The organism is Streptomyces sp. NPDC002809, from assembly GCF_040295435.1.
In the GTDB taxonomy this organism is placed as follows: Bacteria; Actinomycetota; Actinomycetes; order Streptomycetales; family Streptomycetaceae; genus Streptomyces.
The window spans coordinates 1-50,916 of sequence record NZ_JBEOVJ010000061.1; the positions used below are offsets into that span (position 1 = coordinate 1).

Genomic DNA, 50,916 nt, shown 5'->3' on the forward strand with positions numbered 1-50,916 from the left:
ATGGTACTGCAGGGGGGACCCTGTGGGAGAGTAGGACGCCGCCGAACTCCTTTTGATAGTTAAGCCCCGTGCCCTTGTGGCACGGGGCTTTTCTGTGTTTACGGGCTCCTTGTGTTTACGGGCTCCTCAGCCCGCGGTGACCAGGTGAGTGTCGTACGCCAGGATGACCGCCTGCACGCGGTCCCTGGCTCCGGTCTTCGCGAGAATGCGCGAGACGTGGGTCTTCACGGTCGATTCGGCCAGGTGGAGCCGTTCGGCGATTTCTGAATTGGTCCAGCCCTGACCGATGACGGTGAGGATCTCCGTTTCCCGGTCGGTGAGTTTCGCAATCCGCTCGTCCGGGGTCGAGGCCCCGCCGGGGGTGGTGGGCAAGTGCTTTACGTAGGCGTTCAGGAGACGGCGGGTCAGGCTCGGGGCGACCACGGCGTCGCCGCCGGCCACCGCGCGGATTCCGGAGAGAAGCTCCTCCGGGAGCGCGTCCTTGATCAGGAAGCCGCTGGCGCCGGCGCGCAGGCCGTCGTACGCGTAGCGGTCCAGATCGAACGTGGTGACGATGAGGACGCGCGTACGGGAGCCGGCCCTGATGAGGCGTCGAGTGGCCTCGATGCCGTCGAGCAGGGGCATGCGGATGTCCATCAGGGCGACGTCCGGCTGGTGTCGGGCGATGAGTTGGAGGGCTTCGTGGCCGTTGGCGGCCTCGCCGACGACGGTCATGTCGTCCTGGCTCTCCAGCAGCATGCGGAATCCGAAGCGTTGCATCGGCTGATCGTCCGCGATGAGCACGGTCGTCACGAGGGGGAGTCCTCCAGGGGGAGTCGGAGCCGTACCTGCCAGCCCGTGGTGGCCGGCCGGCCCGCTTCGAGTGTGCCGTCGTACAGGGCGGCGCGTTCGCGCATTCCGGTGATGCCCTGGCCGGTGCCGTCGGGCGGGCCGGCGGTGGGGTGTGGGTTGCCGTTGTCCGTGATCAGGGCCTCCAGTTCCGTCGGACGGTACGTCAGCGTGACCTCCGCCGTCAGCGACGGTCCGGGTTCGGTGTGCTTCAGCGTGTTCGTCAACGCTTCCTGCACCACTCGATAGACCGTCAGTTGCCTTCCGGGTGTGGGTGGCACGTCCGGTGCTGTGCCGTGGCGGTGCAGGCGGACGGGGAGTCCGGCGGCGCGTACACCTGCGAGCAGGGCCTCGATGTCGTCGAGTGTGGGCTGCGGGGTGCGGTCCGCCAGGTCCGGGTGTTCGCGCAGGACGCCCAGCAGGCGGCGGAGTTCGGCGAGGGCCTGGCGACTGGTGGTGCCGATGGCGTCCAGGGCCTGGGCGGCCCGTTCGGGGCTCTTGACCGCGGCGTAGGAGCCGCCGTCCGCGAGGCCCGTGATCACGGAGAGGTTGTGCCCGATGATGTCGTGCATCTCCCGGGCGATCCGGGTCCGTTCGGCGGCCGCGGCCAGTTGGGCCTGCTGGTCGCGTTCGAGTTCGAGGCGGTTGGCGCGGTCGACGAGGGCCTCGGTGTACTCCTTGCGCGTACGCACCACGATGCCGACCAGGGACGCGAACGCGAATGCGTACAGGTGGGGGACGAAGAGCCGGTTCCAGTCGTCCGGGAAGTGGGTCGAGCCGATGACCAGCGGGGCGAACACGACCGCGCCCGACCACGCCAGAGTGCGCATCGGCTTTCGGAGCGCGATGTTGAAGACGACGATCTCCTGGAGGAAAGCGGCCTGGATGACCGCCCCCGTCCACACGTTGACCAGGGAGAACGGTGCCATGAACACCAGCACGGCCAGCGGACGGCTGCGGCGCCACAGCAGTGGGGCGGAGAACGCGACGCTCATCCAGAGCACCAGCGTCGCCGACACGTCCCGGTCGACGGCGACCGTGCGCCAGCCGCCGGACGAGACGTCGAGGACGGCGAACAGCACCCAGAAGGTGGTGAGGAGTCCGTCCCAGACGAGGGGGTGGCGGCGGTCGAACGCGCGAACGCGTCGGAGCAGGCGCTGAATGTGGCCCGTGAGCGGGAGGGGGCCCGCGGGGCGGTGTGATTCGTCGTCCGTCATTCGTCCTCGCCCCTCACTCGCCCTCGTCCTTCACTCGTCCGTCCTCGCGCCCGGTTCCGTCCGTGTCATGCGTCGCGGCGTCGCAGGAGCAGGGCCGCCGCGCTCAGTGTGGCCGCAGCCCACAGGACGAGGGCGAGCAGGGCCCCGCCGGTGGAGGCGGCGTCGGGGAGGGGGGTCGCGGAACCCAGTACGCCGGCGGACTGCGTGGGGAAGTAGCGGACGGCGGTCTCGACGGTGTCGTACGGGAGCATGGTGAGCACCTCCGGCAGGACCATGACGCCGCCGATGAAGGCGCCGATCGCCCCCGGCACCGAGCGGAGCAGGGCGCCGAGTCCGAGGGCGATGAGGCTGAGGAGGGTGGCGCCGGCGGCGTTGCCCGCCACCGCCCTGAGTACGCCGGGGTCGGTGAGGGCGGCGGCCTGGTCCGTGTCGTGGAGGAAGAGCTGTGCGACGGCGAACGTGAGCAGAGAGGTGGTCAGCATGACGCCGAGGACGGTGGCGGTGAAGACGGCCGCCTTGGCCCACAGGACCGGGAGCCGGCGGGGGACTGCGGTGAGCGAGGCGCGGATCATGCCGGAGGAGTACTCGCCCGCGGTGACGAGGATGCCCAGGACCACCGTGCAGAGGGTGCCGAGTGTGGTGCCGTAGAGGACCAGGATGACGGTGTCGACGTCGGAGTCGCCGCCGTCGGACGTGTAGGTGGCGCCCATGACGATGCCGACGGCGAGGACGAGGGCGGCGGCGGACCCGAGGGTGATCCAGCTGGAGCGCAGGGTGTGGAGCTTGTGCCATTCGGAGCGCAGTACCCGGGCCGGTGTGACGCGGTAGGGGTGCGGGGTGGGCGTCGGGATGGAGGCCGGGGCGGGTGCCGGGGCGGGAGTCGTGGTGGTCATGCGAGGGCTCCGGTCGGTTCGGGGGCGGTGATCCGGTATTCGACCGACTCCTGGGTGAGGTCCATGAAGGCCTGCTCCAGGGATGCGGTGCGGGGCGTGAGTTCGTACAGGGGGATGGCGTGGGCGGCGGCGACGCGGCCGATGTGGGCGGCGTCCGTGCCGCGGATCTCCAGGTGGTCGGGTTCCGTTCCGGCCGCGTCGGTGATGTCGATGCCGGGGCCGCGCAGGAGGTCGCGCAGGGCTGCGGCCTGCGGGGTGACGACCTTGACCGCGCCGCCGCCCGCCGTGGCGACGAAGTCCGCGACCGTGGTGTCCGCGAGGAGCCGGCCCCGGCCGATGATGACGAGATGGTCGGCGGTGAGGGCCATCTCGCTCATCAGGTGCGAGGAGACGAGTACCGTGCGGCCCTGCTTGGCGAGGGACTTGAGCAGGTTGCGGATCCACAGCACGCCCTCCGGGTCGAGTCCGTTGACCGGCTCGTCCAGGATCAGGGTGGCCGGGTCTCCGAGCAGGGCCGCGGCGATGCCGAGCCGTTGGCCCATGCCGAGCGAGAAGCCCTTGACCCGCTTCCCGGCGACGGCGGTCAGGCCGGCCAGGTCGAGGACGTGCTCGACGCGGCCGCGCGGGATGCCGTGGGTGTGGGCGAGTGCCATCAGGTGGTGGAAGGCGGTCCGGCCGGGATGGACGGAGCGGGCCTCCAGCAGCGCGCCGACTTCGGTGAGGGGTGCGCTGTGAGTGGCGTACGCGCGTCCGCCGACCGTGGAGTGGCCGCGGGTGGGCGCGTCCAGGCCGAGGAGCATGCGCATGGTCGTGGACTTCCCGGCGCCGTTCGGGCCGAGGAAGCCGGTGACGGTGCCGGGCCGGACCGTGAAGTCGAGGTCCTGGACGACGGTGGTGTCGCCGTACCGTTTGGTGAGTTCGTATGCCCTGATCATGCGGTCGACGCTACGGAGCGGGCGGGCGCGGGGCGTCGGACCGGGGACGGGCAGTGGCGGCGGGCGTAGTACCGGGGTACGACGCGGTGGGCCTTGGTAGGTCTCGGTCGGCATCGGGGGCCCGGGCCCGGTGGGCCTCGGCTGTTGTCGAAGGCTCGGGGGCCCCGGCTGTTGTCGGGGGCCGGTGGCCTTCGGCCGGTGCAGGGGGCTTGGCGGGTCTCGGCCGCCTCGGTGGGAATCACATTGCGCGGCCATGGGAGCGCAGGTCAGGATCGGTGCATGGACTACGTGATACGGGCCGTGCGCGCCGATGAGTGGCGGTCGGCGAAGGAACTCAGGCTGGCCGCTTTGCAGGATCCGGCCGCTCCGGTGGCGTTCCTGGAGACGTACGAGGCGGGGCTGGAGCGGTCCGACGACTTCTGGCGGGAGCGGACGGTCGGTGCGTCGGAGGAGGGTGAGGGCCGGGTCCGGCAGTTCATCGCCGAGGCTCCTGACGGAAGCTGGGCGGGCACGGTGACGGTCCTGATCGAGCGGCCGGACGGGGACACCGTGTTCGGTGAGGCGGCCGCGGTCCACCAGGCCCATGTCGTCGGGGTGTTCGTACGGTCGGAGGTGCGGGGCAAGGGGCTGGCCGAGCAGCTGTTCCGGGCCGGGACGGACTGGGCGTGGTCGCTGGGCGAGCCCGTGATCGAACGCGTACGGCTGTATGTGCACGAGGACAATCCGAGGGCCGCGGCCCTCTACCGGCGGATCGGGTTCGTGCCGACCGGGGAGAGCGTGCCGATGCCGGGTGACCCGACGGCCAGGGAGCTGGAGTACGCGGTGGCGCGGCCCTAGGGCCTCTCGGCCGGATCGTGCCGGGCTCGTGGGCCCGGCACGCACATCCGGCGGGCTGTCGGCGGGCGCCGATGCTCCGCGGTGGCTTTCTCCTCCGCCTTGCGCTTGCACGCACCGGGCCCCGCTCCCAGGTCCGGCTCGATCCAGGCCGATCCGGCCCGATCCGACCTGATCCGGTCTGATCCAGACGAAGGGCCTGGGGGGTGTCGGCGGGGAGGGTCACAGCGCGGTCGGGGTCCGGAGCTGCTGGGTCCAGCGGGCGCGGGCCTGTTCGCGGGAGCGGAGCAGGGCGACGGTGGGCAGGCCTTGTCCCTCGCCTGTCGCCAGCAGCTCCGGCAGCCGGGGCAGTGGCGCGACGGCCGCGATGTCGTCGAGGACGAGCGTCATCGGTGGGTCGAGCCGGCCGTCGGACGACCGTGCAGCCATGCGTCGGCCCTGCTCGACCACGTCTGAGGCGAGCGCGGTGAGCAGGGGCATCGCCCCGGGCCCCGAGCGCGGGTTCTCGATGGGTTCGCCGACCACGTAGAGGCTGCCCCCCTCGTTTGCGAAGGAGTCCAGCGCGAGCGCATCGGCGCGGTTCGGTGTGCAGGTTTCCCGGACGTGGACCGAGGACAGGGCGCCGAAGGCCCGTACCGTCAGTTCTTGTGCCATTTCCCGGCGTTCGGGGTGGGCGGTGAGTGCGGACTCCAGCAGCCCGGCGAGTCCGGAGGCCGCCTTGGGGTGGGTGCGGAGCAGGCGCACCGGTTCGTGTGCGCTGCCGCCGAGGGCCCAGCGGTGGACCTGGCGGAAGGGGCGGCCGTCGATGGCGGCGGCGTGGAGCCAGCACTGCAGGAGGGTTTCCGCGGTGTCGGCCGTCGCCGCGTCGATCCGGGACTGCGGTCGTACGGGGGCGAGGAGTGCGGCGGAGCGGGCGGCCGCGCGGTCGGGCAGTTCGCAGCCGGTGGTGGGGGCCCAGTGGAGCCGGGCCGGGGTGTCGCAGAGGTGGCCGGGGTCGTAGACGAGGACCGGACCGAGCTTGGCCCGGGCGTCCTTCGTCTCGGCCCAGACGCTGGGGTCGGAGGTGACGACGAGCACGGGCCCGTCCGCCTCGCGGATGGCCTGGACGGCGGTGGGCCGGCGGGTGGCGGCGGGGCCGTAGACGACGAGGGGCGTGCGCGGCGAGGGGACGACGGGCGGGAGGGGAGCCGGCGTCTGGGTGGCGTCGGCCGGGGCAGCCTTGTCGTTGATCGGCTCGGTGACCGGTTCGGTGACCTGCTCGGTGACCGGTTCGGCGGTGGGTTCCCGGTGGGGGGCCGGGGTTGGGGCCGGGCGGGCGGCTCGTTCCTCGTACGCGTACTCCTGGAGCGGTTCGCGCTGTGGCGGGTTCTGCTGTTCCAGTCGGTCGGCGCGCTGCCGTGCCCGTACGCCTCGCCAGCGGGCGACCACGCCCATCACGAACACGGTCAGTACCACCAGCACCATCAGTTCGCCGATGAACAGGCCCCAGAACAGCCCGTACCCGGAGAGCTCCCCGGCCGGGGTGACCGGCCAGGCGGCGGGCAGGTCGTGGGGGGCCTCCACCAGTCGGCGCATGGCCAACGGGGTCTCGGCGAGGGTGACACCCTCCGGCCAGGCGCCATGGGAGAGGAGACCGGCCAGACCGGTGGCCGTCCAGGCCAGCAGCGTCAGGCCGAGGAGGAAGAGCAGCAGCCCGATCAGCAGTCCGTCGGGGATGCCTCCGCCGCCGTTCCCGTTGTCGCCGCCGCTCCTGCTCCCGCTCCTGTTGCCGTTGCGTACGTCGCCGCGCCCCGCACCCGCCATGTCATGCCACCGTTGACTCGGACGACTCGTTCAGTCGTTGCTGGTTCTCGATGCGTGCCGCGCGTTGCTCCGCCTCCAGCTCGGCGGCGCGTACGTCCTCCGGGAGCAGGTCGTCGGCGGAGGACTCGGTCATGGCGCGGTCGGTGAAGACGAGCGGGCGTTCGGCCTCGGTGATCAGGTGTTTGACGACCTGTACGTTGCCGTTGACGTCCCAGACGGCGATGCCCGGGGTGAGCGTGGGGATGATCTCGACCGCCCAGCGTGGCAGCCCGAGCACCCTCCCGGTCGCTCTGGCCTCGTCGGCCTTCTGGGCATAGATGGTGCGCGTCGAGGCCATCTTCAGGATGGCCGCCGCTTCCCGTGCCGCGGCTCCGTCGACCACGTCGCTGAGGTGGTGGACGACGGCGACGAACGAGAGCCCGAGCCGGCGTCCGAACTTCAGCAGGCGCTGGAAGAGCTGGGCGACGAAGGGGGAGTTGATGATGTGCCAGGCCTCTTCCACCAGGAAGATGCGTTTCTTCCGGTCGGGCCTGATCCAGGTGTGTTCCAGCCAGACGCCGACGATCGCCATCAGGATCGGCATGGCGATCGAGTTGCGGTCGATGTGCGAGAGGTCGAAGACGATCAGTGGGGCGTCGAGGTCGATGCCAGCGGACGTCGGTCCGTCGAACATGCCGCGCAGGTCGCCGTCGACGAGCCGGTCCAGGACGAGGGCGACGTCCAGGCCCCAGGCCCGTACGTCGTCTATGTCGACGTTCATCGCTTCGGCGGACTCCGGCTCCGGGTGGCGGAGCTGGTCGACGATGTCCATCAGTACGGGCTGGCGGTCGGTCGTCGTCTCGTTCACATAGGCGTGCGCGACCTTGAGCGCGAATCCGGAGCGCTCGTCGAGACCGTGGCCCATGGCGACTTCGATGATGGTGCGCAGCAGGGCGAGCTGGCCGGTGGTGGTGATCGCGGGGTCGAGCGGGTTGAGGCGGATGCCGCCGTTGAGCGCGGCGGTGGGGTCGAGGCGGATGGGGGTCAGGCCCAGTTCCTGGGCGATGAGGTTCCATTCGCCGACGCCGTCCTCGCCCTGGGCGTCCAGGACGACGACCTGGCGGTCGCGGAAGCGGAGCTGGCGCAGTACGTACGTCTTCTCCAGCGCGGACTTGCCGTTGCCGGATTCGCCGAGTACCAGCCAGTGCGGGGCGGGCAGCTGTTGCCCGTACAGCTGGAAGGGGTCGTAGATGTAGCCCTTGCCGGAGTACACCTCGCGGCCGATGATCACGCCGGAGTCGCCGAGGCCCGGGGCGGCGGTGGGCAGGTAGACCGCCTGGGCCTGTCCGGTCGAGGTGCGGACGGGCAGCCGGGTCGTCTCCACCTTCCCGAAGAGGAAGGCGGTAAAGGCGTCCGACAACGCGGACAGCGGATCTCGCATGGCGTGACTGACCTCCCTCTCGGTGTCGCGGTCTCGGGTCTCGGTGTGGTCTCGGGTCTAGGTTCGGTTGTTCGGGTGCTCTGGTGGTTTGGTGGTTTGGTGGTTTGGTGCTCCGGTGTTCAGGCGTCTTGCTGTCGAGGTCTGGTGGGCCGGCGGGTCAGTGGCGGATGCCGGTGGCGAAGGGCAGGGTGTTCACGAACGCGCGGTGGTGCTCGCGGTCGCACCACTCAAGCTTCAGATACGACTTGCCCGCCGAGGCCCGGATCGTCCGCTTGTCGCGGGCGAGGGACTCGGGTGAGCGCGACGACACGGTGATGTACCCCACGAGGTTCACCCCGGCCGCGCCGCTCGCGAGATCTTCACCCCGCTGGTCGAGCCGGCCGTAAGCGGCGGTGTCGCGCGGGTCGACGGTGCGGTTCATCTTGGCCTGGCGGCTGGCCTCGGCCTCGTCGTTGGTCTTCTCGGTGAGCATCCGCTCGATGGCGATCTCGGTGGGTTCGAGGTCCATGGTGACCGCGACCGTACGGATCACATCGGGCGTGTGGACGAGGAGCGGGGCGAGGAAGTTGACGCCGACGGGCGTCATCGGCCACTCCTTCACCCAGGCCGTGGAGTGGCACCAGGGCGCGCGGGTCGATGACTCACGCGTCTTGGCCTGGAGGAACGTCGGCTCGACCGCGTCCAGTTCGGCGGGCCAGGCGTTGCGCTTCGTCATGGCCTGGATGTGGTCGATGGGGTGGTCGGGGTCGTACATCGAGTGGACCAGGGAGGCCAGCCGGCTCTGGCCGAGCGGCTGGCGGACCCGGATGTCGGCCTCGGCGAGGCGGGCGCAGATGTCGGTGAGCTCGCGCGCCATGACGACGGCGAGACCGGCGTCCCGGTCGATCTTGCGGCCGGAGTGCGGGCGGGCGGCGCGGGCCATGGCGTGGGCCTCGGCGGCGAGCTCGCGGTTGAAGTGCATGCAGGCGACGAGGTAGGCGCGGTGCTGCTCGCTGGAGGTGGAGACCATGGACTGGAGCTGCTCGTACGACTCCTGCAGCCAGCCCGGGGAGCTCTTGTCGCCGCGCTGGGCGACGTCCTTGGCGTGGGCGTCGGGGTCGGCGGGCAGGGTGCGGGCCAGCATCTGGATGCGGGTCACGAAGCCGTCGCCGTTGGCGACGTGTTTGAGAAGGGTGCCGAACCGGTCGACGAGAGCTTCCTGGTCCTCGCTGTCGCGCAGCCCGACGCCGGGGCCCTCGATCTCGATGGCCGCGGTGACGGTGCGGCGGTCGGCGTGCAGCAGTACGGCGATCTCGTCCGGCCCGAAGGGTGCGGCCAGCCAGTTGATCCGGCCGATGCCGGGGGGCGGCCCGATCTCGACCTCACGCCCGTCGGCGCTGACGCCCGCCTCCATGGCGGAGGAGCGGTAGGACGTGCCGCGGCGCAGGGAGCGCTTGAAGCTGCGGTTGATCTCGAACCATTTGTAGAAGGTCCGGTGCTTGTACGGGACGTAGACGATCGCCAGGGCGAGCAGCGGGAAGCCGGTGAGCAGCACGATCCGCAGGGAGAGGACCGGGACGAGCAGCCCGCTCATCATGCCGAGGAACGCGCCGCCGATGATCAGGGCGATCTCGCCCGTCTCGCGGTTCTTGCCGACGATCGCGTTCGGCCGGGCACGGCCGATGAGATACGTACGGCGGGGCGTGATCGGATGGGACTGAGTGCTCAACGCCCGCCACCTCCTGTGCTGTTGTTACCTGAACTGCCTGATCCGCCGGATCGGCCCGATCCACCGCGAGAGCTCCGGCTGCCGTGCGGGGTGCCGGACGTGGGGCCCGAACCGCTGCGGGGCGGAGGTGCGGCGGAGGGGACAGATCCGCCGCCGACCCCGCTCCCGGAGTTGCGGGAGCTGTGTGCGGCGACTCCGCCGCTGACCGGGTTGGAGGGCCGTCCGCCGCCGCTGTTGCCGCCGCCGCTGCCGTCCTGGCCGCCGCCGCGGCTGCTGTGGGTCTTGATGCCCTGTGAGACGAGAGCGGCGGGCGAGCTGATCATCGCGGCGGCCTGGGAGCCGTCGGTGGCCTGCTTGCGGTTGGTGCGGGCACCCTGGATCTCGTCGCCGAAGCCGGGGACGAAGCGGTAGATCATGCCGGAGGCGAAGATCGCCAGCAGGATGATGGCCAGCCCGGAGACGACGGCCGAGAACGCGTCGGGTCCGTCGTCCGATGACAGTGCGCCGGCCAGGCCGAGCACGATGACGATGACCGGCTTCACCATGATCACCGCGATCATGATGCCCGCCCAGCGCCGTACGTGCCCCCACATGTTCTTGTCGACGAGCCCCGCGTACACGGCGGTTCCGAGGAGGGCGCCGACGTAGAGCAGGGCGGCGCGGATCACGAGCTCCAGCCAGAGGATGCCCGCGGCGAGGATCGACACGAGCGACACGACGATCAGCATGATCGGCCCGCCGCCGATGTCGGCGTCCTTCTTGAGCGCCTCGGCGAACGACCCGAAGAAGACGTCGGTCTGCCCGCCGGAAGACGAGGAGATGACCTCGGTGACGCCGTCGGTGGCGGAGACGATCGTGTAGAGGATCAGCGGCGTGAACGCGGAAGCGAGCACGGTGAGCCACAGGAACCCGATGGCCTCGGAGATCGCGGTGGTGAGCGGCACCCCGCGGATCGCGCGCTTGGCCACGGCGAGGAGCCACAGGACGAGCGTCAGCACGGTGGAGGCGGCGAAGACGATCGCGTACTGCTGGAGGAAGCGGGTGTTGGTGAAGTCGACGTTGGCCGTGCTTTTGACGGCCTCGCTGAGCTTGCCCACGATCCACGCGGCGGCGTCGGCGCAGCCGCGGCCGAGGGAGGTGAGGGGGTCGAGGGCGGGGTCGACGCTGTCGGGGGTGGTGGATTTGGGGGCGGGGTCGCCTTCGCAGTAGTCCTTGGCCGGGCCGCGGATCAGATCGCAGGCGCTGCTGTCCTTGCTGGGCGTTGGACTCGGCGACGGGTCGGCGAACGCCCGACTGGCGAGTAGGACGAAAGACACTTGCAGGGTGGCCGCAATTCCTGCCACCGAGAGGGTGCGACTTTGTCGCTTACCGGGCATAGGTGAACCCTCCGAACTGTTCCACAGCATCGGCCATCTCCCCGGCCGGGGAGGCAGCCTGGTCGCGGCCAACGGGAGCAGGGCCGTCCTTCTGCGTGAAGTCGGTGACCTTCCAGTCGCCGTTGATCCAAGTGAGGTCGAAGGTGTTGGTGAACCAGCTCTCGGAGACCGGGTTCTTCGATCCTTCACCGGCTAGGCCGAACAGCGCTGAGTACCAGACGGCGACGCTGGCTGTAGTGCCGTCGAACTTCACAACTTTCGTTCCGACGGGGTTGGAACGTGAGATGAAGGTCTGGCCCGCAGGAGCAGTGCCATCGGCGTTCAGCCCGATGTTCGAGAGGAAGGACTGGTCGGAGTAGACGTTGTTCAGGTCGTCCTGGCGGGCAGCAGCGACAACTGGCGCGTATACCGCGACGGCGATGGCCTGTCGACGCTCTCTGTTGAACATCTCGGCTGACCCGAGCGCCACGGAATAGTTCGCCGCAGCACTCTGCGCCCCCTGCTCATCATGTGCGAACCCCGACGGGATCTCGCCGTTCTTCCCCGTCACCGGCTTTGTCCCCGTAGCCGCAGTCGGCGCCGCGCCCGCCTTCTTGCCGTTGCTCCCCGACGCGCCGTCGCCGTCGTTCCCGTCGCCGCCGCCCATGTTGGCGAACGCGATGGCCGCGAGCAGCAGGACGATCACGCCGACGACCGTGACCAGTGAGCGCGAGCTGCGGGCCGGGCGGCGGGGGCCGTAGCCGTCGCCGCCCTCGCCGTCGGGGAGGCGGGTGCGGGTCTGGCGCGTACCGCCGATCGTGCTGTAGCCGTCTCCCGTACGCCCCGAGTCGTTGCCGTAGCCGTCGTCGTGACTCATGCCGCGTACGCCCCCTCAACCGTTGCCTGAACCGTGTCGTGGTACGACGGTAGCCGTGCTGGTTTCCGCGTGGACGCGGTGTGGTGAGTCGACATCAGGGAGACGCAACCTCTGCCGGTGGGCACGACGGACGGATGGTGACGGGTGGGGCGGGACTGCCCCCGAGCGCGGGCTGACGGCTGGTTAGACGGCCATCCCGTAGACGATGGTGAACACGGTTCCCAGCGATCCGATGATGAACACACCGGTCAGGCCCGCGACGATCAGCCCCTTGCCCTGCTCCGCGCTGAACGTGTCGCGCAGGGCGGTCGCGCCGATGCGCTGTTTCGCCGCGCCCCAGACCGCGATGCCGAGACAGAGCAGGATGGCGATCGCCATCACGACCTCGATCATTACGCGGGCCTCGTTGCCCAAGGTCCCGAACGGCCCCCAGTTCGGGGCGATTCCGCCGATGATGGTGGTGATGTCGCCCTTCTCCGCTGCCAGGATCATGTAAGTCACCGCCCCTGTTGGGTAGTTCGGTACCCGTGCCGCACGGCACGGGTCACCCTCTATCTTCGCTGATGAAACTGCTCTCGTACGACGACTTGATGGCTCTCTTTACCCGGATCTCGTACGTATGACCGGTCTGACCGCCCTGACCTGCGGATCGAATCGGTGTCTGAGGGATTTGCGTCTGGTTACTCTGTGTATCACGGAGGGTGACGCCGGGCAATGATCGCCATCGCGCCACCCTGACCGAGACCTGCGACGGGGGCTGAACCACACCCATCGGGGGTCGTGCGGGGAGGTCGGGGTGGTCGTCGGTCAGAGGAGCGGGTGGCGGGGGACCGGTGGCCGGGGCGGGGTTCGCCAGGCAGGCGGCGGCCGGAAATCGCACCAGGAGCCGTCGAAGGGAAAGGTTCCGGCCTCGGCGAGCCGGGCCACCCTGTCTCCCTCGGTCCTGATGGCCGCGGCCTCGTCGGCGGTCCAGTACGCGGGATGGCCGGTCTTCTCGGCGAAGGACTCCTCGTCCTTCCACTGCCAGGTCCGGTCCGGCGCCACGTTGATGTCGAGCTCGTGGTCGGCGATGTCGATGTCGTCGCCGTGGTGGACGCGGCGCTCCAGGTTTACGTACCAGCCGCGGAATTTCCGTCTGCGGCCGAAGAGCCACAGGACGGAGTGCGCGGCGCCTGTCGGCTGGTAGAAGAGGGCGCTGCCCATAGGCCACCGGCCGGCGATCACGGGGTAGCCCTCGGCGGGGCGCTCGTGCGGGGCGATGTCTCGCAGGTGTGTGGCACCACGGGGCAGGGCCGTGTGCCACATGGGGGTGCCTGTCTCCATCCAGACCAGCTGTCCCTCGGGCGTGCGTTCGACGAGACGCACGGGTACGGAGGCGCTCAGGTGGCCGCCTATGAAGAAGTTCCAGTGCAGGATCCGGCCCGGTTCGTTGCCCCCGCGGTTGCTTGTGCCGATTCCCGGGTCGGTGCCTGTGCCGCTGCTCGTGTCGTCCCGCTTGCCCACTTTCATGCGATTGATCATGCCCGCGGTCCGGTCTCCGGACACGTGCCCGGCCGTCCGTCCCTGCTCTGGTGTCAGTGCCGTCTTCCAGGTCGGCGCCAGGGCCGACTCCAAGGACTCCAATGACTGCGGCGACTCCAGTGACTCCAGTGACTCCAGCAACTTCTCCGACTTCAATTTCAAGCTGCTCGTCATCGAGGGGCTGATGCACTGCAGTGACGCGCTGGTTCCGCGGTTCGGTCTCACGGAGTGCCCGGGCGTCGAGGGCACGTTCGCTCGCTCGACGACCTATACCTCCTGCCGAATCTGAAGGTGGTGGCGGGCACGGCGAAGGGCGTCGGCATCGCGGTTCCGGCCAGGCCAGACGATCTTCGCGGCGCGCGGGATCGTCGCCCGGTAGCCGGTAGCCGGTAGCCGTAGCCGTAGCCGTAGCCGTAGCCGTAGCCGTAGCCGTAGCCGTAGCCGAAGCCGAAGCCGAAGCCGGTACCGGTGCCGCGACCCGCCTGCCGCCCCCCTCAGTGGCCTCCCCGGTTCTCCACGCACGGGCCCGTTCCCGGATGGGGTTCGGCGTAGGCGCCGTGCACCCGGATGGTCAGCTCCTCCTCCGTCACGTGCCCGGACACGCACACGTCGCCCGTGTGAACGCTGTAGAACCCGTCCCAGATGTAGACGCCGTGCTGCTTTCCGCAGCCGAGGTGCTCCAGCGCCACCGTGATCCGCTTCTTACTGACGTCACCCTCCTTCCGGGCCTTGTCCAGCTCGTACTGGATGAGCGCGGCCGACGCCTCGCCCTTGGCGCGCTTGGCCGGGCTGAGTTCGACCGACATGCGATAGGCGTGGTTGTCGCCGTAGTTGGGCGGCCGGTCCTCGTTGTCTCCCTCCCGCGGTGTTCCGGTCGTGCTCGCGGTGGGTGATGAGGAGGACCGGCTCGGGGGAGTCTCGGCGGGCTGGGCGCACTTCGGCCGGGGGGTGAACGACGGTCGCGGGACGGCCGAGCGGGACTGCTGCTGCCCGGGGTGTTCGGTTCCGCACGCGGTCACGGTGAGCCCGAGGAGGGCGGCTGCTGCGGCGGACTGTCTGAGGCGGATGGTGAGGGACATGACATAAGTCTTCCGGACCGTCCCACCGGGCACATGCGTGTGCCGGTTGCCTCTACTCCGTCAGTCCCACGACTCCCCAGCCCCGTCGGGCGGCTTCGGACAGGACGCGCCCCCAGTCCTCCAGCAGGTCGGTGAAACTGTCGAAGGTGCCGGCCCACGCACCGGGAACGGCCGCGTGCTCGTCGAAGGCCTCGCGCAGCCCACCCAGCAGGGGCCGCACCCGTTCCCATGCCCCGGCCAGTTCCCTTACGTTGTCCGGCGACCGCGCGAGCAGCATGCCGTACGCGATGGCGGGGTCGTCGTGGAAGAAGCCCGGATCCACCTGCTCCGCCTCGCCGTCCATCCCTCGCCAGATCAGCCCGAGCAGCAAGGTGTCCAGCTCGGCCCGCAGCAGTGGGTCGGCATGGTCGCGTACGGCCTCCCACCGCTCCCCGGTCCAGAAGTGGGCCTTGAACGAGCCGGCGGTGCAACGGAACCCGTAGATGCCGAATGAGCCGCTGTGAGGCCCTCGTGGCCATTCCCAGTCGCCTTCGGTCCCCGGTGCGTCGTGATCCCACATCGCGGTCTCGTCGTCGTACCAGGCGTCCCTCAACCGCGAGAGCCTCTCCTCGGGCGCGGCCTCCCCCAGCCACGTCCAGTCGGCGATCAGTACGGTGATGTCGAGCCCCATGCCCGGCAGCGTACTGATCACCCGTGTGGCAGTTCGAGGGTCCGGAGCCGCTTGCCGAGCGGCCCACGGGGGTGCGCGCGCCATCAGTCGACGGCGATGCCCCGGGCTGCCAGTACCCCGGTATCGAAGGCGGCACCCATTCCGCAGTTGTCGATACCCGGGATCAGCCGCAGGTTCGGCAGCAGACCGAGGTCGTCGAGCGGACCCACGTCGTAGAGCTAGTCCTCGCCGTCCCATACCGGGGAGCACTTCTGGTGCACCGCATGTCCGCCGTCGACGTCGAGCTTCTCGATGACGAGCAGCTTGAGTTCGAAGTCGCGGAAGACCGGCATGCGGGGATGGTGGCGGCGGCCCGCACGTGCCCGTGCCCGGCGGGTGAGGGGCCGGGGATCGCGCCTTACGCGCCCGTGCCGCGGCGGCCCGTCGTGGAGCCGAAGCCCAGCCAGGTGTGCCGGTTTCCTGCCCAGCACCAGCCGGCCTTGGGGGCGTTGCGCCGCTCGCGGCCGTCCCGCCCGGTGCCGTTGCTGATCCAGAGCGCCGGGGTGCGGGCGTCCAGGGTGCCGTTGGGTTTGCGCAGCCGGGAGCCGATGGTCATGAAGCAGTGGTTGCGCTCCAGGGCGGCGGGCTGTTGCAGAACCCAGTGGATGCCCTCGGTGAGCAGCAGCGGGGTGCGGTCCTGCGCGGTGAGGGCGGGCAGTGCCTCGTCCGGGCTCCAGTTGGCCATGTGGTCGCCGCGGTCTACGCCGCCGATGACGTAGAGCGGCGCGTCGGGGACCGTGAGGGTGTCGAGCGGGGCGAAGAGGTCGACGTCGGGCATGTCGACGACGACGAAGCCCGGCTTGTCCTCGCGGCGGAGCAGCGGTGCGAGGGCGGAGGCGGGAGCCCGGTCCGGGTGGACGGCGAGCAGACCGCCGCCGCCGCCGGTGCCGGTGCCGGTGCCGGTGTCGGCCTCGGCCGTTTCCGCCGCTTCGGCCGCTTCGGCGAAGTCGCGGATCTCGGCAGCCGACAGGCCGGCGATCTCGTGCACCCCGAGCCCGATCAGCGTCTCGGCCTGCGCGCTCAGGGGCGGAAGCGCGGGGAGGGCGGCGGCGGTGACAGGGGTGGGTTCGGGCACGGTACTCCTCGGGCGGCTGCTGGTGACGTGGACGGCCGCTGGCGTAACGAGGGGGTCCGACCCGAACGTTCCCTCACCGCGTGCGGCCCTGCTCGCCGCCCGGCTAGCAGGGCGGCGACAGCGAGCCCCTTCGTGACGCGAGTCCTGGTGGAGGAGGCAGCGGAGGAGGAGGAGGAGGAGGAGGAGGAGGAGGAGGAGCGAGGCGGGTCGGTCGACGGTCCTCAGTCTCCGAAGTCCTGCGTCAGTTCCTCCCACGGCAGGACCACAGCCGGGCTTCCCCGGCCCACATCACTTCGGAGAGCGATGTCGTGGGATCTCGGACCGGCCGGCCGAATCTCACGGCCAGTGGCGCTATCGATTGGCCGATCGGCCGTGGGACCGGGACTGGTCGGGCAATCTGTTCACTCGGGGGAGTGAGCCGCACGGGTGGTCAGCCGCTTCGCTTGGCCTGTTGCGCTCAGCAGCTCCGTGGCGGACACCCCGCCGGCGAGCCGTTCTGTGATCCGGTCGAACAAGTCCGTCAGTGGCGCACCGACGTCCTGGCCGAACTCGGTCAGCCCGTAGGTGACTTGTGGTGGCGTCGTCGGCTCGACCTTCCGCCAGACCAGGTCGTCCTGGACGAGTGCGCGCAGTGTCTGAGCGAGCATCTTCTCGCTGATGCCCTGAATGCTGTCGCGCAGCTCGTAGAACCGAAGATCGTTGCTCCGCAAGGAGATCAGCACCCAGATGCCCCACCTGCTGGTCACGTGGTCGACCACGTCGCGCGCAGGGCAGTCGGTGTGAAACACGTCATACCGGTTGCCCGTCTCGGCCTGCGTCAGCTGCGCACCTTCCTTCACATCCGGAGCTTACCTCTGGGTATGTTCTTACGAAAAGTAAGCCCGCCTCCTAGCGTCAATTGCCGCAGTGCACAACGGACTAGGAGCTGAAAATGATCGTGGTGACCGGAGCGACCGGGAATGTGGGACGGCCTCTGACGCAGGCCCTGGCAGGCGCGGGCGAGCAGGTGACGGCGGTGTCGCGGCACGCGGCGGCCGTGCCGGACGGGGTCCGGCACGTGTCGGCCGACTTGGCTGATCCGCAGGGCCTCACCCCCGCTCTGAACGGGGCGAAGGCGCTGTTCCTCCTGCTCTCCGGCGACCTGCACGCCCCCGGAGCCAGGCCGACCGACGTGATCGATCTGGCCGCTGCCAGCGGGGTCCGCCGAGTCGTCCTGCTGTCTTCGCAGGGCGTGGCGACCAGGCCGCTCGGCCCGTCGCGGATCGCGATGCTTGCGGTGGAGGAGGCGTTGAGGGAGTCCGGCCTGGACTGGGCCGTCCTGCGACCGGGCGGCTTCGCCTCCAACGCCCTGGCGTGGGCGGAGTCCGTCCGGACACAGGGGACGGTCGCCGCACCCTTCGGCGATGTCGGGGTTCCGGTAGTCGATCCGGCGGACATCGCCGACGTCGCGGCGGCCTGCCTGTTGGACGACCGGCACGCCGGCGGAATCTTCGAGCTGACCGGGCCCGAGGTGATCACGCCCCGTCAGCAGGCGGAGGCCATCGCCACCGCGCTCGGCTCGGCGGTGCGGTTCCACGAACTCACCCGTGAGGAGGCCAAGGCCGCGATGACCCGGTTCGTGCCGCCGGAGCTCGCCGACGACACCCTGGACATCATCTCCGCGCCGAACCCCGCCGAACTGCGGATCAGCTCGGACGTGGAACGAGTCCTCGGTCGCGCTCCGCGCCGTTTCGACGACTGGGTCACCCGTAACATCGCCGCTTTCCGCTGAGGCGCAACTCCGCTGAGGCGCAACTCCGCTGAGGCGCAACTCCGATGAAGTGCCCGCTCGGACTCCCGCACCTGGGCGCGGCTGAGGGAGGAGCTGCAGCCCGGATCCGGCGCTGCGCCCGCGTGGCCGTCGGTTGCCGGTATCCCCATCCGCGCGCCTTTCACGTCCAGCACAGAGGCGGTGGGCCGGTGGGCCGGTATCCGGCGGCCCGGTCCGTGGAGGGCGAGGCCGTCAAAGGCGCGAGAGGTATGGGCGCGGCCCCACGCCACAGGGTCTCCGTATGGTTGGCGGGGTGAGCCGTGCCTCGGAGGAGTCCAATCGCCGCATGCTGCGGGTGAAGGACGCGATGGACCGCGCGTATGCCCGGCCCCTCGACGTACCGGCCCTCGCACGGCTCGCCTACGTCACCGAGGCGCACTTCTCGCGCACTTTCCGGGCCACGTTCGGGGAGACGCCGCACCGGTACCTTCAGCGGCGCCGGGTCGAGCGGGCGATGTTCCTGCTGCGGGAGACCGACCGCAGCGTGACGGACATCTGCTTCGAGGTCGGCTTCGGCAGCACGGGGACGTTCAGCCGGACGTTCCGGGAGATCGTCGGCCGGTCGCCGAGGGCGTACCGGAAGGAGGCGGTGGCCGCACGCGTACCGACGTGTTTCACGATGGCGTGGACGCGGCCGAGCAGCTGAGAGTGCGCCCCGCTCCGTGGCCGCTGCTTTCCGGGGGCGACTGAGCAGTTCTGGATAAGTTTTCGCGGGGCCGTCCCCGTAGCGTGAACGTCATGTTCAACGCAATCACGCACTCGCAGATGTACGTCCTCGACCAGGACGAGGCCCTCGACTTCTACGTCGGCAAGCTCGGGCTGGAGGTGGCCGCCGATGTCGACCTCGGGTTCATGCGCTGGCTGGCAGTCAGCGTCCCGGGTCATCCGGAACGACAGATCCTGCTGGAGAAGCCGGGCGCTCCCGCGATGTCCGAGGAGACGGCGGCACAGGTCCGGGACCTGGTGACCAAGGGGGCTACGGGCGGCTGGCTCATCCTCACCACGGACGACTGCCGCAAGACGTACGAGACGCTGCTCGCCCAGGGCGTCGAGTTCACCGAGGAGCCCACCGAGCGTCCCTACGGTACGGACTGCGGGCTCCGCGACCCGTTCGGCAACCGCATCCGTTTCACGCAGCCGAAGGCCGTCGCCTGAGGCCGGAACCGCGCTGGTTCAGGGGTCGGTGACCGGCGGGTGGCGGCCCGTCCGGCCGGTCGGGCCCGTACGGCCGGTACCGGCTGTACGGGCCCGGGTGGCCCGTCCGGGCCGGGTGCGTTTCGTGTTCGTCACACGCGAGTGGTGTGCCGGTCCAGGACGGCGCGCAGCCGGTCGAGATCCCCGGCCTCCTGTGCGCCCCGCTTGGGCAGGACCCCGAGGTACGTGATGTGGGGGTCCCGGCTGAGCAGGACGAAGTGCCCCGGCGTCTCCCGGTAGCCCCGGTAGACGGACCACTTCTGGATCAACGTGCTGTGGTCGTTGCGGCAGGTGATTCCGGCCGGGGACACGGTGGCGTGGTACTCGCCCTGCCAGCCGACGACCCGCTGCACATGGGAGGCCTGCAGCCGCGGGTAGCCCCACACCACCAGGACGACGAACAGGAACAGCACCGTCGAGACCGCGTCGATGCGCCCGCGGCCGACGACGGCGAGCAGCCACTGGCCCGCCCACAGTGTGAGGAACGCCCACCGAAGCAGCAGCCCGGTCCGCTTGATCCGCTCACGGACCCGCAGTCCTGCCAGTGCGTCGGCGGTTCGGGGCCGGTACACCAGCTGGACCGCGATCGGTTCGTCCACGGCGACGTCGGGGGCATCCGCGCTGTTGCCGGTGCCTTCGGCGCTGCGGCCCTCGGACATGGTTCCTCCCCGGTACGAAGAACTGCGGATCCTACCGAAGCCCGGTCCCGGGGTGGACTGCTGTGCGACGGCCGGTTCTACGCGGCCACGTGGAGGACGAGCTTGCCCTGGATGTGGCCCTGTTCGGCGCGCGCGTGGGCCTGCGCCGCCTCGCTGAGGGCGAAGACGCCGTCGATGGCAACCCGCAGTCGTCCGGCGTCGAACAGGGCTCCGAGCACAGCGAGTTGCTCACCGCTGGAGTGCACCTGCCAGCCGCCGACCGAGATCCCGAGCGCGGTCGCGCGCTCGGGGTGGTACTCCCCGGGAAAGACGGGGGCGATTCGGCCGCCGCGCCGCAGGACCGGCAGGAACCGGTGGCCGTTCGGGCCACCGACCGTGTCGATCAGGACGTCCACCTCCTCGTGCAGGACATCCTCGGCGGCGGTCTGCGTGTAGTCCACGAACCGGTCGGCGCCCAGGTCCTTGACGAACGCCTCGTGGCGCCCCGAGGCCACGCCGATCACGCGCCCGGCGCCCCTGGTCCCGGCCAGTTGCACGGCGAAGTGGCCCACCCCGCCTGCGGCCCCGTTGACCAGGACCGTGCCGCCCGGTCCGAGGCGCAGATGCTCGACGAGGAACTGGTACGCGGTGAGGGCCGCCATCGGTACCGCCGCTGCCTCCGCATGCCCCAGTGTGTCGGGCTTGCGCGCCAGGTGCGCGGCGGGCGAGGTCGCGTACTCGGCGTATCCCGCGTGCCGGCCGGGGAAGTCGACCAGTCCGAACACCTCGTCACCGGCCTGCCACTCGGTGACCCCGCTGCCGGTTTCCGCGACCACGCCGGAGATGTCGGAGCCCGGAGTGAAGGGCAGTGACCGCACCGGGCGCATTGCTTCGGGGATGTTCTCGAAGCCCCTGCGTGCGTACCAGTCGGGCGGGTTGACGCCCGCCGCGTGGACTCGAACCAGTACTTCGCCGGGCCCGGCCTCGGGACGCGGCACCTCCTCGTGCACCAGCTGTTCGGGGTCGCCGAAGGCATGCACTCGCGCAGCCCACATCGTTGCTGTTCCCATGGTGTTCCCCCCGGGCGCCGTAGGGCGCACTCCGCTCCGATATGATTCGGAGCACTGCTCCAGATAGTACGCGGAGCAGTGCTCCGGTTGTCAACGTCGGGAAATCCCATGCCAGATGAGACCATTCCACAGGAGCAGCGTGCCGATGCCCGGCGCAACCGTGAGCGCATCCTCGAAGTCGCCGATGACGTCATACGTGATCAGGGCACCCAGGCATCGTTGCGTGATGTCGCCCGGCAGGCAGGCGTCGGACTGGGCACGCTCTACCGGCACTTCCCGACGCGGGACGCCCTTCTGGAGACCCTGCTGCGCCAGGGCTTCGACGGGCTCGCCGCGCGGGCCGATGAGTTGCTGGACGGCGGCCTGCCGCCCGAGCAGGCGCTTGCGGAGTGGCTCGGCGAGTTCACGCTCAGGGCCGGCGCGTTCAGGGGGCTGCCGGCTTCGCTGATGGCAACGCTCGGCGACGAGGATTCAGCCCTGCACGCCTCGTGCCTGGCCATGCGGACGGCCTGCGGCCGGCTGCTGCGGGCGGCCCAGGAGACCGGGAGGATCCGCCCCGATGTGGACGGCACCGACCTGTTCGCCCTGGTCAACGCCCTCAGCTGGATCGCCGACCAGGCACCCTCGCTCGCGGCCCGCCGCGAACGCCTGCTCGCCCTCGTCATGGACGGCCTGGCGCACTTCGGTGGGCGGTAGCTGTTGCCGGGGGAGGACGACGAAGCCCCCTGAAGGACCGCTGGGGTCCGTCAAGGGGCTGTCTGTTTACCGGCGTCGCGGTGTCGCGGTAATCCCGGTGTCGCCGTGTCCTGGTCTCCAGTTGTCCCGGTGCCTTGGTCCTTCTGGGGTTCTGGAGTCCTGGCGCTCGCCGCCGGGCCGGCCGGGTCGGCCTGTGCGGGGCAGGTCAGGACTTGGTGTCCGCCTGAGCCATGGAGCTGACCGCCTCGGCGACGGTGCTGCGGTACAGGCCGAGCTTCGGTTCGTTGACCTTCACGTCCGGGCCGAGCGGGAAGTTGAGCTGCTCCGCGTTGGGCATGTGGTCGCCGTCGGCCAGCACGTTCAGCTCGTTGATCCAGGTCACGCCGTTCCCGCCGCTCGGGTTCAGGTCGATCACGGCGATGGCGGCGGTCTTGGGCTTGACCGGGTAGGCCGGGGCGCCACCCAGGCCGCCCGGAACCAGCGGCGTGATGTCACCGCTGTGGTCGCTCGCGCTCGCGCTGCCCAGGCTGACCCGGGGGAAGTAGCTCAGGCCGCAGGCGTTCGCGCCGGTGTTGTTGACCTCGATCACCTGCTGGGTGGCCGAGCCCTCACGTGCGTACACCCGTACCGACAGGTCCTCGCTCTTGCACGGGTGCTTGTAGGCGTAGCTGTCGCTGGTGTTGCCGCCGGTGGTCGTGGCGGCCTTGGCGGTGCCGTTCTTGGACGTGCCCGTGCCGGAGGTGACTGTCTTCGCGGAGCCGCCGGTCGTTGCGGTGTCCGTGTCCGTGTCCGTGTCCGAGCCGGCGGGCTGCGAGGCGTCCGCCGAGGCGACGTTCTTCGCTCCGCTGTCCGCCGGGCCGGCCGACTTCGTGCCGCTGCCGTCTCCGCCACAGGCGGTGAGGGCCAGTGCGAGCACGGCGGTGACTGCGGCGCCGATGGTGGCGGTGCGCTTGCGGGTGTGGAGGGTACGCATGTGAATTCCCCGAGTGTGTGGCGGTCGAGTGTGGCGGTGCTGCCGAGGCCCGGAACTTGCGGCGAACCGCTCCCCCTCCTGACCTGCTGACATATGAAGCTTCCCGCCCGCCGCTCATGTTCTGCTAACGCCCTCCTGACGTCCCGCTGTCGTGTCCGCATCCGGGTGCCCACCGCCGGCACGGGACCGGAGCGCCGAACAGGTTCCGGGGCATGGGTCCGGTCCGGTTCGGTCCGGTGCGGTTCGGTCCGGTGTCCGGTCCTGAGAACCGTTCGTGAGGGTGAGGGCGTGGGTGTGGGTACCCGGGCGGACGTGGACCGTGGGCGATGACTGGGGGCGCTGATCGTGCCGTTGTTGCCGTCGTCGTTCTCTCGACAGGGTCGGAGCGCGGTTGTGCCCCACATCACGCGTGACTTCCGCGGTCTGATCACCGTTAGATGTGATGTGCCCAAGCCTGCCATCTCGACCGAGACCGCTGCCGCGTCGCCTCCGCCGCCCGCGCCCCTGCCCTTTCTGCTGACGCCACGACAGGGGGAGGTGGCGCGTGAGCTCCTCTCGTACGTGGCCGGTCTGCCGCTGACCTCAGTGGATGCGCAACTCCTCGCCGTCGTCGTGGCGATCCGGGCTGCGCGGGCCGGGGTCGGGAACCTCACGGGCACGGACCTTCGGTCGCTGCGGCTGGACGATCCGGAGCGGGCCGTCGCCGAACTCGTCGCCGCCGGATGGCAGGTGCCCGGCTCGCTGCTCGACGGGGATCCGGACAAGCCGTCCGGGATCGTCGTGCCGGACATGACGCCGGGGCCCGGCCATGTCCTGCCCCTGGGCAAGGGCACGCGGTCGAAGGTCTCGGGATGGGCCATGCGCACGCGGATCGCCAAGCCGGTGAAGAAGGCCTCGCCGGCCGCGCGGCTCGCCGCGCTGTTCCTCGCGGCCTACTGCACCGACGAACTCGTCGGGGAGGCCCCCGCCGACCTGCCCGTCGCCTGTTACGGGGCCGTGCCCGTCCTTCTCGACAAGGGGTTCCTGGCCGAGGTGTCCGGCCGCACGTACCGGCTCGGGCCGGCGGTGCGGCACCTCGCCGGCATGTTCCGTACCCCTGAGGAGGCCGCGGAACTCCAGGCCGAGGAGGCGGTGCGCCGGGCGGCGCGTGAGGCGGCAGCCGCGGCGGAACTCGTGGAGATCACCCCGGCCCGGTGGGCGGAGTGGAAGTCCGGCATCAGCCCGGCCCTGCTGCGGCACGTGGAGGCCGTGGAGCAGTGCTCCTCGTGCCGGTGCTCCTTCGGTCGGGTCGCGAAGGCGTTCATGTCCACGCCGTCGCCCGTCCCCGCGCCCCGGCCGGCGGCCGGGGCCCACGAGGCGTGGAGGGAAGCACACCCGGAGTGCGGCAGGGAGGCGGCCGCGTTCACCGTGGCCTTCCGCGCGGAGCACGGTCACGGGCCGTCGTACGGGCAGTTGTGCAAGGGGCTGGGCTGGAAGAAGCTCTCGCGCTCGCTGCGCGGCCTCGTCGTGAGCGGGATCCTCGCCGACGGATGGCTGACCGAGACCTCTCCCGTGCCGTGGACCCTGCGCCCGGGGAAAACCGCCCAGGCACAGGGCATCGTGCTGCCCGGTCGGACGGCGGCGGTTCGCTCCACGCGCTGAGCTGTGCGGGGTGGGGCCGGGTGGGCCGGGCCGGTGTGCGGCCGGTGCGGTGTGGGCCTGTGCAGTCCGTGCAGTCCGTGCGGCCTGTACGGCCTGTGCGCGCAGGGTTTCAGGTACTCGGCTCCTGCGGGGTGTCGGGGGTGCCATTGTGCGTGTTCTTGTGTGTGTCTTCGTGGGCGTCCCTCCGGGCGTCCCCGTGTGCGTCCGTCTTCACGTTCCCGTGCGTGGTGTTTCGCTCGGTGAGGATCAGCGTCGTGGCGATGAGGAGTGCGGTGATGACGCCCGTGACGAGAACCGGGGAGGGCCCGAACGTCGCGGCCAGGACGGCGACGACGGCGACGGGGTGGAGCGCGTCGACCGGGCGGCGCAGCCCGCCGGCGCGGTGGTGCAGCAGCCATACGAGGGTGACGAAGACGGCGACCGGGATGGTGTAGGCCGCCGCTGCCGCATGGTCGGAGAGGTGACCGTGGCCGGTGGTGTGGGCCACGTTGACGGCGAGACCGGCGCCGACGGCTGCCGCGGAGGCGAAGACCAGGTAGTGGCCGTACCCCCACAGCAGCACCCTGCGCAGGGTGGTGAGCCGGTGGTGCGCGCTCTGCGCGAAGTAGAGCCACCACAGGGCGAAGACGGTCAGGATGCCCCCGACCACGAGGGCGGCGAGGTCGCCCAGCGCCGCGTCGGAGCCGAGTGCGGCGTGTACGGCTCCGGTGGCGGCGGTGATGGACTCGCCCAGCACGATCAGGGTGAACAGGCCGTACCGCTCGGCGATGTGGTGCGGATGCCAGGTGGTGGTGGCGGCCCGTTCCGCCCAGGCGGGGACGGAGATCTCGGCCAGGACGAGGACGGCGAACGTGGCGAGCCGGGTGTCCTCGGGCAGGGCGAGGCGCACGACCCAGCCGACCTGGACCACGAAGATGCCCACGGCGTAGCGCAGGCAGGTGCGGCGCCGCTCGGGGTCGGACCGGGCCGCGCGCAGCCACTGCGTGACCATGGCGAGCCGCATGATCACGTAGCCCCAGGTGATGACCGTGAAGTCGTCTTGCTGCAGGGCCTCCGACGCCCCGGCGGCGAGCACGAGGGCGCCGGTGATCTGGACGAGGGTGAGCAGCCGGTAGGGCACGTCGTCGGTGTCGTAGGCGGAGGCGAACCAGGTGAAGTTCATCCAGGCCCACCAGATCGCGAAGAACACCATCGCGTAGCCGAGGACACCGTGGGCGATTCGCCCCTCCGCGAGTTCGTGCTCGAACGCCGTTGCCGCCTGGGCCACGGCTGTGACGAAGCAGAGGTCGAAGAACAGCTCCAGCATGGTCGCGGTGCGGTGCTGCTCGTCGGAGAGACGGGCGACCATGGGCCTGCGCCAGGAGGAGAGGGAGGGCGAGGAGGGCGGAGAGGGCGGAGAGGGCGGAGAGGGTGGTGAATGGTTCATGAGGGCGCATTCTTCCTGGTGTTTTGGTCGGGATGCGCCGACTGAGCCTTGTACCCGCCCTTCGCGCGGGCGGCCGGCGGCGGCGAAATCCGTTGGTGCCGTGGCCGGGCTGCTGCCAGACTCCGCCGCATGACTCATGGAATCGAGAACCTCCCCGTCCGTTGAGCGCCCCGGAAGAGCGCGCAGCGCTCACCTCCCGGCCGCCCTCGTTGTACTCGTACGCTCTGCGCCTGCAACACGCGGAGCCGGACGGGTGGCCTCCCGAGAGGGGATACGCGCTGCCCGGTCCTCCCGCGCGGAAACGCAGGTTCGGCCGCAGTTGGCGCGAGACCCGCGAGGCCGTGGCGGACCTGCTGAAACAGTTGCTCGTCGACCCCGATGCTGTCCGGGCCGCCGCGGAGGCCGAACGACGGCTCGCCGCGATGGAACCCGCGGTGAGGGACAACCAGCTGCTCTTCGCGGTACGCGACGTGGTGCTGGAGGACGAGCGGCGGGCGCGTGCACTCGGGCGGTGCCTCACACGTACGGGAAGCAGTCCTGCGGCCGTCTGTGTCGGCCTTGCTCTGCTGGCCAGGCTCGGTGAGCCGGCGGATGTGCCCTGTCTCAAGGCTCTCGGCGGCTTGCGCGATCTCGTGAGCCCGGCCGTGTACGCACTTGACACCATCGACCGGCAGGCCGCGGCCCTGGTGTGGCTGGGGCATCACGCGAAGGGGCCGGAGCTGCGAGGGCTGGTCGCCGCCCTTGCGGCGGAGGACGGCATCGCTGTGCGCAGGGGACTGGCGGCGGTTCCCCGGGATCCCGCCGTCGTGCGGCCCGAGACTGCGCGCAGGGTCGTGGAGGCGGTGCGGCCCGCCGGCCTGCTGGAAGCGGGGGAGGTGGAGTTGCCGTCCCTGAGCGCTGAGTTGACCGCGTGCACCGGCTGGTTGCTGTTCCGTGCGACGAGCCCGCACGACGACCGGGCCGAGATCCTTCACTGCTCGGAGGCGGTCAGGACGTACGAGGCATTCGTTTCGTACGCCGGAGCGCTGGAGCCCACGCTCGACCACTACGGGTTGCTGCTCTCCGCCGCGTTCGAGTTGCAGAGCGGGCCGAGCCGGTTGCACGACTGGGGCCCGGGCCGGTGCGAGGCGTTGCTGGCGGAGCTGGAGTCCGTACTGAACCGGCCTGCGTGGCAAGGGGTGCTGGAGCCGGGTGCCGAGCCCGGGGAAGGTGTGGACAGGGGCGAGTGCAGGCGGTCCGACTGGGCCCGGCGCAACGCGCGCCGGCCGTTCCGCGATTCGGTGGGTGCGGTGGGTGCGGTGCATGCGGAGGGGGCGGTGGGTGCCGTGGGATTCGTCGGTCGTGCGGGGGGTGTGGGGCCGAACCTGCGGATCGAGACCGTCGTGCGCGATCCGATCGATTCCGGCGAGATCGAGGTCCGCGTGCTGATCGACGGCCGGCCCCTGGTGCCGGAAGCGTTCGGGCGGGGGGCCGCGAACAGCCCGGAGTGGCTGCTGGACAGCGGGCGGTTGCGGGCGACGGAGGAGCCACGGGAGGTGCAGCTCGCTGAGGCGTACTGCACGGAGGGCTGCTGCGGTGCGCTGCACGTCACGATCCGGCGCGACGGTGACGAGGTCATCTGGTCGGACCTGCGCTGTCCGCTGCCGCCTGCCTCCCCGCTGTATGTGCGTGAGATCCCGGAATTCCGCTTCGACGGAGCCGCGTACGACGCGGAGATCAGCCGTGCCGAGAACGACCACGCGTGGACGTGGCCGGCCCGCGAGACCGCCCGGCTGATTGCCGCCGGGCTGCGGGACCGGCCGGATCTGCTCACCCGCTGGAAAATGCAACTGGGCTGGGCCGGTACGGACTTCAGGGACCAGGACCGTACGGCGTTGTGCCTGAGTTACGAGAGGGAGGACGGTTCCCCGAAAGCCCTCATGTGGCACATCCCGGACGACGGCACCCTGCCGGAGGCCCGCGCCACTGACGCGTTGCGCCGCCTCGCCATGGTGGACCCGAGAACGTACGGGCCGTAGCACCTGGTCCACCGTTCGGGTGATCTCCGCCGGGAGGTGATGCGTTGGGAGGCCCGGGGAGCGGGGGGCTGGGGCGCTCCCCGGGGTCCGGGCGCGGCGTGTCGTGGCTGCCTGGTTTGGCACAGTGCCGCTCCACGATCAAGGAACGGGGTGAGCGGTGTGCAGCAGAGGCTGAGCGATCTGGCGGGTGGCGGGGATGGTCCCGCCGGCGGGGACCAGCTGAGGCACAGCGACGGGGCGTGGCTGAGGGCGGCCGGGGGCGCGGAAGGAATGGGGGTGCACCTGGGGCCGGTCGGAACGGAGTTGGCGACCGCGCACGAAGGACTGCTCGCGGGGACCGTCGGCCTGAACGCGCTGGCCGAGCTGGGTTCCGTACGCGAGTCGTGGGAGCGGCGATTCGAGACCGCGCGCCGGGAGTGCGGGTCCCTGGCCGGCAGTCTGCGGGCCGTCGCCCGGGCCCAGGGCGAGACGAACGAGACCGTGAAGTCGTCCTTCGCGCCCGTGGCGAGGCGCACGCGGGGAGTCGAGCGATGACGGCGGCCTCCCGCCTGACCTGGGCCCAGTTACGGGACCTGAAGTGCGCCGAGCTGGAAGGTGCGGCCGATGGCTGGGGCAAGGCGAGCAATCGGGCCGACGCCGGGCGGGACCGGATCGAGAAGCAGCTGCTGACCGGTTTGCGAGAGACCCAGCAGGGCGCGGCGGCGGACGCGGCGGTGGGGAGGCTGCGGCGGATGAGCCGGAACCTTCAGTACGTCTACACGGAGTGCGGCCTGGTCCGCACGGCACTGAACAGCCTCGCGCACGAGATGAAGGCCCAGCAACGAGTGCTGCGGGAGGCGTTGGACGATGCGGAGGCGCTGAGGTTCACGGTGCACGCGGACGGTTCGGTGACGTACCCGGAGGCGGGGGAGGGCCTGATCGACGGGAAGCCGTTGGTGGGCGGCACCGCGTCGGTGGGGACGGCGCCGGGACTGCTGCCGCCGTCGGGGCTGGTGGCCCCGAACCCCAATGTGGCCAAGGCGCAGGACATTGCGGACCGGGTGGCGAAGGCGGTGCGGACGGCGGCCGAGATCGACTGGAGGTTCGCCCGGATCCTGCGGAAGCTGAAGGCCGAGGAGGGCCTGAAGGTCCCGGACCGGACCTGGACGGACGCGGCGGGCGATGCCGCGGCGGTCCGGGACGCGGCGCGGGGGTACCTGAAGTCGGGCATCCCGCTCGAGGCGAGCCCGACGGCGCGGCGGGAGTGGTGGGCGGGCCTGACGGACGAACAGCGCGAGGAGTACCTCGCGGTGTACCCGGACCAGATCGGCAACCTGGACGGCATCCCGGCCCTGGTCCGCGACACGGCGAACCGGGACAACCTGCAACTGCTGATCGGCAAGTTGGAGGGCCATGACGGCGAGCGGGCGGAGACGCAGCTGGCGGGGCTGCGGGAGATCGACCGGCAGTTGCAGGCGGGGCGTCGGCCCGGAGAGCCGCCCATGTACTTACTCGGTATTGGGGATGAGGGGAATGGTCGGGCGATTGTTTCGTTTGGTAACCCCGACACATCGAGGAACGTTGCTGCGTACGTTCCGGGTTTGAATACTTCGCTCGACAAAGAGTTTGCAGAGGGTGACCTGAAACGAGCGCGCGATACGGCGATTGGTACTCGATATTACGATTCGTCGAGTGCTGCGATTGTATGGCTTGGATACGATGCGCCTCAGTCGCCAGACGGCCTGCATAGTCTCGATGTTATGAGGGACGAACGAGCCGAGAGGGGTGGGTATTCATTTCACCAGTTCATGGGTGGACTGTCGGCTACGAACGAGAATAAGGATCCTCATATGACCGCGATCGGTCACTCCTACGGATCTCGTACGGTGGGTGCCGCCACGCAGCACAGTGAGGGCATTCCTGGCGTTGACGACATTGTTCTGGTTGGGAGCCCTGGGGTTGGTGTTGATCGCGCAGAGGATCTTGGAGTGGGCAGGGATCACGTCTTCGTTGGTGCAGCGGAGAACGACGTTGTGACCAAGCTTCCGTCGAAACAACAGAGTGCTGCCGGTGCGGTTGGCTGGGCTGCTGCTGGGCCTGCTGGTGCGTTTCTCCTCGGTGAGGTAGCAGATCAGAGGGATGACGACCTTTGGTTCGGTCGGGATCCTGCGAGCAAGTCCTTTGGTGCGCGACGCTTCGAGGTTGACGAGGGGCCTCGGTTGGTGGGTGCAGATGGTGTATCGATTGATGCGCATTCTCGCTATTTCGACCCGAACAGGGATGCCGTGTCGGCGAACAATATTGCACTCGTTGCGGCTGGGCGCCCGGGGAAAATCAAGGCTGAGGAGTATCGATGAGGCGTAATGTCGGGGGGATGGTTATCGGGGGGATGGTTATCTCCTTGATTAGCTCTTGCGTCGGCGGTGAAGAGGGATTGGATGAAAGTAGAAGAGGAAGCATGAATATGCAAGAGGCTGCCGAGCGAGCTGATGTAATTCTGGATGCTGTCCTGGATGAAATCCAGCCGAGTGTTCGGTGGGTGCATGGGCCGACAACTACCGGAGTCTGTGATGTGACTCGCAGGCGGACGGTTATGACCATTGTTTCCGCAGATCGGCGTGGGAGCTTTCTGGGTCTTGTAGATCGATTTTGGCAAAAGAGTGCCTACAAGATTAAGGCGGTCAATGATGATGCGGATGTGCCTGCCATTTTTGCGCAGACGAAGGATGGCTTTGGGGTAAGTCTGATCGTTGGCGGTGAGGGGCAGGTCTTCTTCGAAGTTGACAGCCCATGCGTCAGAGAGTCAGACGTGGCTGACCCCGTTGCCGAGCCAAGCGGACCGAACTATGCGGGAGCCGAAGTAATCCCCCGTCCCAACGTTCACTCCGACTTCTGGTCCGCCGGGGCTCCCTGACGTCGTTTCCCTGCCCCGCAATGACCGGAACGGCATGGTCCGTGGGGGTTAGGGATGGTCGAGGGGGCGGATGTTGAGTCCGGCTTTGGGCCCTGGGGCCTATGCCGAACCCCGCAGTGTTGTGGTCGCATACGAATACCGGGGGAACCGTCTGCGCCTGCTCACAAAGCTGGGAGACTTGTCGTGTCTGGCATAGGAGAAGCGTTACCGGGTGGTGCTGACGTCTGCGCCCCCGAAGTCAGTCCGGGCAGGCAGCCGCTGTCGCGCCCCTTGCAGGTCGTGCTGGTTCTCGTCCGATTGCTCTTTGTCGTCACTATCGTGGGCGCGTTCCACGCGCTGCTCGTGGCCTCGTCGGTCGACGCGGCGGACGGCCGGCTGCTGGGCATGGTGTTGTACACCGTGCTGCCCGGCATCACCGGGTTCGTGTTGTCGCTGTATGTGCGGGCCGGTGGCGTCCAGATCTGGCGTGGGCTGCTGGCAGTGCACGGCTGGCTCGCGCTCGGTGCGCTGGCGACGCTGAACGACCCGGGCAGCAACCGGGGCATCACGCAACTGGTGCTGCCAGTCGTCGTTCTCGTCCTGCTGTGCCGACCCCAGGCGCGCGGATGGTTCAGGCTCGCTCCCGAACAGCGCGTTGAGCAGAAGCCGTTCATCATTCCCCGGGTGTTTCGTTGGCGTTTGGACACCGGGCAGTCCGCGCTGGAGTACGTGGGCCTGATCCTCGTGGTCACGGCCCTCGTCGGTGGCCTTATTGCCACGGGGATGGGCGGGCAGATAGCCGGCCGATTCGGCAATGCCATCTGCCAGGTGACCGGGGGCGCCTGCCCGGCACCCGCGGCTGTCGCCGACGGACGCGGTGGCGGGAAGGGCAGCGGCGACGGCAGTGGCAGTGCCGCCGGTTCCGGGGACGGGTTCGAGGGCGCCACCGTGACCGGCGGAAATGGCTCCGGCGGGTCCGACACGGCTGGGACCGAGTCGTCCGGGTCGGAGTCGGCCGGGACCGGATCCGGCGGGTCCGATGCGGCCGGTGGCAACGGTGCCGGTGGCAACGGCAACGGTGCCGGTGGCAATGGCGCGGGCGGTGGCGAGTCCGGCGGTGGCGAGTCCGGAAGCAACGGGACCGGCGGCAGCGGTGCCGACGGCAACGGTGCCGGTGGAGCCGGCGGCTCCGAGACCGTCGGCGCGGTCGGTGGCGGTTCGGATGGAACTGGCGGTTCTTCTTCAGAGGTCGACGCGGGTAGACAACCTTCGACCACGGGTTCCACCGGTGGCTCGGACGGCAACTTCTTCACCGGCCTCGTGGGCGGCGACGGTCTGCTGGGTGATGTCACCGGGGCCGTCGACGCGATCGCGCACCCCGTCGACACCGCCAAGGGCGTCGTCGACCAGTACGGCCAGGCCGCGAGCAAGGCGGGCGGCAAGTGGGGCAAGGGCCAGTACGTGGCCGCTGCGTGGGACGTGGCCAAGGGGCCCGGTGGGGTCGGTGGCGCGCTCACCGGTCTGCCCGGGTCGGGTACGCGCGTCGAGTCGGCGGTACGGGACTCGGAGCGGCAGTACCTCAACGACCGCATCCCGACCGGGTCCAGCGCCGCCGGCCGGAAGGCGTGGTGGGACGGGCTGACGCAGCAGCAGCGCGACCGGTACCTGGAGCTCTCCCCGGACCGGATCGGCGGTCTGGACGGCATTCCGGTGGCGGACCGGGACACGGCCAACCGCCGGAACCTTCCTGGCCTGATCTCGGACCTGGAGGGCCGGAGCGACAAGAAGTCGAAGGAACAGCTGGCCGGTCTCCGCGAGATCGACCGGCAGTTGAAGGAGGGCAGCCAGCCGCCGATGTACCTCATAGGCATCAGCGACGAGGGCAACGGGCGGGCGATCGTCGCCTACGGAAACCCCGACACCTCGCAGAACGTGTCGGCGTACGTTCCGGGGCTGAACACCTCGCTCGACGAGGAGTTCGCGAAGAACGACCTCAAGCGCGCCCGTGACACGGCGATCGGCGCCCAGGGCTACGACCCGTCCAGCGCGGCGATCGTCTGGCTCGGGTACGACACACCGCAGACCCCGGACGGGATGCAGAGCCTGGCGGTAGCGGGTACCGGCCGGGCGGAGAAGGGCGGCGCGGCCTACTACGACTTCATGGGCGGCATCACGGCGACCAACCAGAACAAGGATCCGCACCTCACCGCCATCGGACACTCCTACGGTTCCCGCACCGTCGGTGCCGCGACCCAGCGTCTCGGCGGAATTCCAGGGGTGGACGACATCATCCTGGTCGGCAGCCCCGGGGTGGGTGTGGACCACGCGGTGGATCTCGGGGTCGGTGCGGCGCACGTCTACGTCGGTGCGGCGGCCAACGACCCGGTGACCAAGCTCCCGTCCAAGACACAGGTGGTCGTGGGTTCGCTCGGGATGATTCTCGGCGGGCCGGCCGGTGCGTACCTGGCAGGGGACCTGGCCGATCCGGGCGACGACGACCTCTGGTTCGGCAAGGACCCGGCGAGCAAGGCCTTCGGGGCCATTCGGTTCCCCGTGGACCCGGGCAAGCCGCTCGTCAGCGGTGACGGTGTGAGCTTCGATGCACACTCGAACTACTTCAACCCGGTGCGGGACGCCATGTCCGCCGACAGCATTGCTCTTATCGTGTCGGGACACGCCGACCGGCTCAAGATGGAGGAACAGCGATGAGCCGAAGGATCCAGATCATCGTCGTGGCTCTGGCTGTCGGGTTCACGCTGTCCGCCTGCGGCAGTGAGAAGGGCTCGTCGGGGGCGGACGCGGGCACCACCGTCACCGAGAGCCCCAAGGACACCAAAGGCACCAAAGGCACCAAGGGGAACAGCATGGACATGCAGGAGGCCGCCGAGCGGGCCGACGGCATGCTCGACGCCGTACTGAAGAAGATCGACCCCGAGGTGCAGTGGGCCCACGGGCCGACGACCAAGGGCAGCTGCGATGTGACCCGCAGACGAACCGTCATGACCATCGTGTCCGCGGACCGCCGGGTGACCTTCCTGGACCAGGTCGAGAAGTTCTGGCGGACGAGCGACTACCGCATCAAGGCGAAGAACGACGACGCGGTGTTCCCGGCGGTCTACGCGGTGACGAAGGACGGATTCGGCATCAGCGTCAGCGTCCGGGCCAAGGGGCAGGTCTTCCTCGAGGCGGACACTCCGTGCGTGAAGGAGTCGAAGGTCGCCGACTCCGCGTCCAAGCCGAACGGGCCCGACTACCAGGGTGTCTACCCGCTCCCCAGCCCCAACGTCCGGTCCGACTACTGGTCGGCCGGGACGTCCTGAGGGTTGGTCAGTGCGCCGGGTGCCCGCCCCCGCGCACCCGGCGCATCGGACGCCGGGCCCGGCGCACCCGGCGCGCCGGGCCGGGTGCCCGGTGCGCCGGAATGGCCGGGGTGCGACCCCAATGCCCCGCACGACTCGCACACACCGTCGAAAACACCCATGAACCCTTTCCCGATGGGGGATGGTTGAGGGGTGCGGAAATACTGGATGGCAGGTGGGATCGGCGTCGGCGTCGCCATGTGCTTCGTGGCGCTGCTCGTCGTCGGTACGTACTCCGCCGCCGCCGACCTCGGTGGAGGCGGGGGTGGAGCCGTGGCGCTGGCCAAGGGGGCCGTGCCGGCCAAGTACCAGCCCCTTGTGCAGAAGTGGGGCAACCTCTGCCCGGCCATCAACCCCGCCCTCCTCGCCGCCCAGCTCTACCAGGAGAGCGGCTGGAACCCGCGCGCGCAGAGCCCGGCCGCTGCTCAGGGCATCGCCCAGTTCATCCCGGGGACCTGGGCCTCGCACGGGGTCGACGGGGACAAGGACGGTGACCGGGACGTCTGGGACCCCGCCGACGCGATTCCGTCCGCGGCTTCGTACGACTGCGAGCTCGCCGGGTATGTGAAGAAGGTCCCCGGGGATCCGACGGACAACATGCTGGCCGCGTACAACGCCGGTGCGTACCGGGTCATCAAGGCCGGTGGAGTTCCCGCCATTTCGGAGACGCAGAACTACGTCAGGATCATCCGTTCCCTGGAGAAGAGCTTCGCCCGGCCCGTCGGGCGGGTGCAGCCCTCCCAGCAGGCCGCGGGCGCCATCTACTTCGCCCAGAAGAAGCTCGGTACGAAATACCTTTGGGGCGGCAACGGCACCGCGGAGCAGGGCGGGCGGTTCGACTGTTCGGGACTGACCCAGGCCGCGTACCGGACCGTCGACATCGAGCTGCCCCGTGTGGCGAACGACCAGTACAACGCCGGTCCGCACCCATCGCGCGACGAGTTGCTCCCCGGTGACCTGGTGTTCTTCTCCGACGACCTGGCCAACTCGCGGGCCATTCACCACGTCGGCCTGTACGTCGGGGGCGGGTACATGATCAACGCTCCGTACACCGGTGCCGTCATCCGGTTCGACAAGATCGACACGCCCGACTACTTCGGTGCGACACGCGTCACGAAGGACGGGGCCGCCGCGCTTCCGACCGCCCGGCCGGCGGCATGACCCCAGGGCGCCGGTGGCCGGAACTCTCTGTGAAGCCTGGGCCCTGAGCTGCGACGATGAGTCACTCTTCGATAACGTCATGGTGATCATTCGGTAGAGAGTGGAACGTACGCACGGGACGCGTCGTTCTCTGGTTGGACCGGGGCCGCAGCCATTGACCTAGCGTCGCCCCGACGCACGTAAGTGATCGAACCGAATACGGGGGTTCGTCATAGCGGCACACAGGGGTGTGTGCCGCAGCAGCAGACAAGGCAAGGGGCCGCGGCAGATGGCTGGACTCGCACTGGATGGGTCGAACCCCGATGTCAGCCTGCTCTACGACATCAACGGGCTCGCGAAGTCCGCTCCCACGTGGTTCGACCGGGTCATGGAGTTCGTCGGTGAGTACGGGATCATGCTCGGCATGGTCCTGGTGGTCCTGTGGTGCTGGTGGAGTGTCCGCCGACGCGGCACGGCCGAGGATTCGGTGACCGCTGTCGCCGGGCTCGTCTGGGCGCCGCTCGCGGCCGGGATCGCCCTGCTGATCAACATTCCGATCCGTGGATTCGTGGAACGGCCGAGACCGTTCAAGGACCACCAGGGGCTGGACGTCCTGGTGGACGGGAAGAACGACTTCTCCTTCGTCAGCGATCACGCCACCATGGCGATGGCCCTCGGCGTCGGGCTCTTCGTGGCGAACCGGAAGTTCGGCATCGCCGCGATCGCGCTCGCCCTGCTGGAGGGCTTCTGCCGGATCTACATGGGCGTTCACTACCCGACCGATGTCATCGGCGGCTTCGCGCTCGGCACGGCAGCCGCGTTGCTGCTCGCTCCGCTCGCGATGATGCTGCTGACGCCGCTGGTGGGTGCCGTCTCGCGGTCCGGCCGGCTGGGCAGGCTGGTCAGGTCGCGCAGTCCGCTCGCGCCTGCGGCCGACGGCAGCGGCGAGGCGCTCGGGATTCCCGAGCCCCGACCCGGTTCGGGTGGCGGCTCGGAGGGCGAGAAGGGGCTGGCCGCCTAGGCCGGAAGGCCGCGGCGCGGCCCGCCCGGTGTGGGCAGGGCACCTCCGGTGCAGGCCCAGGTGCCCCGTGCCCGACCTGCAGGCCGGGTACCTCCGCCGCAGGCCAGGCGCCTCTCGTGCGGGCAGGGGGCCTTCGGCTCAACCCGCAGTTGAGGTGCCTTCGGTCCAACCCGCAGGCCGGGCACCCTCGCCGCGACCTGCAGGCGGAGCACCTCCCCTGCAGCCAGTCGGCTCCCGTGCAGGCAGGGCTCCTCTCGTGCGGGCAGGGGGCCTTCGGCTCAACCTGCAGTTGAGGTGCCTTCGGTCCAACCCGCAGGCCGGGCACCCTCGCCGCGACCTGCGGGCGGAGCACCTCCCCTGCAGCCAGTCGGCTCCCGTGCAGGCAGGGCGCCTCTCGTGCGGGCAGGGCGCCTTCGGCTCAACCCGGAGTTCAGGCGCCTCCGGCCCAACCCGCCGGCCAGGCGCCTCCGCCGCAGCGATCCCGTGCCGGTCGGTTGTGCCCCGTGCTGGCGCCTCCGCCGCAGCGAGCCTCGGGCGCCCGTACCGCTCACAGTGATTGCGGGTACGTGAAGAATCCCTCCGGGTCGTAGCTCTTCTTCACCTCGCCGAGGCGGGCGGCCGCCGTGCCGTAGTAGGCCTTGCGCCAGTCCGTCAGAGCCGGGTCCGTGTAGTTCTGGTACGCCGCCCCCGATGCGTGACGGCGCATCGCCGAGTGGGTGTCTTTCAGCCACTTCTGCTGAGAGGTGCCGGCCGTGCCCGTGCGCCAGGCGCCGATGTACTGGGCGAGCATCCGCGAACCGCGGTGGACGAACGCGGTGGCCTGCGGGTCGACCCGGTTGATCGCGCCGCCCAGTGCGGTGAGGGCGACCGAGCCGCCGCCGCCCTCGTCCGCGCCGATCCGGGTGAAGGCCTCGGTCCGGTCGAGCAGGGCCTGGACGCCCGCCGGGGACAGCGAGCGGTCGTAGAAGTCGGACGCCGCCGCGTACGTCTCGCGCTGGAGCGAACCCTGCGGGCTGCGGCCCGGTGTGGTGCCGGGCAGGTGGCACTGGGCGTCGGTGATGCCCGAGCAGCCCGCGTACACGAGCATCGCCTCCTGGTAGCTGCGGCGGCGCAGCGAGACCGAGGACGCGGAGGCGCCGATCCGGTCGGCGAGACGGTCGACGGCGTTCTGCAGATCGCTGTACGTGCCGAGGCTGAACGCCGAGACCGACACGGTCGGGTTCCCGCCGCCCGGTCCTGCCGCGACGTGTGCGGCGGACCAGATCTCGTCCGGCTGGTCCGGGCCCCACTCCTGCCAGGCCGTCACCACCGCCCGGGCGCGCGACCAGGGCCAGGACATGTACGCGGAGACGGTCTGCGGGGCGGGACGGGTACGGAAGCGGAGTTCGGTGACGACCCCGAAGTTGCCGTTGCCCGCGCCGCGCAGCGCCCAGAACAGGTCCGGGTGGTGGGTCGCGTCGGCGGTGAGCGTCCTGCCGTCGGCGGTGACGATCGTCGCGGCGGTGAGGCTGTCGCAGGTCAGGCCGTACGCGCGCGAGGCGACTCCGTGGCCGCCGCCGAGGGTCAGGCCGGAGATGCCGACCGTGGGGCAGGAGCCGCCGGGGATCGTCAGGCCGTGTGCGGCGAGGCCCTGGTAGACGTCGAGGAGCCGGGCGCCCGCGCCGATCGTGCCGTCCCGGTCGACGCTGTTGAGTGACGAGACGTCAATGACGAGCCGCCCGTTGCCACTGGACCAGCCGGCGTAGGAGTGCCCGCCGCTGCGGATGGCGACGGGCACGGAGCTGCGGCGGGCGAACGCCAGGCACTCGCGGATGTCGGCCTCGTGCCGGACATAGGCGACCGCGGCCGGTTTCTGGTCGTCGTAACGGGTGTTGTAGAGCTGACGGGCGGTCGGATAGGCCGCGTCGTCGGGGCGTACGAGGGAACCGGCGAGGCTCTTGCCCAGGGCCGGCCAGTCCGCCGGAACGGCGGGCGAGGCCGCCGACGGTGTGGCGGGGGACGCGGCGGTCGCCGCCGACGTGGCCGGGGTGGGGCCTGCGGCGGGTGTGTCGGTGCCGGTGCCGGGGCTGTCGCACGCGGTGGTGGCGGCGCCCGTGAGTACGGCCGCGGCGCCTGCGGTCAGTACGGTGCGCCGGTTCGGCAGGGTCATCGGACCTCCGGGGTGGGGGGAGAGGACGAGGACAGGCGGAGAAGGCGGAGGTCAGGCCGCTGTCGTGCGGTGGTCCTCGGCGTCCGTGCGGGCCAGGTCGCGGGAGCGGCGGGCCGGTCCCGACCAGCCGCAACTGCAGCGGGCGACGCAGAACGAGCCCCGTTCGACGGTGGTGGCTTCGTGGGCGGTCCGGGCCGGTGGGACGGTCGGCGGGACCTCGGCGGTGTGTTGGTCGTACACGTGCCCACGGTACTGGGCGGGGCCCTGTGATGGTGAGGGGTGTGCGAGCGGCGTGACGGGGGGCAGGGGCTGTCGTTATGCGGAACGGGTGGGGGCACGGGCAGGCGGTCGGCGTTGGGGGTTGGCAGGCGATGGTGGTGCAGCAGCACAGGTCCGGAGGCGGGACGCGCGCTGTGTGCGCCCTCGCCGTGGTGGGCGTGATGGTGGCGGCCGCCGGCTGCGCGGTGGACGGCGGGGGCGGTGCCGCGGCCGACGACCGGTCCGGTCCCGCAGCCGCCGAAGCCGTGCGGCGGGCAGCGGCGGTGCTCGTGGGGACGGGGGCCACGCCGGGTGCCGGGGACCGGCCCGCGGCCGGGAGCGCGGAGGTCGTCACGTCGATGGAGACGGCGGCCGGCGGCACCCGGGTGACGATCCGGGGCAAGGGGTCGTACGACTTCCGCACCCAGTCCGGCCTCCTCAAGGTCGTACTGCCGCAGGACGCGGCGGGTGAGGAGGAGCACCGGCCCATCACGGAACTGCTGGCCCCGGGGGCGCTCTACATGATGAACCGCGGTGCCGGGGTGCCGGCGGACAAATGGGTCAGGATCGACACGACGGCGCTGGCGGACGGCAATCTGGTGACCGGCGGCGTCACCGACCCGATGGCCGCGGCCGAACTGCTGAGCGGGGCGGGCAAGGTGACGTACCTGGGGGAGACCGATCTGGCCGGGGTGACGGTGCGGCACTACCGGGGGACCACCGACATCGCACGGGCCGCGCGCCGGGCCTCGGCCGCCTCGCGGGGTGCGCTGACGGCCGCCGCGAAGGGGTTCCGTACGGACACGGTGCCGTTCGACGCGTATCTGGACGAGCAGGGCCGGCTGCGCAAGGTGCGGCACCGGTTCAGCTTCGCCAACGACGGGCAGACGCGTGAGGTGGTGTCGACGACGCTGCTGTACGGGTTCGGGGTGGCGGTCTCCGTGCCGTTGCCGGACGCGGGTGACATCTACACCGGAGAGATCGAACAGGGGCGGCGGGAGTGACCGGCCGGGGCCCGTCGTTCCCAGCCCCTTCTAGGCATCTGGCGGTAGCGAAATGGTCCGTCCGTGCCATGCGCGGCGTGTGTCGCGATCCCTACTCTGGGAAGTCGGCGACGGCAGTGAGAGGTGAGTGACGTGGTGACGCTCAGCCCGCGGACCGTATCGGACCATGTGGCTCTCGCCGAGATCGAGCTGTGCGGGGAGCTGATGATCGCGGCGTCGGCGGCGATCGGGGAGCGGCTGAGCGCGGACCGTATCGACGAGGTGCTCGACGTCAAGGTGATCACCGAGCGCACCACCGTCCCCCGGCAGGCGGAGCACCGGGGGTGACGGGGTGGTCGGCAGGTGTGGGGCGAGGCCCTGATCAGGTGCGCAGCAGCCGGGCGATGGCCTTGGTGGCCTCCTCGACCTTCGCGTCGATCTCCTCGCCGCCCTTGACGGCGGCGTCGGCGACGCAGTGGCGCAGGTGCTCTTCCAGAAGCTGGAGAGCGAAGGACTGGAGCGCCTTGGTGGACGCCGAGACCTGGGTGAGTATGTCGATGCAGTAGACGTCCTCGTCGACCATGCGCTGCAGGCCGCGGATCTGGCCCTCGATGCGGCGCAGGCGCTTGAGGTGCTCGGCCTTCTGGTGGTGGTAGCCGTGTATCCCACGGTCGTGGTCGGTCACGAGCGCTTCGGTGGGAGCTGTGGCGTCGGCCGTGCCCGTGCCGTCCGCCGTGTCCGGCGCCCGATCCGCCTCGGTGGCCTCGGTGGTGGTCATTGCTGCCTCCCGTTTTCCCTTTACCCTGCCGTTTATATACCCCTGGTGGGTATATCCTAACGAATTCAGCTGAAACGTGACCGGGGCCCCGTGCTGATCACTGTGCCTGATGCGCGACACTGAAGAATGCCGGTTAGCCGTGGCCGGATGATGCGCCTAGCATCAGCCTGACCGAATCCAAAGCACCCCGAGGACCCCACGTGCGCTTTCGTCTGACCCCCAGGGAGACGAGCTTCTACGACATGTTCTCCGCATCCGCGGACAACATCGTCACGGGCTCGAAACTCCTGATGGAACTGCTCGGGGCGGATTCTGCCTCCCGAGTCGAGATCGCGGAGCGCATGCGGGCAGCGGAGCACGCGGGGGACGATGCCACCCACGCGATCTTCCACCAGCTGAACTCCTCATTCATTACGCCGTTCGACCGCGAGGACATTTACAACCTGGCCTCGTCGCTCGACGACATCATGGACTTCATGGAGGAGGCCGTCGACCTGGTCGTTCTGTACCAGGTCGACGAGCTCCCCAAGGGTGTCGAGCAGCAGGTCGAGGTGCTGGCGCGGGCGGCGGAACTGACCGCCGCGGCCATGCCGAACCTGCGGACCATGGACAACCTCACCGAGTACTGGATCGAGGTCAACCGCCTGGAGAACCAGGCCGACCAGATCCACCGCAAGCTGCTCGCCCAGCTCTTCAACGGCAAGTACGACGCCATAGAGGTGCTGAAGCTGAAGCAGATCGTGGACGTGCTGGAAGAGGCTGCCGACGCGTTCGAGCACGTCGCGAACACGGTGGAGACCATCGCGGTCAAGGAGTCCTGAACCACGTGGACACCTTTGTGCTGGTCGTGACCATCGGCGTCGCGCTCGGCTTCACGTACACGAACGGCTTCCACGACTCGGCGAACGCGATCGCCACGTCGGTCTCCACCCGGGCACTGACCCCGCGGGCGGCCCTGGCCATGGCGGCTGTGATGAACCTCGCCGGTGCCTTCCTCGGCAGCGGGGTCGCCAAGACCGTCAGCGAGGGTCTAATCGCGACGCCCACGGGCGACAAGGGGATGGGAATCCTCTTTGCCGCACTGGTCGGCGCGATCATCTGGAACCTGATCACCTGGTACTTCGGCCTGCCGTCGTCGTCCTCCCATGCCCTGTTCGGCGGCATGGTCGGCGCCGCGCTCGCGGGCGGGACGCTGGTGCACTGGGACGGGGTGCTCGACAAGGTCGTCATCCCGATGTTCATCTCGCCGGTGATCGGCCTGGTGGTCGGCTATCTGGTGATGGTCGCCATCATGTGGATGTTCCGGAAGTCCAACCCGCACAAGGCCAAGCGCGGTTTCCGGATCGCGCAGACCGTCTCGGCCGCGGGCATGGCGCTCGGTCACGGTCTGCAGGACGCGCAGAAGACGATGGGCATCGTGGTGATGGCCCTGGTCATCTCCGGCCACGAGACGTACAGCGACCCGATCCCGGTCTGGGTGAAGCTCGTCTGCGCGCTGATGCTGTCGCTGGGTACGTACGCCGGTGGCTGGCGCATCATGCGGACGCTCGGCCGGAAGATCATCGAGCTGGACCCGCCGCAGGGCTTCGCCGCGGAGACGACGGGTGCGTCGATCATGTTCGGCTCGGCGTTCCTGTTCCACGCGCCGATCTCGACGACGCATGTGATCACCTCGGCGATCATGGGTGTGGGCGCTACCAAGCGGGTGAACGCGGTGCGCTGGGGTGTCGCGAAGAACATCATCCTCGGCTGGTTCATCACGATGCCTGCCGCGGCGCTGGTTGCCGCGGCGAGCTACGGGATCGTCCTCCTGCTGTTCGGCTGACCGCCGGACCGGCCACCGTACGAACGGGTCCGCCCCGCTCTCCGTGAGGAGAGCGGGGCGGACCTTTCGCCTTGTGGTGGCACCGCCATGCAGCACCCCAAGGCCGTCTGGGGAGGGACCGGTCAGCCGAAGCGGCCGGAGATGTAGTCCTCCGTGGCCTGGACCGAGGGGTTGGAGAAGATGCGTGCCGTCTCGTCGATCTCGACGAGCTTGCCGGGCATGCCGACCGCCGCGAGGTTGAAGAACGCCGTGCGGTCCGAGACCCGGGCCGCCTGCTGCATGTTGTGCGTCACGATGACGATCGTGAAGCGCTCCTTCAGCTCACCGATCAGGTCCTCGATGGCGAGGGTGGAGATCGGGTCCAGGGCGGAGCACGGCTCGTCCATCAGCAGGACGTCCGGCTCGACCGCGATGGCGCGGGCGATGCACAGGCGCTGCTGCTGACCGCCGGAGAGGCCGGAGCCGGGCTTGTTCAGCCGGTCCTTGACCTCGTTCCAGAGGTTCGCGCCGCGCAGCGACTTCTCCACGATGTCGTTCAGGGTGCTCTTGCGGTACTTGCCGTTCAGCCGCAGGCCCGCCGCCACGTTGTCGAAGATCGACATGGTCGGGAACGGGTTCGGGCGCTGGAAGACCATGCCCACGGTGCGGCGCACGGTGACCGGGTCGACGTTCGATCCGTACAGGTTCTCGTCGTCCAGCAGCACCTTGCCCTCGACGCGGCCACCGGGGGTGACCTCGTGCATCCGGTTCAGGGTGCGCAGGAAGGTGGACTTGCCGCAGCCGGACGGGCCGATGAAGGCGGTCACGGAGCGGGGCTCCACGGTCATGGAGATGTCGTCGATCGCCTTGTGGCTGCCGTAGAAGGCTGACAGGCCACTGATGTCGATGCGCTTGGCCATCTGAATCACTGCTTTCTGCTGGCCTCAGCGGCCGGTCTTCGGGGCCTTCCAGCGGGCGATGCCGCGGGCCACCAGATTGAGGATCATGACGAAGGCGATCAGGACCAGGGCAGCGGCCCAGGCGCGGTCGTAGGACGCGGCCTCGCCGATCTTGTACTGCTCGTAGATGTAGAACGGCAGTGACGACTGGGCGCCTTCGAAGGGGTTCGGGTTGATCAGCTGGCTGCCGAAGACCAACAGGATGATCGGCGCGGTCTCGCCGGCGATGCGCGCGATGGCGAGCATGACGCCGGTGGCGATGCCGCCGATCGCGGTCGGCAGGACCACCTTCAGGATGGTGCGCCACTTCGGGATGCCGAGGGCGAGGGAGGCCTCGCGGAGCTCGTTCGGTACGAGCTTCAGCATCTCCTCGGTGGAGCGGACCACGACCGGGATCATCAGGATGGTCAGGGCCAGGGCGCCCATCAGACCGGACGGCTCCAGTCCCGCGATCAGCATGATCGAGAGGATGAACAGACCGGCCACGATGGACGGGATGCCCGTCATCACGTCGACGAAGAAGGTGACGGCCTTGGCGAGTGCGCCCTTGCCGTACTCCACCAGGTAGACCGCGGTGAGCAGGCCGAGCGGGGCGGAGATCAGCGTGGCGATGCCGACCTGCTCCAGGGTGCCGATCAGGGCGTGGTAGACACCGCCGCTGGCCTCGGGACCGAGGACGCCGGCCATCGAGTGGGTCAGGAAGTAGGGGTCCAGGCGCTCGGAGCCGCGGCTGATGGTCGTCCAGAGCAGCGAGGCCAGCGGGACGACGGCGATCAGGAAGCACACCCACACGAGGCTGGTGGCGAGGCGGTCGCGGGCCTGGCGCTGGTTCTCGACGACGGTGGTCGCGACGTACGAGAGCGCCAGGAAGAGCAGCGCGGAGATCAGGCCCCACTGGACGCGGCTCTGCCAGCCGGCCGCCAGGCTGATGCCGACGCCGAGGGCTGTCGACACGGCGGCGAAGCCGAGCGGGGCCAGGCGGGGCAGGGTCCGGCTGCTGAGGCTGTTGCGCGGCGCGGGGGGCGCGGGGGGCGTCGGGCGGTCCTGGACGCTCGTGGATGCGTGGCTCATGCGTTGGCCCCCGAGTACTCCTTGCGGCGGGCGATGATGAGCCGCGCGGCGCCGTTGACCAGCAGGGTGAGGACGAAGAGGACCAGGCCGGAGGCGATCAGGGCGTCGCGCCCGAACGCGTCGGCCTCGCCGAACTTCGCGGCGATGTTCTGGGCGAACGTCCCGCCGCCCGGATTGAGCACGTGCAGCGAGATGAGGAAGCTCGGCGACAGGACCGTGGCGACGGCCATCGTCTCGCCGAGCGCGCGGCCCAGGCCCAGCATGGACGCGGAGATCACGCCGGAGCGGCCGAACGGCAGCACCGAGAGGCGGATGACCTCCCAGCGGGTGGCGCCGAGGGCGAGCGCGGCCTCCTCGTTCATCTTCGGGACCTGGAGGAACACCTCGCGGCTGACGCTGGTCACGATCGGCAGGATCATGATCGCGAGCAGGATGCCGACGGTGAAGAGCGAGCGGGCGACGCCGATCTCGGTCTTCTCGAAGATGTACGTCCAGCCGAAGAACTGGTCGAGCCAGAGGTTCAGGCCCTCGAGGTACGGCACCAGGACGAGGGCGCCCCAGATGCCGTAGACGATGCTGGGCACCGCGGCGAGCAGGTCGATCACGTACGCGATCGGACCGGCCAGCTTGCGCGGCGCGTAGTGCGAGATGAACAGGGCGATGCCGACAGCGATCGGAACCGCGATGGCCATCGCGATGATCGAGCTGACGACGGTGCCGAAGAGCAGGACGGCGATGCCGAAGACCGGCGGGTCGCCGGCCGGGTTCCAGTCGAAGGTGGTGAGGAAGTTGCCCTCGTCCTCGGAGATGGCGATCGCGGCGCGGTAGGTGAGGAACACGGCGATCGACGCCATGATCACGAGCAGCAGGATGCCGGATCCCCGGGAGAGGCCCAGGAAGATCTTGTCACCGGCGCGGCCGGTGGACCTGGCGCGGGTGCGCCTGCCCGGCGGGGCCGGTGGAATTTCTGTCTGTGTGGTGGAAGCCATGGTCTTTCCGGTCTGTGTGGGGGAGCCGGGGGCTCCCCTGGCGGCGGTGCACCGGATGGGGCTGAGGTGGCGGGCCGGTCCGGAGGAGTGCACCGGACCGGCCGCCTCGTGCGTCGTGCGTCTTGCGGGGTGTGCGGGTTACGAGAGGCCGGCGACCGTCTCGCGGACCTTGGCGTTGATCGCCTCGGGGATCGGGGCGTAGCCGGCCTCGGTGAGGAGCTTCTGGCCGTCCGCGGAGGCGGTGTAGGTCAGGAAGGACTTGACCGTGCCGAGGGTGTCGGCCTTGTTGCCGGTGTCGCAGACGACCTCGTACGTCACCAGGACCAGCGGGTACGCGCCCTCGGCCTTGGTGGTGTAGTCGAGGTCGAGCGCCAGGTCCTTGCCGGTGCCCTTGACCTCGGCGGCGGCGATGGCCTTGGAGGCGTTCTCCGAGGAGGCCTTCACCGGGGCGGCGCCACCGGTGTTGATGTCGACCGTGGTGATCTGCTGCGAGGCGGCGTACGAGAGCTCGAAGTAGCCGATCGAACCGTCGACCTGCTTGACCTGGGTGGCGACGCCGGACGAGCCGGTCGCACCCTGGCCACCGGGGGCCGGCCACTTCTTCTCGGCCTCGTACTTCCAGTCGCTCGGGGCCGTGGCGGACAGGTACTTGCCGAGGTTCTGGGTGGTGCCGGAGTCCTCGGAGCGGTGGAAGGCCTGGATCGCCTTGTCCGGGAGCTTGGCACCCGGGTTGAGCTTGGCGATCGCCTCGTCGTTCCACTTCTTGATCTTCGTGTCGAAGATCTTGGCGAGGGTGGGGGCGTCCAGGACGAGGCTGTCGACACCCTCGAGGTGGAAGCCGACCGCGATCGGGCCGCCGACCATCGGGAGGTTGATGCCCTGGCCGGTCTTGCAGATCTTCTTCGAGTCGGCGACCTCTTCGGGCTTGAGCGCCGAGTCGGAGCCGGCGAAGCCGACGGTGCCCTGGTTGAAGGCGACGATGCCCTCGCCGGACGAGGAGGAGTTGTAGTTGATCTCCACGCCGGAGCAGGCGGCCATGTACTCCTTGACCCAGAGGTCCATGGCGTTCTTCTGGGCGCTGGACCCGGAGGCGCGCAGCTGGCCCTTGGCGCCGTCGCACTTGACGTTCGACGCGGCCTTCGTCGCACCGGCGGTGCCGCCGGTGTCGCTGCCGCTGTTGTTGTCCGAACCGCACGCCGTGAGGACCAGGGCGCCGGAGACGGCGAGGGCACCGAGCGCGGTGGCACGAAGCCGGTTCTTGCGCTGAAGCTTCACTTTCGGGTGTTCCTTCCAGGAGCCGCCGAGGTGTTTCGTTCTACGACGGCGTGCGATGTGTGGGTGGTACGGAAGTCGTGGTCGGTGCGGTGTGTGCCTCGCACCGTGCACTGCCGAAATTAGGCAGAACAGGTGAAGCGGCTTGCGGGGGTGAGTGAACGGAAGGTGAACCGTGTCGGGCGGCCTGGTTCCGGGCGGTCGGGCCTGTGGCCCGAGGGCGCGGTGGGGTGTCCCGAGGCGCGCGTTCACGAGGGGGCGGCCCGGCCCCGGGCGGGGGTTCCGTCCTCGAATGCCGGACGGGCCGGCCGGCACGGCCGGCCGCAGTCCGGAGCGGCGCCAGGCCTTGGGAGGCGCGGGCAGGGCCTGGTTGCGGCGGTGGCAGGGCCTGGTCACGGGGGTGGCAGGGCCCGGTTGCGTGGGTGGAATGGCCTGGTTACGCAGACACCAGGCCCGGCTACGCGGGTGGAATGGCCCGGCTGCGCAGACAACGGCGGCCCGGCTGCGCAAGCGACCAGGCCCGGCTACGTGTGTGGAGTGGCCCGGCTGCGCAGACAACGGCGGCCCGGCTGCGCAAGCGACCAGGGCCCGGCTACGCGGGTGGCAGGGTCCGCAGGGCCGCGTCCAGCAGATCGCGGTCGCGGGGCTGGGTCAGGCGGGCGCGGGCGGCCGCCGGCCGGAGCCACAGCACCCCGTCCACCTCGTCGTTCGGCACGAAGGTGCCCGCCGTGGCCTCGGCTGACCAGTACGTGACCTCTTTCGGCCGGCCGTTCGCGACGTACCGGACCATCGGCAGCACGGCACGCGGCACGCAGTGGTGGCCCGTCTCCTCCAGGACCTCGCGCAGGGCCGCGTCCCGCGGGGACTCACCGCGCTTCAGCTTGCCCTTCGGGAACGACCAGTCGTCATAACGCGGACGGTGTACGAGGCAGAGCTCCACGCCGCCGCCGGCGGACGCGGGCGGGCGGCGCCAGAGCACGCAGCCCGCCGCCCGCACCGTGCCGTTCGCCGTCCGGGTCATGGCCGGGCCGCCGCCGTGGCGTACGGCCAGCTCTCCCGGAAGACCGCCCGCGCCGCCTCCACCTCGTGGCGCTGGTCGGCGTGGAGCACCCCCAGGGCGTACGCCGTCGTCGGCGCGATGCGGGGGGTGCGGGCGGCCGCGGAGGCCGCCGCGGCCGCCTCCGCCGCGTCCCGGTGCAGATCGAGCGCGTGGCCCGGTCCGGCCAGGACCGGATCGGGGTTGCCCCGGACCACCTCATGGGCGTACCGGTGCAGGCGCAGCAGCAGCCGGGTCTGGTGCCAGGGCGCGTCGTGTGCCTCGTTGTACGGCTCGGCCGTCTCGTACGGGGGGAGCGCCGCGACGGCGCCGAGCAGCCGTTGCTCCGCCCGGTCGGCGGGCTCGCGCAGCAGCTCACCGGCGGGTTCGGCGGCCGCGGCGGAGAGCGGGACCTCGGAGGCGAGCAGCGCGACCGCGTCGGCCACCGCGTGGAAGCGGGAGGAGCCGAGCGCCTGGAGAGCCGCGGAGTGGGCGCGGGTGCGGGCCAGGGTCAGCTGCCGCTCCAGCAGCGCACCGGCGCGGGCTGCGCCGACGCCGAGGACGGCGCGCTCCTTGTCGGCGGAGCTGCCACCGGACTCGGTACGGGCCGCCGGCAGGGGCGCGCCCGACAGTCCGTGCAGCGCTTCGAGGAGCCGGGTCAGCCGGTCCGCGTATGCGTGCTCGCGGGCGAGCGTGCCGGACAGCCAGGCCAGCTCGGTGCGCAGCTGCTCGGCCCAGAGCGGGTCGAGCGCCGCCCGGAAGGTGTGCAGGGTGCCGCTGATCCGGCGGGCCGAACGGCGCAGCGCCCAGGCGGCCTGTTCGGCGGCCTGGGGGCCGGCGTCCGTGGGGGCACTGTTCTCGCGGTGCAGACGCAGGCTGCGCAGGAAGTCCGCGGCCTGTGCGCGCAGATACGGTGCGAGCACCGTCCCCGCGGTCACGTCCGCCTGTGTCTGATGGTCAGGGCGTCGCACGCCGGCGCCTCCGGGCGTCAATGAGCATTTCCTGTACGTGCCGCAGCGGCCGGCCCTCCGCGTCCGTGGCGTGCCGGGTCCAGTTCCCGTCGGGACCCAGGTGCCAGGAGGAGGTGGTGTCGGCCATGCCGGTCTCCAGGAGCCGGCTGAGAGCGGCCCGGTGCGCGGGGTCGGTGACCCGGACCAGGGCCTCGATGCGGCGGTCGAGATTGCGGTGCATCATGTCGGCGCTGCCGAACCAGACTTCGGGCTCGCCGCCGTTGCCGAACGAGAAGACCCGGGAGTGTTCGAGGAAGCGGCCCAGGATGGAGCGGACCCGGATGTTCTCGGAGAGGCCGGTGACGCCGGGGCGGATCGCGCAGATGCCGCGGACCCAGATGTCGACCGGGACGCCCGCCTGCGCGGCCCGGTAGCAGGCGTCGATGATCGCTTCGTCGACCATCGAGTTGACCTTGATGCGGACGTAGGCGGGCCGGCCGGCCCGCTGGTGCGCGATCTCCTTGTTGATCCGGACGATCAGCCCGTCGCGCAGCGACTTCGGGGCGACGAGCAGCCGGCGGTAGGTCTCGCGGCGTGAGTAGCCGGAGAGCCGGTTGAAGAGGTCGGAGAGGTCCGCGCCGACCTGCGGGTCGGCGGTGAGCAGGCCGAGGTCCTCGTACAGCCGGGCCGTCTTGGGGTGGTAGTTGCCCGTGCCGACGTGCGAGTAGCGGCGAAGGGTGTCGCCCTCCTGGCGGACGACGAGCGAGAGCTTGCAGTGCGTCTTCAGGCCGACGAGCCCGTAGACGACGTGGCAGCCCGCCTCCTCCAGCTTGCGCGCCCATTTGATGTTGGCCTGCTCGTCGAAGCGGGCCTTGATCTCGACGAGTACGAGGACCTGCTTGCCGGACTCGGCTGCGTCGATCAGGGCGTCCACTATCGGGGAGTCGCCCGAGGTCCGGTACAGCGTCTGCTTGATCGCGAGGACGTCCGGGTCGCCGGCCGCCTGCTCCAGGAAGGCCTGGACGGAGGTCGAGAAGGAGTCGTACGGGTGGTGCAGCAGCACGTCGCGTTCCCGCAGCGCGGCGAAGATGTCGGGCGCGGAGGCGGACTCCACCTCGGCGAGGTCGCGGTGCGTTCCGGCGATGAACTTGGGGAACTTCAGCTCGGGCCGGTCCAGGGACGCTATGCCGAACAGCCCGGTGAGGTCGAGCGGTCCGGGCAGCGGGTAGACCTCCGCGTCGGACACCTTCAGCTCGCGGACCAGCAGGTCCAGCACGTACGGGTCGATGGACTCCTCGACCTCCAGGCGGACCGGCGGGCCGAAGCGGCGCCGCATGAGCTCCTTCTCCAGGGCCTGGAGCAGGTTCTCCGCGTCGTCCTCCTCGACCTCCAGGTCCTCGTTCCTGGTGACCCGGAACATGTGGTGCGCGAGGACCTCCATGCCGGGGAAGAGCTCTTCGAGGTGGGCGGCGATGACGTCCTCGATGGGGACGTAGCGCTGCGGCGAGGCCTCCAGGAAGCGGGTCAGCAGGGGCGGCACCTTGACCCGGGCGAAGTGGCGGTGGCCGCTGACCGGGTTGCGTACGACGACGGCGAGGTTGAGCGAGAGGCCGGAGATGTACGGGAAGGGGTGCGCCGGGTCCACGGCGAGGGGGGTCAGTACGGGGAAGACGCGCTGGCGGAAGAAGGTGAACAGGCGGGCCTGTTCCTTCTCGGTCAGCTCGGGCCAGCGGATCAGCTGGATGCCCTCGTCGGACAGGGCCGGGGCGACGTCCTGCTGGTAGCAGGCGGCGTGCCGGGCCATGAGTTCGCGCGAGCGGGTCCAGATCAGGTCGAGGACCTCGCGGGGCTGGAGACCGGAGGCGGACCGGGTGGCGACACCGGTCGCGATGCGGCGCTTCAGGCCCGCAACCCGGACCATGAAGAACTCGTCCAGGTTCGACGCGAAGATGGCGAGGAAATTAGCCCGTTCGAGGAGTGGTGTCGCCGGGTCCTCGGCCAGTTCCAGGACGCGTTCGTTGAACGCGAGCCAACTGCGTTCCCGGTCGAGAAAGCGGCCCTGGGGCAGCTCGTCCCCGTCGACGTCGGGTTCGTACGCGTCGGCGTCCGCGTCGATGTCGGGGTCCAGGTCGGCCGCGGTGGACAGGGCGGCGGAGGAGGAGGACGGGGTGGCGACGGCGTGCGGCCGGTGTGCGGCGAGGGAGCCGACGGACGGCTGGGCGGTGGGCTGGACCGGGACCTCGGAGCTGGGCTGCTGGCTCATGGGCCCATTCTTCCGCGCGGAGTGCTCCGGGGGCGCGTCGGAGGGGATCGAGATCGCGGAGATTGCGCGCTCGGCACGCTCTCTGCCGGGATTTCTCCCGTTGCGGGGGGTCGGCACAGCTGGCTGCATCCTGAGAGGGTCCCAAGGGCGTCTGAATGCCCGGTAACGGCGACATGACATACAGGAAGCGGTGTGGTCGTGTCCGGGCGACGGCCTCCTCGACGCCGGGATCACCCCGTTCCCCACGCTCTACCACTGGGACCTCCCGCAGGCGCTCCAGGACCGCGGCGGC

At 70.1% G+C, this 50,916-nt stretch carries 49 protein-coding genes and 1 pseudogene; 20 read left to right on the forward strand and 30 right to left on the reverse strand.

The window, feature by feature from the left end; all coding sequences use genetic code 11:
* Positions 1-126 precede the first annotated feature (126 nt).
* The 4 genes from ABT025_RS28380 to ABT025_RS28395 form a co-directional block, all read right to left on the reverse strand.
* Positions 127-792 carry a response regulator gene (locus ABT025_RS28380; protein WP_351000369.1) on the reverse strand — a complete coding sequence of 222 codons (666 nt, stop codon included), beginning with the start codon at positions 790-792 and terminating at the stop codon, positions 127-129.
* The gene (locus ABT025_RS28385; RefSeq protein WP_351000372.1) at positions 789-2,045 is read right to left on the reverse strand and encodes a sensor histidine kinase; all 1,257 of its coding nucleotides are present in this window, start codon (positions 2,043-2,045) and stop codon (positions 789-791) included. The genes ABT025_RS28380 and ABT025_RS28385 overlap by 4 nt, the downstream gene beginning before the upstream one ends.
* A gap of 65 nt (positions 2,046-2,110) precedes the next feature.
* A complete protein-coding gene (locus tag ABT025_RS28390; protein ID WP_351000375.1) occupies positions 2,111-2,938 on the reverse strand; it encodes an ABC transporter permease in 828 nt (275 codons plus the stop codon).
* Positions 2,935-3,873, reverse strand: a complete 939-nt coding sequence (locus ABT025_RS28395) for an ATP-binding cassette domain-containing protein (protein ID WP_351000377.1) — start codon at positions 3,871-3,873, stop codon at positions 2,935-2,937. Before ABT025_RS28395 ends, ABT025_RS28390 begins: the two co-directional genes overlap by 4 nt.
* A gap of 279 nt (positions 3,874-4,152) precedes the next feature.
* Between ABT025_RS28395 and ABT025_RS28400 the strand changes: the two genes are divergently transcribed.
* Complete coding sequence (locus ABT025_RS28400) at positions 4,153-4,710, forward strand: GNAT family N-acetyltransferase (RefSeq protein ID WP_351000380.1); 558 nt, start codon at positions 4,153-4,155, stop codon at positions 4,708-4,710.
* Between the two features lie 219 nt (positions 4,711-4,929).
* Here the strand turns inward: ABT025_RS28400 and ABT025_RS28405 are convergent, their stop codons facing one another.
* From ABT025_RS28405 to ABT025_RS28435, 7 genes are all read right to left on the reverse strand, one after another.
* Positions 4,930-6,510 (reverse strand): type IV secretory system conjugative DNA transfer family protein, encoded by a 1,581-nt coding sequence (locus tag ABT025_RS28405; RefSeq protein WP_351000383.1) that lies wholly within the window; start codon positions 6,508-6,510, stop codon positions 4,930-4,932.
* A 1-nt stretch (position 6,511) separates the two neighbouring features.
* Positions 6,512-7,930 (reverse strand): ATP-binding protein, encoded by a 1,419-nt coding sequence (locus tag ABT025_RS28410; RefSeq protein WP_351000386.1) that lies wholly within the window; start codon positions 7,928-7,930, stop codon positions 6,512-6,514.
* 157 nt (positions 7,931-8,087) lie between these two features.
* Complete coding sequence (locus ABT025_RS28415) at positions 8,088-9,638, reverse strand: SCO6880 family protein (RefSeq protein ID WP_351000389.1); 1,551 nt, start codon at positions 9,636-9,638, stop codon at positions 8,088-8,090.
* Positions 9,635-11,014 (reverse strand): hypothetical protein, encoded by a 1,380-nt coding sequence (locus ABT025_RS28420; RefSeq protein WP_351000391.1) that lies wholly within the window; start codon positions 11,012-11,014, stop codon positions 9,635-9,637. Before ABT025_RS28420 ends, ABT025_RS28415 begins: the two co-directional genes overlap by 4 nt.
* Positions 11,004-11,870, reverse strand: coding sequence for a DUF8175 domain-containg protein (locus ABT025_RS28425; protein ID WP_351000394.1), 867 nt, complete (start codon positions 11,868-11,870; stop codon positions 11,004-11,006). Before ABT025_RS28425 ends, ABT025_RS28420 begins: the two co-directional genes overlap by 11 nt.
* A 183-nt stretch (positions 11,871-12,053) precedes the next feature.
* Complete coding sequence (locus ABT025_RS28430) at positions 12,054-12,362, reverse strand: DUF8827 family protein (RefSeq protein WP_072489575.1); 309 nt, start codon at positions 12,360-12,362, stop codon at positions 12,054-12,056.
* A 315-nt stretch (positions 12,363-12,677) separates the two neighbouring features.
* Positions 12,678-13,379, reverse strand: a complete 702-nt coding sequence (locus ABT025_RS28435; protein ID WP_351000397.1) for a ribonuclease FAU-1 family protein — start codon at positions 13,377-13,379, stop codon at positions 12,678-12,680.
* Between the two features lie 10 nt (positions 13,380-13,389).
* Here ABT025_RS28435 and ABT025_RS28440 point away from each other — a divergent pair, with 10 nt between their 5' ends.
* Positions 13,390-13,680 carry a DUF6892 domain-containing protein gene (locus ABT025_RS28440; protein ID WP_351000400.1) on the forward strand — a complete coding sequence of 97 codons (291 nt, stop codon included), beginning with the start codon at positions 13,390-13,392 and terminating at the stop codon, positions 13,678-13,680.
* 205 nt (positions 13,681-13,885) lie between these two features.
* On the opposite strand, the gene ABT025_RS28445 is transcribed toward ABT025_RS28440, so the two are convergent.
* The 5 genes from ABT025_RS28445 to ABT025_RS28465 all read right to left on the reverse strand — a co-directional run bounded on the left by ABT025_RS28445 (position 13,886) and on the right by ABT025_RS28465 (position 17,093).
* Positions 13,886-14,470 (reverse strand): hypothetical protein, encoded by a 585-nt coding sequence (locus ABT025_RS28445; protein ID WP_351000403.1) that lies wholly within the window; start codon positions 14,468-14,470, stop codon positions 13,886-13,888.
* Between the two features lie 52 nt (positions 14,471-14,522).
* Positions 14,523-15,140, reverse strand: a complete 618-nt coding sequence (locus ABT025_RS28450) for a hypothetical protein (protein ID WP_351000406.1) — start codon at positions 15,138-15,140, stop codon at positions 14,523-14,525.
* Positions 15,141-15,223: 83 nt separating this feature from the next.
* Positions 15,224-15,349, reverse strand: a complete 126-nt coding sequence (locus ABT025_RS28455) for a hypothetical protein (protein ID WP_351000408.1) — start codon at positions 15,347-15,349, stop codon at positions 15,224-15,226.
* A 188-nt stretch (positions 15,350-15,537) separates the two neighbouring features.
* Positions 15,538-16,254, reverse strand: coding sequence for a DUF5701 family protein (locus ABT025_RS28460; RefSeq protein ID WP_351000411.1), 717 nt, complete (start codon positions 16,252-16,254; stop codon positions 15,538-15,540).
* A gap of 401 nt (positions 16,255-16,655) precedes the next feature.
* Entirely contained in the window at positions 16,656-17,093 is a 438-nt protein-coding gene (locus tag ABT025_RS28465) for a winged helix-turn-helix transcriptional regulator (protein WP_351000414.1), read from the reverse strand.
* A gap of 92 nt (positions 17,094-17,185) precedes the next feature.
* On the opposite strand from ABT025_RS28465, the gene ABT025_RS28470 reads away from it, so the two are divergent.
* From ABT025_RS28470 to ABT025_RS28480, 3 genes are all read left to right on the forward strand, one after another.
* Positions 17,186-18,025 carry an SDR family oxidoreductase gene (locus tag ABT025_RS28470; RefSeq protein ID WP_351000417.1) on the forward strand — a complete coding sequence of 280 codons (840 nt, stop codon included), beginning with the start codon at positions 17,186-17,188 and terminating at the stop codon, positions 18,023-18,025.
* A gap of 292 nt (positions 18,026-18,317) precedes the next feature.
* A complete protein-coding gene (locus ABT025_RS28475) occupies positions 18,318-18,710 on the forward strand; it encodes a helix-turn-helix domain-containing protein (RefSeq protein ID WP_351000419.1) in 393 nt (130 codons plus the stop codon).
* 92 nt (positions 18,711-18,802) lie between these two features.
* Positions 18,803-19,219: a VOC family protein gene (locus ABT025_RS28480; RefSeq protein WP_351000426.1), complete on the forward strand. Its 417-nt coding sequence runs from the start codon at positions 18,803-18,805 to the stop codon at positions 19,217-19,219.
* Between the two features lie 131 nt (positions 19,220-19,350).
* On the opposite strand, the gene ABT025_RS28485 is transcribed toward ABT025_RS28480, so the two are convergent.
* Entirely contained in the window at positions 19,351-19,917 is a 567-nt protein-coding gene (locus ABT025_RS28485) for a YcxB family protein (RefSeq protein WP_351000429.1), read from the reverse strand.
* A gap of 77 nt (positions 19,918-19,994) precedes the next feature.
* The gene (locus ABT025_RS28490; protein ID WP_351000432.1) at positions 19,995-20,966 is read right to left on the reverse strand and encodes an NADP-dependent oxidoreductase; all 972 of its coding nucleotides are present in this window, start codon (positions 20,964-20,966) and stop codon (positions 19,995-19,997) included.
* 108 nt (positions 20,967-21,074) lie between these two features.
* On the opposite strand from ABT025_RS28490, the gene ABT025_RS28495 reads away from it, so the two are divergent.
* Complete coding sequence (locus ABT025_RS28495) at positions 21,075-21,662, forward strand: TetR/AcrR family transcriptional regulator (RefSeq protein ID WP_351000435.1); 588 nt, start codon at positions 21,075-21,077, stop codon at positions 21,660-21,662.
* A 205-nt stretch (positions 21,663-21,867) separates the two neighbouring features.
* Here ABT025_RS28495 and ABT025_RS28500 read toward each other — a convergent pair whose 3' ends face one another.
* Positions 21,868-22,635 carry a DUF4232 domain-containing protein gene (locus ABT025_RS28500; RefSeq protein WP_351000437.1) on the reverse strand — a complete coding sequence of 256 codons (768 nt, stop codon included), beginning with the start codon at positions 22,633-22,635 and terminating at the stop codon, positions 21,868-21,870.
* A 444-nt stretch (positions 22,636-23,079) separates the two neighbouring features.
* Between ABT025_RS28500 and ABT025_RS28505 the strand changes: the two genes are divergently transcribed.
* Positions 23,080-24,276, forward strand: a complete 1,197-nt coding sequence (locus ABT025_RS28505; protein WP_351000439.1) for a hypothetical protein — start codon at positions 23,080-23,082, stop codon at positions 24,274-24,276.
* 109 nt (positions 24,277-24,385) lie between these two features.
* On the opposite strand, the gene ABT025_RS28510 is transcribed toward ABT025_RS28505, so the two are convergent.
* Complete coding sequence (locus ABT025_RS28510; RefSeq protein WP_502972049.1) at positions 24,386-25,702, reverse strand: low temperature requirement protein A; 1,317 nt, start codon at positions 25,700-25,702, stop codon at positions 24,386-24,388.
* Positions 25,703-25,863: 161 nt separating this feature from the next.
* Here ABT025_RS28510 and ABT025_RS28515 point away from each other — a divergent pair, with 161 nt between their 5' ends.
* The 8 genes from ABT025_RS28515 to ABT025_RS28550 all read left to right on the forward strand — a co-directional run bounded on the left by ABT025_RS28515 (position 25,864) and on the right by ABT025_RS28550 (position 36,112).
* Complete coding sequence (locus ABT025_RS28515; protein ID WP_351000442.1) at positions 25,864-27,720, forward strand: hypothetical protein; 1,857 nt, start codon at positions 25,864-25,866, stop codon at positions 27,718-27,720.
* A 150-nt stretch (positions 27,721-27,870) separates the two neighbouring features.
* Positions 27,871-28,254: a hypothetical protein gene (locus ABT025_RS28520; RefSeq protein ID WP_351000445.1), complete on the forward strand. Its 384-nt coding sequence runs from the start codon at positions 27,871-27,873 to the stop codon at positions 28,252-28,254.
* The gene (locus ABT025_RS28525; protein WP_351000451.1) at positions 28,251-30,056 is read left to right on the forward strand and encodes an alpha/beta hydrolase; all 1,806 of its coding nucleotides are present in this window, start codon (positions 28,251-28,253) and stop codon (positions 30,054-30,056) included. Before ABT025_RS28520 ends, ABT025_RS28525 begins: the two co-directional genes overlap by 4 nt.
* Positions 30,053-30,613, forward strand: coding sequence for a hypothetical protein (locus ABT025_RS28530; protein WP_502972050.1), 561 nt, complete (start codon positions 30,053-30,055; stop codon positions 30,611-30,613). The genes ABT025_RS28525 and ABT025_RS28530 overlap by 4 nt, the downstream gene beginning before the upstream one ends.
* 318 nt (positions 30,614-30,931) lie before the next feature.
* A complete protein-coding gene (locus ABT025_RS28535) occupies positions 30,932-33,301 on the forward strand; it encodes an alpha/beta hydrolase (protein WP_351000455.1) in 2,370 nt (789 codons plus the stop codon).
* Entirely contained in the window at positions 33,298-33,912 is a 615-nt protein-coding gene (locus ABT025_RS28540) for a hypothetical protein (protein WP_351000457.1), read from the forward strand. Before ABT025_RS28535 ends, ABT025_RS28540 begins: the two co-directional genes overlap by 4 nt.
* A 207-nt stretch (positions 33,913-34,119) precedes the next feature.
* Positions 34,120-35,112 carry a C40 family peptidase gene (locus ABT025_RS28545; RefSeq protein WP_351000460.1) on the forward strand — a complete coding sequence of 331 codons (993 nt, stop codon included), beginning with the start codon at positions 34,120-34,122 and terminating at the stop codon, positions 35,110-35,112.
* 268 nt (positions 35,113-35,380) lie between these two features.
* On the forward strand, positions 35,381-36,112 hold the full coding sequence (locus ABT025_RS28550; RefSeq protein WP_351000463.1) for a phosphatase PAP2 family protein: 732 nt from the start codon (positions 35,381-35,383) through the stop codon (positions 36,110-36,112).
* A 547-nt stretch (positions 36,113-36,659) separates the two neighbouring features.
* Here ABT025_RS28550 and ABT025_RS28555 read toward each other — a convergent pair.
* Both ABT025_RS28555 and ABT025_RS28560 read right to left on the reverse strand, forming a co-directional pair.
* On the reverse strand, positions 36,660-38,261 hold the full coding sequence (locus ABT025_RS28555; RefSeq protein ID WP_351000466.1) for an FAD-binding oxidoreductase: 1,602 nt from the start codon (positions 38,259-38,261) through the stop codon (positions 36,660-36,662).
* 51 nt (positions 38,262-38,312) lie between these two features.
* Positions 38,313-38,501, reverse strand: a complete 189-nt coding sequence (locus ABT025_RS28560; RefSeq protein WP_351000469.1) for a hypothetical protein — start codon at positions 38,499-38,501, stop codon at positions 38,313-38,315.
* A gap of 131 nt (positions 38,502-38,632) precedes the next feature.
* Here ABT025_RS28560 and ABT025_RS28565 point away from each other — a divergent pair, with 131 nt between their 5' ends.
* Together ABT025_RS28565 and ABT025_RS28570 are read left to right on the forward strand one after the other, a co-directional pair.
* A complete protein-coding gene (locus ABT025_RS28565; protein WP_351000471.1) occupies positions 38,633-39,523 on the forward strand; it encodes an SCO4651 family lipoprotein in 891 nt (296 codons plus the stop codon).
* Between the two features lie 132 nt (positions 39,524-39,655).
* The gene (locus ABT025_RS28570; RefSeq protein ID WP_351000474.1) at positions 39,656-39,850 is read left to right on the forward strand and encodes a hypothetical protein; all 195 of its coding nucleotides are present in this window, start codon (positions 39,656-39,658) and stop codon (positions 39,848-39,850) included.
* Between the two features lie 34 nt (positions 39,851-39,884).
* Here the strand turns inward: ABT025_RS28570 and ABT025_RS28575 are convergent, their stop codons facing one another.
* Positions 39,885-40,280 (reverse strand): metal-sensitive transcriptional regulator, encoded by a 396-nt coding sequence (locus ABT025_RS28575; protein ID WP_351000477.1) that lies wholly within the window; start codon positions 40,278-40,280, stop codon positions 39,885-39,887.
* A 200-nt stretch (positions 40,281-40,480) separates the two neighbouring features.
* Between ABT025_RS28575 and ABT025_RS28580 the strand changes: the two genes are divergently transcribed.
* Together ABT025_RS28580 and ABT025_RS28585 are read left to right on the forward strand one after the other, a co-directional pair.
* Positions 40,481-41,101: a DUF47 domain-containing protein gene (locus ABT025_RS28580; protein ID WP_148019498.1), complete on the forward strand. Its 621-nt coding sequence runs from the start codon at positions 40,481-40,483 to the stop codon at positions 41,099-41,101.
* 5 nt (positions 41,102-41,106) lie between these two features.
* On the forward strand, positions 41,107-42,105 hold the full coding sequence (locus ABT025_RS28585; RefSeq protein ID WP_351000480.1) for an inorganic phosphate transporter: 999 nt from the start codon (positions 41,107-41,109) through the stop codon (positions 42,103-42,105).
* Positions 42,106-42,227: 122 nt separating this feature from the next.
* On the opposite strand, the gene pstB is transcribed toward ABT025_RS28585, so the two are convergent.
* The 7 genes from pstB to ABT025_RS28620 all read right to left on the reverse strand — a co-directional run bounded on the left by pstB (position 42,228) and on the right by ABT025_RS28620 (position 50,624).
* On the reverse strand, positions 42,228-43,004 hold the full coding sequence (pstB, locus tag ABT025_RS28590; RefSeq protein WP_351000483.1) for a phosphate ABC transporter ATP-binding protein PstB: 777 nt from the start codon (positions 43,002-43,004) through the stop codon (positions 42,228-42,230).
* 24 nt (positions 43,005-43,028) lie between these two features.
* Positions 43,029-44,114 (reverse strand): phosphate ABC transporter permease PstA, encoded by a 1,086-nt coding sequence (pstA, locus tag ABT025_RS28595; RefSeq protein ID WP_351000485.1) that lies wholly within the window; start codon positions 44,112-44,114, stop codon positions 43,029-43,031.
* Complete coding sequence (gene pstC / locus ABT025_RS28600; protein WP_351000487.1) at positions 44,111-45,103, reverse strand: phosphate ABC transporter permease subunit PstC; 993 nt, start codon at positions 45,101-45,103, stop codon at positions 44,111-44,113. The genes pstA and pstC overlap by 4 nt, the downstream gene beginning before the upstream one ends.
* 138 nt (positions 45,104-45,241) lie before the next feature.
* Positions 45,242-46,378, reverse strand: coding sequence for a phosphate ABC transporter substrate-binding protein PstS (pstS, locus tag ABT025_RS28605; RefSeq protein WP_351000490.1), 1,137 nt, complete (start codon positions 46,376-46,378; stop codon positions 45,242-45,244).
* A gap of 589 nt (positions 46,379-46,967) precedes the next feature.
* The gene (locus ABT025_RS28610) at positions 46,968-47,396 is read right to left on the reverse strand and encodes an NUDIX hydrolase (protein WP_351000492.1); all 429 of its coding nucleotides are present in this window, start codon (positions 47,394-47,396) and stop codon (positions 46,968-46,970) included.
* The gene (locus ABT025_RS28615; protein WP_502972051.1) at positions 47,393-48,349 is read right to left on the reverse strand and encodes a CHAD domain-containing protein; all 957 of its coding nucleotides are present in this window, start codon (positions 48,347-48,349) and stop codon (positions 47,393-47,395) included. Before ABT025_RS28615 ends, ABT025_RS28610 begins: the two co-directional genes overlap by 4 nt.
* A gap of 19 nt (positions 48,350-48,368) precedes the next feature.
* Positions 48,369-50,624, reverse strand: a complete 2,256-nt coding sequence (locus ABT025_RS28620; protein WP_351000498.1) for an RNA degradosome polyphosphate kinase — start codon at positions 50,622-50,624, stop codon at positions 48,369-48,371.
* Between the two features lie 208 nt (positions 50,625-50,832).
* Between ABT025_RS28620 and ABT025_RS28625 the strand changes: the two are divergent.
* A pseudogene (locus tag ABT025_RS28625) lies at positions 50,833-50,916 on the forward strand (family 1 glycosylhydrolase); the annotation flags it as partial.

Bases quoted from the DNA above. Each gene is read 5' to 3' on its own strand.
- ABT025_RS28385 (WP_351000372.1), bottom strand. From the start codon at position 2,045: ATGACGGACGACGAATCACACCGCCCCGCGGGCCCCCTCCCGCTCACG.
- ABT025_RS28390 (WP_351000375.1), bottom strand. From the start codon at position 2,938: ATGACCACCACGACTCCCGCCCCGGCACCCGCCCCGGCCTCCATCCCG.
- ABT025_RS28395 (WP_351000377.1), bottom strand. From the start codon at position 3,873: ATGATCAGGGCATACGAACTCACCAAACGGTACGGCGACACCACCGTC.
- ABT025_RS28400 (WP_351000380.1), top strand. From the start codon at position 4,153: ATGGACTACGTGATACGGGCCGTGCGCGCCGATGAGTGGCGGTCGGCG.
- ABT025_RS28405 (WP_351000383.1), bottom strand. From the start codon at position 6,510: ATGGCGGGTGCGGGGCGCGGCGACGTACGCAACGGCAACAGGAGCGGG.
- ABT025_RS28410 (WP_351000386.1), bottom strand. From the start codon at position 7,930: ATGCGAGATCCGCTGTCCGCGTTGTCGGACGCCTTTACCGCCTTCCTC.
- ABT025_RS28420 (WP_351000391.1), bottom strand. From the start codon at position 11,014: ATGCCCGGTAAGCGACAAAGTCGCACCCTCTCGGTGGCAGGAATTGCG.
- ABT025_RS28425 (WP_351000394.1), bottom strand. From the start codon at position 11,870: ATGAGTCACGACGACGGCTACGGCAACGACTCGGGGCGTACGGGAGAC.
- ABT025_RS28430 (WP_072489575.1), bottom strand. From the start codon at position 12,362: ATGATCCTGGCAGCGGAGAAGGGCGACATCACCACCATCATCGGCGGA.
- ABT025_RS28435 (WP_351000397.1), bottom strand. From the start codon at position 13,379: ATGAAAGTGGGCAAGCGGGACGACACGAGCAGCGGCACAGGCACCGAC.
- ABT025_RS28440 (WP_351000400.1), top strand. From the start codon at position 13,390: ATGCCCGCGGTCCGGTCTCCGGACACGTGCCCGGCCGTCCGTCCCTGC.
- ABT025_RS28445 (WP_351000403.1), bottom strand. From the start codon at position 14,470: ATGTCCCTCACCATCCGCCTCAGACAGTCCGCCGCAGCAGCCGCCCTC.
- ABT025_RS28450 (WP_351000406.1), bottom strand. From the start codon at position 15,140: ATGGGGCTCGACATCACCGTACTGATCGCCGACTGGACGTGGCTGGGG.
- ABT025_RS28470 (WP_351000417.1), top strand. From the start codon at position 17,186: ATGATCGTGGTGACCGGAGCGACCGGGAATGTGGGACGGCCTCTGACG.
- ABT025_RS28480 (WP_351000426.1), top strand. From the start codon at position 18,803: ATGTTCAACGCAATCACGCACTCGCAGATGTACGTCCTCGACCAGGAC.
- ABT025_RS28485 (WP_351000429.1), bottom strand. From the start codon at position 19,917: ATGTCCGAGGGCCGCAGCGCCGAAGGCACCGGCAACAGCGCGGATGCC.
- ABT025_RS28490 (WP_351000432.1), bottom strand. From the start codon at position 20,966: ATGGGAACAGCAACGATGTGGGCTGCGCGAGTGCATGCCTTCGGCGAC.
- ABT025_RS28495 (WP_351000435.1), top strand. From the start codon at position 21,075: ATGCCAGATGAGACCATTCCACAGGAGCAGCGTGCCGATGCCCGGCGC.
- ABT025_RS28500 (WP_351000437.1), bottom strand. From the start codon at position 22,635: ATGCGTACCCTCCACACCCGCAAGCGCACCGCCACCATCGGCGCCGCA.
- ABT025_RS28510 (WP_502972049.1), bottom strand. From the start codon at position 25,702: ATGAACCATTCACCACCCTCTCCGCCCTCTCCGCCCTCTCCGCCCTCC.
- ABT025_RS28525 (WP_351000451.1), top strand. From the start codon at position 28,251: ATGACGGCGGCCTCCCGCCTGACCTGGGCCCAGTTACGGGACCTGAAG.
- ABT025_RS28530 (WP_502972050.1), top strand. From the start codon at position 30,053: ATGAGGCGTAATGTCGGGGGGATGGTTATCGGGGGGATGGTTATCTCC.
- ABT025_RS28540 (WP_351000457.1), top strand. From the start codon at position 33,298: ATGAGCCGAAGGATCCAGATCATCGTCGTGGCTCTGGCTGTCGGGTTC.
- ABT025_RS28545 (WP_351000460.1), top strand. From the start codon at position 34,120: ATGGCAGGTGGGATCGGCGTCGGCGTCGCCATGTGCTTCGTGGCGCTG.
- ABT025_RS28550 (WP_351000463.1), top strand. From the start codon at position 35,381: ATGGCTGGACTCGCACTGGATGGGTCGAACCCCGATGTCAGCCTGCTC.
- ABT025_RS28555 (WP_351000466.1), bottom strand. From the start codon at position 38,261: ATGACCCTGCCGAACCGGCGCACCGTACTGACCGCAGGCGCCGCGGCC.
- ABT025_RS28565 (WP_351000471.1), top strand. From the start codon at position 38,633: ATGGTGGTGCAGCAGCACAGGTCCGGAGGCGGGACGCGCGCTGTGTGC.
- ABT025_RS28575 (WP_351000477.1), bottom strand. From the start codon at position 40,280: ATGACCACCACCGAGGCCACCGAGGCGGATCGGGCGCCGGACACGGCG.
- pstB (WP_351000483.1), bottom strand. From the start codon at position 43,004: ATGGCCAAGCGCATCGACATCAGTGGCCTGTCAGCCTTCTACGGCAGC.
- pstA (WP_351000485.1), bottom strand. From the start codon at position 44,114: ATGAGCCACGCATCCACGAGCGTCCAGGACCGCCCGACGCCCCCCGCG.
- pstC (WP_351000487.1), bottom strand. From the start codon at position 45,103: ATGGCTTCCACCACACAGACAGAAATTCCACCGGCCCCGCCGGGCAGG.
- ABT025_RS28610 (WP_351000492.1), bottom strand. From the start codon at position 47,396: ATGACCCGGACGGCGAACGGCACGGTGCGGGCGGCGGGCTGCGTGCTC.
- ABT025_RS28620 (WP_351000498.1), bottom strand. From the start codon at position 50,624: ATGAGCCAGCAGCCCAGCTCCGAGGTCCCGGTCCAGCCCACCGCCCAG.